Source organism: Gordonia sp. NPDC062954 (genome assembly GCF_044543825.1).
GTDB classification, from domain to species: Bacteria; Actinomycetota; Actinomycetes; order Mycobacteriales; family Mycobacteriaceae; genus Gordonia; species Gordonia tangerina.
Map to the genome: position 1 here is coordinate 1 of NZ_JBITWL010000017.1, position 57671 is coordinate 57671.

Below are 57671 nucleotides of genomic sequence, written 5' to 3' on the forward strand. Positions count from 1 at the left end.
GGAACGACCGCTGCCACCCATTCGTGTGGACCAAACCCGCCGAGGAAATACTCGCCGGCGCGAAACGTAAACCAACTTCAGACGCGCAACACTAGCGCCCCGGAAGTCCCGTACGAACTCTCGGAGGCTGCGGTCGCCGCGGGAATCCTTGCGCCAGCCGTAGAGCAGCATGCCCAACCCGATCATCTTGTCCACGTTGGGGTCCGGGGTGATGACGTCATCGTTCTCACCGAAGAAGGCCCGATCGACGCCGTCAGCCGGAGCGAACATCATGATCCCGCTGGTGGCCCGGGGATTGCATTCGATGCAGTACAGCCCGCGCCCGGGATGCTCGATGAAGTCGAAACCCACCTGCCCAGTGAAGTTCATGTCCCGCACGAACTCCGAGATCCAGTCGAAGATGCCGTCGTGGCGAACCGACCGGAAGTTGAGGCACGAACTTCCGCCGATCGCATAGTCGACCGGATAGGTCGCGTGAGCGTGGATGTGCCCCTCACGGACGATCGAATATGTGCAGTACTGCTTGCCCGAGACCCACTCCTGCGCCAACCACGGGTTGAGCGGATCGAACTCGAGCCAGTCCAGCGAATCCCCCGGCATCACCTTGTGCACCTGCTGTGATCCGCGCGAATAGCACTCCTTGAGTGCGAACGGCGCGTCAAAATCCAGTCCGGCCACATCCTGCGGTCCGCGCACCTGCGCGAACTTCATCGTCTGGAATTGTTTGTCGGCGAGCAGATGCTGGAATTCGAACTTGTTGTGCAGCCGATTCTCGGTATCGAAGTCGGACAGGAACAGTTCACACTCGGGTGGGAAGAGATCCACCATCATCGACAGGATGTCGGTTTCCTCATGAATCGGGATGACCATGTCGATGTGTTCATCGGTGACGATCTTCGCCAAGGCATGGCAATACGCCCGCGGTTCGAACTTCGGTGCCGGGACCCGATGAAACGACGTCGTGGCGTGGGAGAACCGGGTGACACCGATGGGAATGCTGTCCACGATGGTCACGCGATGACCGGCCGCCGACATCAGCCGGGCCAGTTCCAGGGTGAGAAATGATCGCCCGAATGTGATCAGGACGCGTTTGCTACCGGTAGTGCCCACCGTCGTGAGTGTAGGAGAGGCCCATTAGGCTCTCTCACCGGAGTCGGCCGACGCCGCGGAAAACAACGGCAGAAAAGGAATAGTCGGGCCGCCCAGAACGTTGCACAATCCTGATGTGACTCGGGAAACGGCTGTGACCAGGTGTGGGGAGGGTGTGGGATGTTCGTGATCGGCGTCATCGCCGCCTGTCTCGCTGCGATCGCCTACGGCATGTCCACGGTGCTGCGTGCACTGGGCGCGCGGCGAGTGGCGATGACTGCTCGTGCGGAAGGCACCGAGGCGTCGTACACCAACGCCGCCGGCGGTCCGTCGCTGCGGTCCACCACCTCCACGTTCCTCGATCCGGCCTTCATCCTCGGCACCATGATGGTCGTCGTCGGCTTCGCAGGTGGCGCACTCGCCGCACGCTTCCTGCCGCTCTTCCTGTCCCAGACCATTGTGTCGGCCAACCTCGTGGTGACTGCCCTGCTGGGCACGATCATGCTCAACATCGCACTGCACACCCGCGATTGGATCGCGATCTGGCTGGTCGTGCTGTCGCTGTGTCTACTCGGACTGTCGGCCGAACACCACACCGGTGGCGGCGAAAGCGCCGTCTTCCACTGGGAGTTGTTCGTCGCCACGCTCGGCCTGTGCGCCATCGCCCTGTTCGGCGTCTACCGGCTCGGCAGGCATGCGGCAATCGTCGGCGGCGCGACCGCCGGCCTGTTGTTCGGTGTCATCGCGATCGCCGTGCGTGTCCTCGACGGCGTGGACCCCTTCGACCCAATCGCGCTGATCACCGATCCGGCCGCCTGGACGATCGCGGTCGCGGGCGCGGTCGGATTCTTCGTGCAGACCGTCGCACTGCAGGTCGGTGCGGTCAACGGGGTCACCGCGGTACTGGTGGTCGGCGAGACGGCCGGCCCCAGCCTGGTCGGCGTGCTGTTCCTCAACGACAACGCCAAAGCCGGGCTCGGCTGGCTGGCGATCGTCGGCTTCGTCGGCGCCGTGGTGGGTGCGGTACTGGTCGCCTGGTACGGCTCGGGGGACCCCGACCACTTCGGCGAGGCCCCGCCGCAGAAGGGTGGCTGGCGACGCGGCCGTGAATCCGAACCCGAACCCATCGCGGAGCCGTACGACGACGATATCGACGCACCGCCGCCTGGCAGCACCTCGTGACCAGAAGTTCTGGCCGTGCCTGCCGGGTGTGGCCGCAGGTCCGGTCCCAAGCCGGAACCCGGAACTGCAGCCAGAGATATCAGTCCTTCTTGCGGGTGCCGGGCAGGACTCCGGCGTCGATGACCGCCTTCACATATGGGCGGGTGCGTTCGAGAAGATCGTCGACGCCGCTACCCGACCAGGCGGGTGCGGTAAGCGCGTCGGTCTCGGCCTCCATGGCCTGATAGAGCGAGACCCCGGCATCCGAGAGCTGATGGCCGTCGTCGGTGCGGGTCGCCAGACCGCGGGCGACGAGCCGGTCCACCGAACCCTCCCACGCCTCGTCGGACCATCCACGGGTCAGCTGCACCAGCTTGCGGCCCAGCACCCGCCGACGAATCGTGGGGTCGGGCAGTTGAGCCTCGTGGAAGACGACCGCGTCGAGCCCGCCGAACTGATGGTTGACCAGGACGGCGATGTGGTTGTCACCGCGCCACTCCCGGATGATCGCAATCGCCTGCCACAGCGCAACGTGCGGCACATCGGGCACTGGGGAGGCGTTCCAGCCGGCAGCCAGAGGCCGCCCGCCCATCGGCAGATCGGCCGCGATCTCCCGATAACGCTTCTCGAGATCGCGGATCTCCGGGTCCTCGACCAGGTCGCCGAGGACTGCACCCAATTGCTCGTCGAGCATCTGGTCACGGCGTGCGGCGACCCGATCGAGCCCCACGTCACGGGCCGCTTGCCAGGCCGGCGTGATGACATCGGCAGAGAAGTTGAAGAACGCGGCGGTCACCACCGCGGCATCGCAGTCACCCATCGGGGCACCGCGCGCGCCGACATAGAACCCGTGGCCGTCGAGACCGGTGTCCTGCTGGGCCTCGCGCAGGCCCCGATTGAAGTACGCGAGGACATGGAACGGCTCGATGGTCTCGTAGGCGCGTCGCGCCCGTTGCTGATCGGATTCACCGACGGATGAGGTCATGTCGTCCACATTCGCGTCGGCGCCGCGACCTGTCAACCACCGCACCCACCCGGCTGGGTACGTGCACCCAATCCCTTCCGCGGACCGGGTCGACCCGGTAGATGTTGAGTGCATGGATGATCTCGAGTCGATCAAACAGCTCAAGTACCGGTACTTGCGCGCCTTGGACACCAAGGACTGGGATGTGTTCGCCGAAACCCTCACCGACGACGTCACCGGTGAATACGGCTCGAGTCTGAACTTCGGCAACCGCGCCGAACTGGTCGACTACATGCGCACCTCGGTGGGGCCCGCGGTGATCACCGAACATCGCGTCGCCCATCCGGAGATCGACGTCGAGGGTGATTGCGCGACCGGCCGTTGGTATCTGCAGGATCGGGTCATCGTGCCCGACTTCCAGTTCATGCTGATCGGCGCAGCGTTCTACCGCGATCGCTATCGCCGGACCGATCAGGGATGGCGGATCTGCGCCACCGGCTACGACCGCACCTACGAGGCCAAGATGAGCTTGGCCGACCTGCCGAGTTTCGCCGTCGACATCGGCCCCGCGATCAAGGTGTGACGCGATGTGGCGCCGCAGTGAGGTCTTCGCTAACCGGACCGAGGCCGGCGCCTCGCTCGGCAGGATGTTGAGCGCCGATCCAGCGCTCATGGACGCGGCCGACCGCACCGTGGTTCTCGGGTTGGCGCGCGGTGGAGTGCCCGTCGCCCGGGAGGTGGCCTCGGCGCTCGGTGCCCGGCTCGATGTGCTGGTGGTACGCAAACTCGGCGCACCGGATCACCCCGAGTTCGCGATGGGCGCCATCGCTGCCGGCGAGATCGTCGTCAACGACGACGTGCCGCGCCGGTTGGGGGTGTCCGAGGAGCAGTTCCGGCAGATCGTCGACCGCGAGGACCGGATCCGGGTCGACCGGGAACGCCGCTACCGGCAGGGTCGCGAACCGCTATCTGTGCGTGGACGCACGGTGATCCTGGTGGATGACGGCCTGGCGACCGGGTCCACGATGGAGGTGGCGTTGCGGGCGGTACGTGCTGCAGGCGCCGACGCCGTGATCGTCGCCGTGCCGACCGGTCCGCGCGATGTGCTCGACCGGTTCGCCGCCGAGGACGAGGTCGACAAGGTGCTCTGCGTCAGCATCCCGGAGCCGTTCTACGCCGTCGGCGGCTCCTACGACGATTTCCGGCAGGTCGATGACGACGAGGTGCGTCGCAGCCTGCAGCAGCCGTGACCGATCAGATCACCCGCCGCATCGTCCCGGCGGCACGCGGGTCGTCACCGTCGGCGGCCAGGGCAAGGATCTCGTTGAAGCCGTCGACGAGACAGTCGGCGAAGAGCTCTGGTTCGGTGATGGACGCGGCATCGGAGTTCAGGCCCAGGCAGGCGACGCCGTTGTGGGTGATCATCGTGGCCATCACCGCACAGCCGGGCAGCGGCCCGAACGGGAACATCCGCTCCACCTTCGCACCGGCGACGTAGGTGTCCCAGGGGATTCCGGGCACGTTGCTGGCCTGCAGATCGTTCTGCGTTGTCGCACCGCTGAATTGGGCCAGTACCTGTCCCGGTAACCAGGCCAGCAGCGAGCCGAGGGTGTTGAAGATGTCGACGGCGGGTTCGGTGCGCGCGGCGCGCACCTGTTCACGAATGGTGAGTAGTCGCTCGAACGGATCCTCGATCCCCACCGGTCCGGCCATGCGGCCCACCGCGATCCGGTTGCCCCCGGCCGGGTCCTCGGGGCGACGCACCGAGATCGGGATGGCAACGGGGATCGCGTCGACGGGCCGCCCCATCTTCTCGTGATAGAGCCGGAATCCACCGATCAGCCCCGCCAGGTAGGCGTCGTTCACCGACGCCCGCGCCGCCTTACCGGCCGCTTTCAGGTCGTCGAACGGCACCTCGAACGCGCTGAACCGCCACGAGAGGCTGCGTTGCGCCAACAGCGGCGACCCTGGTGGGCTGACGAGCCCGGCCACCCGGGGTACCGATCGGCTGTACCGCAGCGCGGTGCTCAGCGCTCGCCGCGGATGGGCAAGAGCGCGCACACCTCGCCAGGTGGTGTCGACGCGATGCGGTAGCCGCTGCACCTCTTCGGCCAGTTGACGGCCGAGTACGTCGAGCGCCGAGACGGTGACCGGCTCCGGGCGCGGCGGTTGCGGCTTGCCCGGGATCGGCTCACGCGAGGTCGAATGGAGTTGTGCCAAACCGAGTATCGCGCCCATCCCGTCGGTCAGCGCGTGATGGGCCTTGAGGAAGTAGGCCGCCCTGCCGTCCGGGAGCCCCTCTATCAGCGTGCCCTCCCACGGCGGTCGGCCGGGGTCGAGTGCGGTCATCGCGAGTTGCTCACAGATGGCGAAGAGCTCGCGCATCGAACCGTCGCCGGACAACCGCATCCGACGCACGTGGTAATGCAGGTCGAAGTCGGGATCGACTGCCCAACTCGGGGTGCCGGTCCCGAACGGCGAATCGATCACCCGTTGCCGGAACCGAGGCGCCATGCGACTACCCCAGTCATGGGCTTCGATCAGCCGATCCCACTCGGGCGCACAGTCGTAGATCTCGATCATGCAGATGGTGCCACGCAGTCGACGGTCGGTGTCGCCACGCCACATCAGCGCATCGACCGCACTCATGTGCGGTTCGTTGGCCCAGTCCAGCGGCCGATCGGGTTCGCTCATCGGTTGTCCCCTGTCGATCGCGTCATACGGCCGTCCTCAAAGGATTCCACCGGCCAGTCGGCCAGCGTCGTGATGAACATCTGCCGCACCTCCTCCGCATGGTCGCCGACGGTCTCGGCCCGCCAGCGCGAGGTGTCGACGGGTGGCAGAACCTTCACCTCGACTGTCCCCGGTGCGATCAACTGCGCACCCCGCCACATCAATTCGCCGGTGTTGCGCAACACCACGGGCACCACCGGGACGCCGGCCTGCATCGCGATGTGGAACGGCCCCTTCTTGAACGGCCCGATCCGCGGTGTCGACGACCGGGTGCCCTCCGGGGCCACCACCAACGAGACCCCCTCGTCGCGAAGTTTTCCGATGGCGGGTCTGAGTTGCTCGATCGCACGACCTGGGTCGCCTCGGTCGATGAACACCAACCCGGCCGCGTCGAGTATCTGCCCCAGCACCGGAACCCGCTTGACCTCTTTCTTGGCCACCCCGGTCGCGTCGCGCCGAATGAGGTGGATCAGCACCGGCAGATCGAGTTTGGACTGGTGATTGAACACGAACACGCACGGCCGATTCGAGGTCAGGTACTGCGCGCCGTCGAGGACCGCCACGTCGATCCCGGCCAGCGCGAGCCCGACGTCGTTGCCGGTCGGGATGGCCGACTCCACCAGCACGCTCGGGTCGCGTCGCACCAACCCGCCGGCGGCACCGAGCACCGCTGCACCGATGAACGACCCGTAGAAGGCACCGGTCCGCACGGCCATCGCCATCCGGTTGTGACGGGGGTTGCGCAGGTCGATGATGGGCCACCCGCGCGCCTCCGCCTCGGCCCGCAGCCCATAGCGCGGTGACACCGCCGCCGGATGACCCACCGACTCCAGGTACGGGATGTCCTCGTTGCCGTCGCTGTAGGCAAACGAGGCGTCGAGATCGACCTCGTGCTCCTTGGCCAATGCGCGGACCGCAGCGGCCTTTCCCGGCCCCCACAGCGGGCGGCCGAGCACCCGGCCGGTCACGACGCCGTCGACCACCTCGACGTCGGTGGCCAGGGCATGGTCGGCGCCGATCTCGCGGGCGATCGGCTCGATCTGGAACCGGGTGGCCGAGGAGGCGATCACAATCCGGTGTCCGCGCTCGCGATGCGCTCGGATGATCTGCCACATCTGCGGCCGCAGAAAGGACGCGGTCTCATGGGTGAACAGGTCGTCTCCGAACGCGAGCAGTTCGGCATAGGTTTTGCCGGCGAATGCGGGTTTGGTGAGTTCGAGGACCTCGGCGTAGTCCTGTTCGGATGTCACCCCTCGCAACGCGATCAGAATCGCACCGGTCAGTTCGCCGAGTCCGAAATCCATGCTGCGTAACCGCGCCCGCGTGATGGCGCTCGCCGAGAACCCCTCGATCAAGGTGCCGTCGTAGTCGAAGAACGCGCCGACCTTCTTGCCGCTCGGTGCCGCCCGGATCTCCCGCAGCCGGTCGGCGAAGGTGCTCATCGTGCCACTCCGCGCAGGGCCTCCCCGAAATGCTCCGCCTCGATCGCGGCGATCCGCGTCAACCGGTCCCGCATCACGTTCACCTCGTCGAGCCACGCCTGGCGCCCGGCGGCCAGATCCTCGATTCCATCGCTGGTGATGAGGTGGCGGTTGTCGGCGAGCTGGTAGGCCGCGTCGTACAACTCTCTGGACACCGAGTCACGACTCTTGACCACGCTCTGCAATGCGAGTTGCATACCGAGGCCGAGACATTCGTCGAGCGTGGTGTCCTTGTCGATCGGGGTGTCGGTACCGGCCGCGACCAGGCTTTCGGCAACGACCAACTGCGCGTCGAAGAACGGCTGCAGGGTTCGTCGCGCGACCAGCGAACCACCGTGCTCACGCAGGATGCGATCGGTCCATGCCTGGTCGGGATTGACTGTCCGCCATTCCGGGGACATCAGGTCCAGTTCGGCGCCCAGCCGATGCAGGAACACCTCCTTGGCGGGAAAGAAGAACTCGAACTTCAACAGGTCACGAATACGCAGGGCCTCGTGCTGAGCAGACGGCAGCAGTTCACCGGAGCCGTCTTCGGCCAACGCACCACCCGCGGCGGCCAGCAGGCCGAGTTCGACGATGGCGCGGTCGACGAAATGGTGCAGCGCCCCGTTGCGGTAGTAGGCCGCCACCGCGTGGCTGTCGGGCGCGATCGACCACACGGTCTCGGGGCCCCCATCGAACCTGGTGAGCACACCGGCGTCGTGGAGCACCCCCAGGGTGCGGCGCAAGCCGATACCCCGACACAGATCGGGATCGGGCCCGGGCAGATCCCGGCGGTCGATGTAGTCGAGCAACGGTGCCAGGATCGTCTCGATCTCCGCCGCGGTGTAGGCGCGGTCGCGGGCGCCGAGCAGCGCGAAGCCGGCCAGCGAGGTCGCTGAGATCGGTGTGGCGGCATTGATCTCGTCCATCACCGCGAAAGCGACCTTATCGAGTTTCGCCGGACCCTCGCCCGCATCGGCGAGCGCTTGTCGTAGCGAAAACGGTTCGCCGAAACGGACTCTCGCCTCGCCGAGATACTGCCGTTGGGCTTTCGCGTATTTGAGCAGCCAGCCCACGCCCTCCGGCTTCTTGGTTCCGCCCGCGGATTCCTTCGCCATCGCGCCGATCTCGTGCAATTGGTCGTAGACGATGGAGGTGGGCACGATCATCACGTCGGCGTCGTCGAGCTGTTCCACCGCGTCGACGACGTAGGCGAGCAGACCCAGCATCGGCTTGCGCAGCTTGCCGGTCCGGCTGCGTCCGCCTTCGATGTACCACTCCAGATTGAAGCGCTTCTCCACGATGAACGACAGGTACGAGCGCATGGCGAACTTGTAGACGGGATCGGCCCCGAACTTGCGGCGGATGAAGATCATTCCTGCGCGGCGGGCAATGGGACCGACCGGCCAGAACGCCAGATTGTTTCCGCCGAGAACGAGATTGGGTGGAAAGTCGTGGCTGCGCAGGACCTCCGAGAGCACCAGCGGATCGACGTAGGAGCGGTGCGACGGCAAGAAGATCAGACCGGTGGACTTGTTGAGCTCACGGAGCCGGTTGAGGGTGCCGAGATCCACCGACACCGTCCAGGTGCGGTCATGCAGGTTGCTGAAGATCGACGAGAAGACGTCGTCCATCAGTCGGCTCTGGGTGGCGACGAAGGTCGACATCTTGTCGGTCGCCTCCTGCACCACGACTGCGGCAGGTCGACCGAGTTCGGCAGCGAGTTTTGCTGCACCCGCCTGGAACCGCGCCGATGTACCGATCTGCTCGGCGACCAGTCGGGGCACCTTGTAGCGGTCTCCGACGATCTGACGTTCGGCACGTTCGGCCGACAGCGCCGCCTGCACCGTCACGTAGGCGGAAAACGACTCGCCTTCGGCCAGATTCTGGGCATGACGTTGGCGGAGGTCTGCGATCGTGGCCGGTTCGCCCTGCACCACCCGCAGCCGATCGGGTCTGCGACGTTTGATGACCGGTTGGGTGAGCGCGACCGGGCGGCGCGGATTCGACAGCACGAGCACGTCGGCCATCGTGACCCGCCGCTCACCTTTGCGGACCGGAGGCAGCCAGGCCACCCTCGCCGGAATCAGCAGGGTGTCGTCGGCGAGTGAATCAAGGTCGGCCTCGCGCACCGACCGCACCGGCGCGCCCGGGTGCTGAACCTCCGCCCACTCGCTGACCGCCCGCAACTCGCACGCTGTCCGCACCTCGGCCAGCACCACCGATTCGCCCACGCCAACCGCCTCTCGCGTCCAGGCCCCGACGTCGCCGCGACTCGCACTTGCGAGCGCCACGGCATGGCCATTGTCGCGCGCAGACCGGGTCGGTCGGGCGCTTTCGGTGAGAGTCGACCTCAGTTGCTGCCGGAGCTCGCCTTGAGCAGCAGCGCGGCGATCTCGGACCGGTCGGCGACGTCGAGTTTGGTGCAGGCGCGGTAGATGTGGCCTTCCACGGTGCGTACCGACACCGTCAGGCGTTGCGCGATCTCCTTGTTGGACAGACCGGCCGCCACCAGGTTGGCGATCTCGCGTTCGCGGGTGGTCAGTGGCAACGGTTGTGCGGATTCCACCAGCGCGGGTGTCCGCAAACCGCCGCATTCGGCGGCCAACCGGTTGGCCACCGCCGCCGACGCCACCGTCGCGGCCCGGCTGCCCTCCGCCTCATGGAGCACACTGGCCTGCGCCGCCGCGTCGGCCGCCGACAACCGAAATCCCAAACGCTCGAATTCCGTTGCACACAAGTCGAGTTCGACGGCATCACGCGACTCCAGCGCGCTGGCGTGACGAGCGTAGAGTCCCGCGAGCGGTCCATCGATCATCCCGGCGAGTTCGCGGAGTCGCTGCGCGCCGGACGGATCACCGAACCGGGCCGCGGAGTGCAAGGCCTCGGCCTCGATAGCGAACTGCGCGGTTCGTCGGGCGTCGTCGGCGGCCTTGACCGCGGTCTCGACGGCCAGCGACACCGTACCGGCCGAGGCCTGCTGCCACGACTCCGCGACCGCCAACATCGGACCGAACACGGCGATGTGGCGGCCGTACTTGGTGTGCGCCCGACGCAGGGCACGCTCGGCGTCGTCGGTCCGCCCGCACGCGCTGAACGCCTGCACCACGTAGAACATTGCGGGATAGTTCCAGGATTCGGCCACCCCGTTGCCACTGTCCAGGGTGGCAAGCGTCTGTTCCATCCGGCGGCCGACCGATGCGCTGTCGCCGCGCGCCAGCTCGACGACCGATACCAGGATTCCAGCCAACGCCCAACCCACGTACTGGCCGATGTTGGAGAACCGTACGTACCGGTCGGCGCGGGTCGCCGCTTCATCCAGTTGACCGGTCAGGGTGAGTGCGAGGATCTCGCCGAGTCCGGCCGGAAACCGCAGCAGACCGTCGGTCTGGGTCTCGGCCACGCGCGCCCGCGCCGCCAGAGCAGCCACCTCGTCCCCGCGTCCGGCAACAGCTCGGGCCAGTCCACCGCCCAGCACGGCGAACTCCACCGCCCACGGGGACGGGTCCGCCGAGTCGAGCACCTCCTCCGACAGCGCGATCGCCTCGTCGATTCGGTTCTCGAAGGCGGCGCACGCGGACATGAAACCCCTGACCACCAGGGCCAAGTTCGGGTCGGTGACCTTGTCCTGCAGCATCTCGAGGACCTCGTCGGCGCGATCGGCATCGCCGATGGCCCAGAAGATGGTCGCGAACCGCAGCCCACCCCAGAAGATGAGTTCGATCTCGTTGAGGTCCTCGGGCCGAAACCTGTCGAGCACCGCGTCGGCCTCGGACGCATACCCCTGCCACATCAACGACCGTGCCAACGGCTCGGCGGCGCTGAAGCCGCTGCCCTCGGCGACGGCCGCGCGGGCGAAACGCTCACCCAGCGGGGCGTTGGCGAAGGCCAACGCATCGCGGGCGGCCGCACTCATGAGCCCGGAATCGACACCCACGTCGCTCTCCAGCGCGAGGTCGGCCAGCCGGATCCGCTCGGCGGCGGTGTCGGTTCCGCGGGTCTGCAACGCCTTGACCAGTTTGCCGCGCAACCGACGCGACGAGGCCAGGCCCAGTCGGTGCCGGATGACCTCACCGAACAACGGATGGTTGTATTGCACGTTGAGTCGGCGGCCGTCACGCAGGATCCGCACCAGTCCGGCGATCTCGGCTTCCTCGACCGCCTCGTCGCCGGCGAGGTCACCGAGGATGTCGATGTCGAGAGGCTCGCACAGGGCAAGGTACTTGAGGACCGTGAGCACCGAGTCGTCGAGCTGCTCGATCCGGCTTTCCAACAACGACGCCAGCTCGGAGGTGATCGCGGCGCGTCCACGTAGTTGCCAGATCCCATTCACCTGACGGAGCGTCTCGGCTTGGCGCGCCCCTTCCACGAGGTGGCGCAGGAACAGCGCGTTACCGCCGGAGGCCTCCCACATCAGATCCGCCGACAGACCTTCGAGCTGACCACCCAGCACCGATTCGATCAGTTCGACGCTCTGCTGTTTGCTGAACGGTGACAGCGTGATTCGGGTGAGGTGATTGTCCTTCCACAGCGAGGTGACGGCGTCGGGCACGCTCTCCCCGGACCGCACCGTGGCGACGATGTGCACGGCACGATCGATGGCGAGCTGATGCAACAGGGTCGCCGACAGTTCGTCGAGCAGGTGCGCGTCGTCGACACCGATCACGACGTTGCCGTCGGACAGCAACGATTCGCGGGCGGCGGCCAGGTAGGTCACCGGGTCGCTCGACGTCGCCGGGCCGACGAGATGGGCGAACACGCCGAGCGGGATACTGCGGGCGGATTCGGTACCGGCGACCCACCGCACGCCACCGTCGAGGGCGGCGGTGACGTGGCGGGCCAGCGTGGTCTTACCGACACCCGAATCGCCGGTCAGCACAACACCACACGCATTCGTCTCGCCGCGCAGTGCGGCTTCGATGATGCGGAACTCTTTCTCGCGCTCGACCAGAGGCCAATCGGAGGACATGGGGAGAGTTTAGTCTCACGGCCTCGGTCGGGACACAGGTCAGGGTGGGTGACGGTACGCGTACATACCGATGTACGACACAGTTCAGGCGTCGCGGCGGTCGGTGACGACGATGCCGAGCGCGAAGATCACTGCCGCGAACACCGCGAAGTAGATCAGGGACCCGTAGACGTTCCAGTGGTAGTCGGTGCCGGCGAGGTCGCCGTTGAGGAACCGGCTGCCGTTGGCGAACGGCAGGAAGGGGGCGATGTGGTCGCCGATCTTGGGCAGAATGGTCAGGATAGATTCCAACGCCAGGTTCCAGATGAGGACGATGACGATCGCGCCCGCAGTATGACGGACGATCGCGCCGACACCGAGGCCGATGACCACGTAGAGCGCCGCGAGCACGGCGGTACCCCAGATCTGCCGGATCACCACACTGTCGCCGAACTCGATGCCGACCGTCGTGCCACCGACGACACGCGCCAACGCGACACCCACGATGGCCAGCAGCACGCTGACGAGTAACGCCAGCAGACCGAAAACCGCGGCCTTGGCGATGAGCACGACCGGCCGACGCGGCACGGCCTGGAATGTGGTCCGAATGGTGCCAAACCGGTACTCGCTGGTCACAGCCAGCACCGCCATGATCATCAACACCAACACACCGAACGAGTTGAGGCCGATGAGGGCCGTCCACGCCGCCTCACCAGGTGTCGACGCGAGCGGACCGCTGGTGGTGGCCCCGGTCACCAAAGCCAATCCGATGGTCAGCACCGCGACGATCGCCACACACCAGTAGGGCGAGCGCGTGGAGGTGAGTTTGATGCGCTCGGCATCCATCGCCGTGATCATCGCGGTCCTCCCTGCGCGGCGGTGCCGGCCGGCCCGCCACCCTGATATTGGACCGCACCGGCGGTCATCGTCATGAACACCTCTTCGAGTGACGCGGTGGCTCCGGTGAGTTCGTGCAGCACGATTCCGGCATGCGCGGCGATGTCGCCGACCTGATCGGTGACCACGTCGGCGATGTCGAGCACCGGACGGCCATCGGAAGCCACGGCGGGGGTGACCCGCAATCCGGCCTCGGCCAACACCCGGTGCAGGGCGTCGAGCTGTGGGCTGCGCACCCGCACACTGCTCGATGCCCGGCTGGTGAACTCGGCGACCGAACAGTCCGCGATCAATTTGCCCTGTCCGATCACCACAAGGTGGTCGGCGGTCAGGGACATCTCGGTGAGTAGGTGGCTCGACACCAGCACGGTGCGACCCTGTGCGGCCAGATTGCGCATGAACCCGCGGATCCAGACGATGCCCTCGGGATCGAGACCGTTGACCGGTTCGTCGAACAGCAGGGTGTGCGGGTCGCCGAGCATCGCTCCCGCCAGGCCGAGGCGTTGCTTCATACCCAGCGAGAACCCACCGGCGCGTTTGCCGGCCACCGACGCGAGGCCCACCATGTCGAGGACCTCGTCCACCCGCCGCCGCGGGATGCCGTTGGACGCGGCCATCCAGCGCAGATGCGAACGCGCGCTGCGGTTGGGATGAATCCAGCTCGCGTCGAGCAGTGCGCCGACCTGGCGCAGCGGGGCGTCGAGCTCCCGATAGGGCCGGCCGTCTACGGTCGCGGTTCCGGCGGTGGGGCGGTCGAGACCGAGCATCATCCGCATCGTCGTGGATTTGCCTGCCCCGTTGGGTCCCAGGAAACCGGTCACCAGGCCGGGGCGAACCTCGAAGGTGAGGTCGTCGACGGCACGCACCGGCCCGAAGACCTTCGTCAAGTTCTCGACTGTGAGCACGCTCTCGACCTTAGACATCTGGTGGCGTTTGCGGGCGTAGCGTGATGGCGTGCCGGTCACGTTGGTCGTCCTGCTGTGGTCCGTCGATGGCTGCGACGACGCGCTCCACGCCTATGAGGACGACGTGCTGCGGCTGGTGTCTGCGCACGGCGGTCGTGTGCTGGTGCGGGCCCGCCGCACCGACGACGATCCGTCACATCCGTTGGAGACCCAGGTCATCGAGTTCGACGACCGGGCCGGGTCCGACGCATACCTGGCCGATCCGCGTCGGATGTCGATGGCCGATCGCCGCGCGGCATGTGTGGCGCGGACACAGATGTGGCCGGTCACCGTGTGACTGGTCGGGGCGGCGCGTCCGGCGGCAGCACCGCGGCGAGCAACATCCGGGCCGCGGTGGCGACCAACTCGTCGCGGTCGGCCCCGTCGGGCCGCAACAGCGCGATGCGCAGACACAGATTGGCGGTTGCGCCCATGGTGAGGAACACCAGATCGTCGAGTTCATGCGGCTCGAGGTCCGGTCGCAGTCGGGCGGGGAGGATGCGGGCCAGCGGGACCAGAGGTTCTTCGACCTCTGCCCATGCGTCGCCGAACTCCGCCTCGGTGGTCGAGTACGACACGCGCAGGACCGGGTCGTGCTTCTCGAACGCGGCGGTCAACGTCTCGACGATGGTCACCATCGCGGTCATGGGTTCCGCGTCCATCGCGCGGCCAACGCCGGTGGCCAACGACGTGGTGATGTCGTGGATCGCGGCCGCACGCAACTCCTCGATGAGTGCATCGATGTCGGCGAAGTAGCGGTAGACCGTGCCGATACTGACGTGAGCATGGTCGGCGAGTTGCTGCGTGGTGGGACGGATGCCCGGCCGCCTGACCAAAAGCTCCACCGCGCCAGAGAGAAGTCGTCTGCGCATCTCAACGCTGCGATTCTGCTGCGGACGGGCACGTCGGGATCTCGGTGGAGAGCGTCGCGCGGCACCGGCCATGAAAGTGAATAGTAAGTGAGGATTCCTCGTGTTTCACTGAAGCCGTGGAACTGCACCCGCCCGGAGAACTGGTGAACGCCGACCTCGCCGTCGCACGCTACGGCGCGGCGGGCGAACGGTGGGTGTCGGCGATGTGGCAAGGCGATGCACTCGCGGACGCCGTGGCGAACGACAACTTCGCCGGATCGTCGACGACCGACGCGGTGCGCACTGCGCTCGAGCACGGGATCGACGCCCTCGACGATGCCCCCGATTCGCTGCGGAACCTCTTCGAATTCCTGGACGACGAGCCCGATTGGGTCGATCACACCCGGCTCGACCGCGCTGCCGACGCACTGATCCGGCACACCGCGGCGCTGGGGGTGGTACTGGCCGCAGCGTCGTTGCTGCGCGGAGCCGGCAACAGCATCGCAGGCAAGCCGTTGGTGCAGACCGGCCGGTACGCGTCGATGCCCGCCGTCCGGTCGGTCGAGGTCGGCGAGTGGATGCGTCAGATCCTGACGCCGGGCGGGATGCGTCGTGAAGGCGGCGGTTTCGCCTACACCGTCCGGGTTCGGATGATCCATGCGCACGTGCGTCGCGGCCTGTACCGGTCCGGGAAATGGGACGAGCCGGCGTGGGGTGTGCCGATCCCGCAGCCGTACATGGCGTTCACGATGGCCGAGTTCGGCCACATCGCGCTTGAGGCCATGCACAGCCTCGGGGTTCGGCTCAGCGACGACGACCTCGATGCCGTCTATCACCTATGGCGCTACGTCGGACACGTGATCGGCATGGAGCCAGAGCTGAATCCGGCCGACGAGTCCGATCACATCCGGATCGAGGAACTCTACCGACTCACCTCGCCCGGACCTGACGACCACGACCGCGAGTTCGTGGTCGCACTCACCGACGATTACCTGATCCCAGAGATCGCCAATACGCTGCCGGGCCCCACCACCGCCCGACGCGCGGCGGCCACCCGATTGGTCCATGCGCTCCAGCGGGTGTTCCTGGGGGATTCCGACGCCGATGCGTTACAGATCCCCGACACTCGACTCAAGCACGTCATCCGCGCGGGCGCGCCCGTGATGGCAGGATTCGGTCACATCCGAATGCGCATCGGCGGTGGTCCACAACGCATCTCGCAACGGGGCTACCGCGTCCGAGACGCCGAGATGACTCGCATGCGCGCCGCCTACGGCGTCACCCACGAACTGGTGGACAACGCACCCCAGCCCGTTGGTTGATCAGCGGCGTGCCGACCCATGCACCGCCGCCCCCGCCACTGGTTGAGTAGCGGCGTGCTGCCCATGCACCGCCGCCCCCCGTCGTTTGTTGAGTAGCGGCGAGCGAGCCTGCCGCGTATCGAAACCCCCGCCCCGCAGCAACACTCCCTGTCGCATGTCGAGTAGCGACGAGCGAGCCCATGCCGCTGGTTGAGTAGCGGCGTGCGAGCCTGCGAGCCCGCCGCGTATCGAAACCACCCCACCCGCTCAAAAATCTTCTGCACTATCTTTAAGAAACTCCTTGACGTCGAACTGGTGTTCGACCATAGTGGAGTCATGGGAGCTTCGGGGGATCTCACCACCATCACTGATTCTGTTCGTGACCTGCACTTGGGCGACGATATGTCGGGGCGTGCCGCGTTCGATGCGATGACCGCTCTGGTCGTGCTGCGTAATCTGATCGACCATCACGCTGCGACGGTGGTCGGCCATCTGGATCGACTGGGTGTGGCCCGCGATCACGGCCGCAAACTCAGTGAGTTGTTGATCGTGATGGGGCTCGCGCCGGCGGTGGCGACCCGTCTGATCCGGATCGCCGCCGCACGCGAGAAACTGCCGACCCTGGCCGCGCATGCCGCTGATGGGGCGATCTCCGCCGAGCATGTCGACGCGGTGGGTAAAGGGGTCGATCATGTCGGGAAAAGATCGGCGGAACCGCTCGACGATGTGGCGCGTCTAAACATCGTGGCCGAACTTCTCGCCCGATTCTTTTCCGGCGCCACCCCCGCCGACATCGGCAAACGTTCCCGTCGTCTGGGTAACCAGGCCGCTGAGGACACCGGTGGGCTACCCGCCTCCGAAGACCGTAACCTCAATGCGCTCACCCACGATGTCGATGGTGACGGACGGCTGCAGGTGCGCGCCGACCTCAACACCGAGGTCGGCGAAAAATTCTCGGCTGCGATGGAAGAGTTGGCGGCACCGCGTCCCGAACCCGACGGGTCGCCTGATGCCCGCGGCCCGGAGCGCCGCCACGCCGACGCGTTGGAGGCATTACTCGATATCGCTGCCCGTAGTGGTGATGTGGCGTCCGCGCCGCGTCACCGACTGCTGGTGTCGGTGCCCGCTGATACTCCTGATTTGGCCGAGTTGCCGTTCCTGGGGTCGATCACTGAAGCCATGCTGCGCACGTTGACGTGCGACACCACCGCGACGGTCGCGATCGTCGACGGTGAGGCGGTGCCGATGGAGATGAGTAAAGACAAACGCCTGTTCCCAGCCCATCTCCGTAAGGCGTTGCACAAACGCGACGAGTGTTGCATCAAATGCGGTGTGGCGGCCTCCCGCTGCCAAGGCCATCACCTCGTGCATTGGGCTGATGGTGGAATCACGGTGTTGGACAACGGATGTTTGCTGTGCCCGTCGTGTCATGCCGACATCCACCACAACGGGTGGGAGGTGATCATGGGTCACGACCGACATCCCTGGCTCATCCCACCCGCCGCTGTTGACCCGACACGTCGGCCGATACCGGCCTACAACCGACGCACGATGAACCTCGACAACCTACCCGCCGCCGCCTGAGCCACGCTGACCGGCGAGTAGGTCACGCAGCCAAGTCTTCCCACGCACCCGACCCCGGTCGGGACCGCAACCGTCCCTTGAGAACTCCATAGCGTGAACCAACGGCGCCGCAACGGTGTCGCGTACCCGACGGCCACATCGGTTGCACAACAACCCTTGTGGTGCGCGATACGCGACACCGTACGCCGGGCGACCGCCTACTCGCTCGGCACCTGTCCGCGAGCATGCGGGCCCACCGCCCAACCGCAGCTTGCCCAACCCGCTGATTGAGTAGCGGCGAGCGAGCCTGCGAGCCCGCCGCTTATCTAAAGCGGCTCCACGCCAACGTATTTCGCCATGATCGTCACATCGCGACGTATTTTTCAGGCGCGTTGCGGCGAGGACGCCCGAGCCCAGAAGCGCTTCGGGATACGGCCGGCGCCGGCGGCATGACGCCCGGCGATCACCGCGTGCCTCATCGCCGTGGCCATTCGCTCCGGGTCATCGGCGCGCGTGACCGCGGAGGCGAGCAGGACTGCATCGCAACCGATTTCCATGGCGAGAGCGGCGTCGCTCGCAGTGCCGATACCCGCGTCGAGGACCACCGGCACCTGTGCATCGGCGACGATCATCTCGATGTTGTGCGGATTCGCGATACCCAATCCGGTACCGATCGGTGACCCGAGTGGCATCACGGCTGCGACACCGAGATCCTGCAGCCGCCCGGCAAGAACCGGATCGTCGTTGGTGTAGGCCAACACGGCGAAGCCATCGTCGACCAAGGCCCGCGCCGCGTCGACCAGTTCGATCGGGTCGGGTAGCAGGGTACGTTCATCGGACACCACTTCGAGTTTCACCCAATGGGTCTCGACGGCCTCACGGGCGAGCTGTGCGGTCAACACTGCTTCGGCCGTCGTATGGCAGCCAGCGGTGTTGGGCAGGATCGCGATGTCGAGGCGACGCAGCAACTCGATCATCCCGGTACGCGAGTCCGGACTCACACGCCGCAAGGCCACGGTGGTCAACTCGGTGCCCGACGCCACCAGGGCCCGCTCGAGAACGGCCAGGTTGGAGATCCCACCGGTGCCCATGATGAGCCGAGAAGCGAACTCGCGGTCCGCGATCCGCAGACAGTCAGCGGCCTTCGCGTTCCCGTATAGCGCGGATTCGGCGTTCGTATCCGTGGTCGGATCATTCCGCATCGCGCTACCCACCCTGCACCGCGGTGACGATTTCGATACCGGCACCCGCATGCAGGGCCGTGCTCCAGCTCCCCCGGGGAACAACCACGCCGTCGACTGCGACGGCGATACCTCGGTCCGGCAGACCCATACTCCTCAGCAGTTCCGCCACCGAGGCATCGGGCCGCAGGGTCATGTCCTCTCCGTTGACGGTGACCGTCATCATCTGTTCACTCCTTGGTTGATGGCGTCGCTCGCGTTCGTGGCCCCGACAGTGCGCCGGCCTGCAGCGCCGCGGAGTACGTCGAGGACCACATGAGCCGTATAGGGCGCCAACAGGATTCCGTTGCGGCCGTGGCCGGTGGCAACCAGCACCCGCTCATCGATGCGACGGATGATGGGGAGCCCGTCGACCGAACACGGACGCATGCCGGCACCGGCCTCGGCCAGCTCGTAGGTACGCAGACCGGGCATGAGGTCGACGGCGTCGGACAGCAGGTCCGTCACGCCGCCGACATCGGGGGCAAAGGCCGTCTCGTCGAACGGTTCGTACTGAGTGGCGCCGACAACGACGCCGTCCTGCCGCGGGACCAGATACACCGCCCGACCGTGCATCCGCGCTCGCACCACGTGCGTTGGCGGTGGCACCGACCACGTGGTCCGACGGAGCCGGAGGATCTCTCCCTTGGCCGCATGCAACGACACCTCCGGCACCAACGCGGACGTTCCCAATCCCGCGGCGACGAGGATGTCATCGGCGTCGGCCAGCTCGGCGAGATCACTGATCCGCCGCTCGACCACCTCACCACCGGCCGCCAGAAGCGCCTCCCGCAACGCGGCGAGCAATCGACGGTTGTCCACCGCGCCCTCACCGATGGCCAGATAGCCGCTGTGCAGCCGGGAGCTCACGGCCGATTCGAGTCGCCGTATCTCAGTCGGGCCCACCCGGCGCAGGTCGTCCTGGGCGCGCGGTCGGCGGGCCCAGACGAAGTCGGCGAGAGTATCGAGATGTTCGGCGTCGGCGGAGGACGCTGCGACGAACAGCGAGTCGGCGGCTGCCAGAACGCTGTGGCCGCCCAGACGGGACAGCAACTGCGGCCAGCGGCGCACCGACTCGGTGGACAATGCCAGCAGCTCGTCCTCCCCGGGATGCCCTTCACCCAGGGACCCGAGCATGCCCGCCGCCACCCATGCCGCCCGATGCTCGGCGCCGGCGTCAAACACCCGAACCCGCCAACCGGCGTCGGCAGCGGCCAACGCACAGGTCAAGCCGATGACACCGCCACCGATCACCGCCAGCAGGCCGGTGGCGGAGCCGGAATTGTCAGCAATCACGTCAGATCATCCTTCCTTCGCCGGCATTACCCGGATCAGGTCAAACGGTCAGCGGAGGATCGATCCGCACTCTCAGCCCGGCGCACCCCAGGCTCCCGTGTCGTTCCACCCCAGGCTACCGCCGTCGTTCTGGGCGTTGGCACGGCGGTGGCGACCCGGGGCCGCAGTCGTCTCGACTCCCACGGCTAGCGTGGCCACCGTGACCGACACCCGAAGCGCGCGGACCGCGCGGCTCGCCGACGCCCGCCTCTACCTGTGCACCGACGCCCGCCGGGAACGCGGAGACCTCGTCGACTTCGTGTCCGCTGCAGTCGCCGGCGGTGTCGACATCGTCCAGTTACGGGACAAGGGTTCGCCCGGCGAAGCGCAGTTCGGCACCCTCGAGGCCCGAGAGGAACTCGAGATCCTGGCACGTATGCGCGCCATCGCCCACCAGCACGGCGCGATGCTCGCGGTCAACGACCGCGCCGACATCGCCGCACTGTCACGCGCCGATGTCCTGCACGTCGGACAGGGCGACCTGCCCGCCAAGCTGGCCCGCCACATTGCCGGCGCCGACATCGCGATCGGCATCTCCACCCACGACGCAGCACAGTTACGCGACGCGGTCGACGATGACGACGTCGACTACTTCTGCGTCGGACCGTGCTGGCCCACGCCGACCAAACCCGGCCGGTCCGCCCCCGGCCTCGACCTCGTCCGTCAGGCAGCGGCGGTCGCGGCCGAGAAGCCGTGGTTCGCCATCGGCGGTATCGACGCCGACCGGCTCACTGCGGTGACCGATGCCGGAGCACGCCGGGCGGTGGTGGTCCGCGCGATCACCGCCGCCGACGAGCCACGCACGGCCGCCACGCAGTTGCGCGCTGCGCTGTAGGCCGTTGCGTCGACAACTCGGTTGCCGCGTTGCAGTGGTGCGGTCTATCGTGGTCGCCATCATGTTGTGCATGCAGAACGCGCTCGTAACCCGCCGCAGCGGGGTCTGAATCTGACCGACCCCCCGCTGCGGGGTCGTTGCGCATCTGCCCGTCGGTCTCTCCTCGACCGAACAGGCGAATTCCATGCACACCATCCAACGCACAACACATTCACGCACCGACCCGTTCGCGGCTCGGTTCGGTCAGTCGCTGCCACGCGGTATGCGCGAAGAGGCGACCGGCCTGAGCTGGGAAGGCTTCCTCGCCGAGTTCGCCCCGACCGGGGCAATCCGGCTGGGCACCTGGTCGACCCGACGGGACCGAGAAGACCTGGTCACCTGCCAGGCCACCATCGCCCACGCCGACGACATCATGTCGTTGCAGGCGACCGCGGCCGGCCCGATCGGGGCGATGACGTCGATGTTGCACGACATCGGGGCGCCGGTCCAGATCGTCGGACTCCATCAGCGTGAGTGCGCCGGGACCGTGACCACATTCCTGCTGTGCGAACACGACGACCGCCGATGCTGGGCGTACGGCACCGGACAGACCGCCGACGAGGCCAACGTCCGCGCACTCATCGCCGGGGCCAACCGGCTACGGCCGACGCGGTGACCGGCCCTGGTCCGATCCCACAACTGGGCCCGATTCCAGAGCTGGGCGGCGATTCCAGAGCTGGGCGGCGATTCCAGAGCTGGGCGGCGATTCTCAGCTCCGCGGATCGAGAGCGTTGATGCGTTCCTGCAGCATCGGCCAAGCATTCTCGAAACCCGGATGCAACGGCAGCTCGGAGATGTCGTCTTCCCGCACCCAGCGCAGCTCCGCGGACTCGAAGTTCGCCACAGTGTCCACCGGCTGATCAACCTCTGCGATCACCGTGGTGTACGTCCACCCGCTGGGCGCCTGGTGGGTGACGATCGCGGCAACCACCCGCAGCGCGCTGTCCCCGATACCGGCTTCCTCGTCGGCCTCTCGGATCGCCGTGTCAATCGCACTCTCATGAGAGTCGCGGGCACCGCCGGGCAAACCCCAGGTACCTCCCTGATGCGACCACACCGCCCGGTGCTGAAGCAGGATCCCGGTAGACCCGTCGGGCAGCGGCGCACGCAGCAACAGTCCCGCCGCACCATTGCGGCCCCAGTAGCGCGAACCGTCCGGATCGACCACCCAACCGTCGCCGTCTCCGCGCACTCTGCCTCCTGCTGCTCGTCGTCGCCCCAACACTCCAACCATGCGGCCCGGACGTCGTCCACCGTATGTGAGGCGGCCGGTACTGGCCAGAGTGCGAACGTGGAATTCACTCCGCCGACCCGATCCGCCGCTGGTCGACTCCCCTGACGATCCGAGCCGCACGCAATCCGAGAAGTGCGGGGACACGGCACCGCACGACGAGCCGGGCCCGCACCCGAGGACTAGGGTTGAGGCAGATGCCCGAACCGTGTCCCCGAGCTTTCGACGCAACGCCGGACATCGCGTTTCGCCTCTTGCCGAGAGACGAAACATATGGACCACACGCGGCGACAGACAAGGTGGAGACCGTGAACCCGACGCCGGCACGACCGGCACGATCGGAAAGTGACGCCGGAAAAATGGAGAGTTCGGAAGGAACCTGACGTGACCGGCGACGTCTCGCCCATGAGGACCGCGCTCACGCGTGCGGGCCGGACCATCCGGCCCAGTCCCACGGCGCCTCCGATCCGACAGGTGCTCTCCGACCGCCGCAACCTCGTCACCTCGACGCGTCAGCGGGCACAGTCCCCTCTGACGACGCTGCGCCACTACTCGGTCACCAGTCCGGGAAAGCTCATCCTGATCCTTGTGGTGCTCGCGATCTCGTGTGTGGCCACCGGTCTGTACGCCTCCACGACGCTGGAAGACCGCACCCAGACACTCCGGCTGATGATCGATCGCACCGAGCCGCTCGCCGAGGCCTCCCAGGTGCTCTACAGTTCACTGTCGATCGCCGACGCCTCGGCCAACTCGGCGTTCATCTCCGGCGGACTGGAATCGCCGGAATTGCGGACGCGATACGCCGACGCGCTCGCCACCGCGTCGTCGTCGCTGATCATCGCGGCCGGGTCGTCCGAAGAGGTCGAGCGAGCCACCAGCGCGGCCGCCTCCCGTGAGATCGACTCGGACCTCAACACCCTGGCCATCAGCATCCCGGTCTACAGCGGCCTGGTGGAGGTCGCCCGGACCAACAACCGTCTCGGCAATCCGGTCGGCTCGGCGTACCTCGGCGAGGCGTCGACCATGATGCAGGAGAAGATCCTGCCCGCCGCCCAGCGCCTCTACCAGCGTCGGTCGATGGCAATCGCCGATCCGCAGAGCGCGCTGACGAAACCCCCGTGGGGCGTGTACATCGCGCTGGTCGCCTTGATCGTCGGGCTCGTGGCCACCAGCCGCTATCTGGTCAGGCGCACTCGACGGCGATTCAACATCGGTGTGTTGTCGGCGTTGATCGCAGTCGTCGTGGGCACGGTGTGGCTACTGACCTCCGGGTTGATGTCGGTGGCCGCCACCAACAACGCGCGCGTGGACGGGGCGGCCCCATTGCGCGAGCTCACCTCGGCACGCATCCTCACCCAGCAGGCCAGGTCGGCGGAGACGCTGTCACTGGTGCGCCGCGGCGACCAGGAAGATCAGGACCGCACATTCACCGACACCACCGCCGCCATCGAGCGGCTCATCGACCGAGTGGAGCGCGAACGCGGTGATTCCAGCGTCGTCTCCGACGCGCAGATCTACAACGCCAACTATGTGCTCGACCGCTGGCGTGAACTCGATGCGCAGGTCCGCGCCCAGATGTCGGCAGGTGACTTCGCGCAGGCACGCACGATGACGATGGGCGACGGACGCAACACCACCGCACAGGCCTACCGCGACCTCGACCGCGCGCTCGTCGACAGCATCACCACCACCCGCCTGGCGTTCCGCGACGACATCAACACCGCGCAGCGCGTCCTCGGCTTCACCGGCTCCGGCATCCTCGGACTGACCCTGTTCGCCGGCGCCGCGGTGGGGATCGGACTGATCCCGCGAATCCGGGAGTACCGATGATCGACCGGTTCGAGGCTCGGGTGCGCATCAAGAAGCTGACGACGTCAGCGGTACTGGTCCTGGTGGTGGGTGCGGCCGCCACCGGCTGCGCCCGGTTCCCCGCACCGGAATCGCCGCCACCGGTCGCGTTCGGGACACGTCCGCTACCACCCGGTGCGCAGACCGATGTGCCGCGCGAGCCGGTGCCGAACTCGCAGAACTGCGACGCGACGGTGAGCCTGCGCCCCGGTGCGATACCACCGCCTGCCCGGATGCCGCGGGGCAGCACGATGGCGGAGATCCTGGACAGCGGACGGCTCATCGTCGGACTCGACATCGGCAGCAATCTGTTCAGTTTTCGCGACCCGATCAGCGGCGACATCCAGGGATTCGACGTCGACATCGCGCGCGCGATCTCGCGGGCCATCTTCGGCGACGAAGCCACCATCGAGTTCCGGGTCCTCAGTTCCGCCGACCGCACCCAAGCACTCGCCGACCACTCCGTCGACGTGGTGGTGAAGACGATGAGCATCACGTGTGACCGGCTACAGGATGTGTCGTTCTCAACCCCTTACTACGTTGCCTACCAACGCATTCTGTCGACCCGCAACTCCGGTGTCACCGAACCTCGGCAACTCGTCGGCAAACGCGTGTGCGCCGCCCGGGGCGCCACCTCCATCGGCCGAATACAGGCCATCGTGCCGCGCGTCAGAATGGTCACCACCACCACGTGGGCCGATTGCCTGGTGATGATGCAACAGGGTCAGGCCGACGCGGTCAGCACCGACGACGCCATCCTCGCCGGCCTCGCCGAACAGGACCCGTGGGTGCAACTCGTGGGGCCTAGTCTCGGCGTGGAGTACTACGGTGTCGGAATCCCGAAGGGCCAAGACGACATGGTGCGTTTCGTGAACGGAGTCCTCGAACAGCTCCGCAGCTCAGGACAGTGGCAAGAGATGTACGACCGCTGGTTGTCGATCCTGGGGCCGAGTAACGGACCGCCACAACCGGTGTACAGAGACTGACGGCATGACCGATGAGGAGACGACGGAGAGCATCCGACCGAGCGGCACTGGCCGATCGAGGTGACGTGCTGAGATGACAGGCTGAGATGACAGACGAGGAGTATCGCCCGCAGGCGCCGGCGTCCACAGCGGACGCGGGCGGGGCCGAGGTGGGCACGCAGGCGGTGAGCCGCGATGAGCTCTGCGACGACGAGCCCGCCGACGTGGGTACCCAGGCGGCGTCGGCAGCCGATCTCGACGTCGGCACCCAGCAGGCGTCGGTTGACGATCTCGATGTCGGCACCCAGCAGGCCGCCCTCGGCGATCTCGACGTCGGAACCCAGTACGCCGACGTTGGGAACGCAGATGACCAGGAAGACGGACCCACCGACCGGGTGTCGGGACGGTCCGGACCGACGATCCCGACCGACGTTATCTCCGCCCTCGGCTCAGGTCGGCGACTGGTGCCGCGCAACCGATCGATGGTGCACGATCGTCGTCTGGGCAGTGGACTCGTCGAGTTGCCCAAGATCACCGACATCGAGCCCGCAGATGCGGTGCTGACCCACCCGGTCATCGCGGAGAGCAAACGCACGTGCTGGCGATGTGGAAAACCGGTCGGACGCACCTCCGGTCCCGGTCAGGGCGATCTCACCGGCCAGTGTCCGCACTGCGGGGTGCGGTATTCGTTCGTGCCCGGCCTCGAACAGGGCACACTGGTTGCCGACCAGTACGAGATCGCCGGTGCCATCGCACATGGCGGCCTCGGCTGGATCTATCTGGCCATCGACCGCAACGTCTCCGACCGCCCCGTCGTGCTCAAGGGTCTGCTCAATTCGTCGGACTCCGAGGCGCAGGCGGTGGCTGTCGCCGAACGACAGTTCCTCGCGTCGGTGAACCACCCCGGCATCGTCAAGATCTACAACTTCGTGGAGCACGTCAACGAATTCGGTGACCGTTTCGGCTACATCGTGATGGAGTACATCGGCGGGCAGACCCTCAAACAGATCACTGCCGAGGACGAAGGCGGCACCGGGTTGCTGCCCGTCGAGCACGCGATGGCCTACATGCTGGAGGTACTGCCCGCCGTCGGTTACCTGCACTCCGTCGGCCTGGTCTACAACGACGTCAAACCCGAGAACATCATGGTCGGCAGCGACGAGGTGAAGCTGATCGACCTCGGTGCGGTGTCGGCGATCAACGGGTACGGACACCTGTACGGCACACCGGGTTTCCAGGCCCCCGAGATCGTCCGGACCGGCCCGCAGGTGGCCTCCGACATCTACAGCATCGGTCGCACCCTCGCGGCGCTCACCGTGGACATGCCCAAACGCAACGGCCGCTACCTCGACGGCCTGCCCTCCCCCGAAGACACCCCGGTGTTCCGAGATAATCCGTCGTATTACCTTCTGCTGCAACGAGCTACGGCCGAAGACCCTGCCGACCGGTTCGCCTCCACCGACGAGATGACGACCCAGGTCCTCAATGTGCTGCGCGAGATCGTCGCCGTGCACACGGGCGTGCCGCGCCCATCGTTGTCCACGGTGTTCACCCCGCAACGCTCGACGTTCGGTACCGATCTGATGTTGGCGCCGGTCGACGGTTTCTTCGATCCCGAACAGGCCGCGTTCTACGATCCTGTCGACATCGCCCGGGCGTTGCCGCTGCCGCTGGTCAATCCGGCCGATCCCGCGTCGAGCATGCTCACCTCGGCCGCGTTCTCCGATCCGCGCCAGACCCTGGACTCCATCCATGCGGCCCGCGCCGACGGCTTCTCGTCACTGCTCGGCCGCACCGACAAGCGCAAACACCCGTCCCTGGAGATCGATCTCGCCGAGGTGCGCGCGCATCTGGAACTCGACGACGTCGACACCGCCCTCGCTCTGTTGCGGGATGTCTCGGTGCACCACGGTGATTCGTGGCGCGTGCAATGGTATCTGGCCATCTGCGCGCTGATGAACGACGAGCCAGAGCTGGCCTATGAGCGGTTCAGCGATGTGCTGCAGGCGATGCCCGGCGAGGTGGCACCGAAGTTGGCGGTGGCCGGTACGGCCGAACTCATCGGCCGGTGGCTGTCGGATGAGGGTTTGCCGTCGGAGAGTCACGACGCACGCATAGCCGAACTGTTCGATGTCGCCGCACACCACTATCACGATCTGTGGCTCACCGACCACGGGATCGTGACCGCGGCCTTCGGGCTGGCACGGCTGGCGGTGGCCACCGGTGACGTCGCGTCGGCCATCGCACCGCTGGACGAAGTGCCGCCCACCAGCAGACATTTCAACACCGCACGCGCGACGGCGGTGATCGCACTGGTGCACGGCAGACCCACCGGCGAGATCACCCGCCAGCAGGTCGTCGAAGCCGCGCGACGAGTGGGCGTGATGCCCGAGGGCGAACCCCGCAAGCAGCGTCTGCTGCTCATCGTGCTCGGCACCGCCCTGGGCTGGGTGCACGAGAACCCCGACACCGATCCCACCCTTCAACCGACCACGCTGCTGGGATATCCGTTCACCGAGCAGGGCCTGCGGGCCGGCACCGAACGCAGTCTGCGAGCACTGGCCCGACAGACCCGGTCCAACCGAGATCACCGGTTCATGCTTGTCGACCTCGCGAACTACGTGCGGCCGGACACGCTCTTCTGAACACGCCACCCCTCGCTGATCCAGCAGCCCGAAGCCTGCCCCGCCGATCCAGAAGCCCAGAGCCCCCGCCCCGCTCATCGAGTAGCCCAAAGCCCCCGCCCCGCTCATCGAGTAGCCCAAAGCCCCCGCCCCGCTGATCCAGTAGCCCAAAGCCCCCGCCCCGCTGATCCAGTAGCCCAAAGCCCCCGCCCCGCTCATCGAGTAGCCCGAAGCCCCCGCCTCGCTGATCGAGACATCCCTGAAGGTTTGATGTCAAGCCGCGGCGGGGGTTTGGTCCTTCCATGCGGTGGCGGGGTCGTAGGGGATGCCGCGGGCCAGGCATCCGTGGAGTATGCCGACGAGGCGGTTGGCCAGTTGGCGTAGCGCGGCGTTGTGGTCGACGTCTCGTGCTCTCTGTTTGCGGTAGTAGGTGCGGGCGCCGTCGTCGTGCATGAAGGCTCCGTGGGCTTGGGCCATCAGCGCGTCGACGAGTCGGTCGTTGTGGATGTAACGCGCGGAGACGATCCGCGATTTACCCGACTGTCTCGTGATGGGGCTGGTGCCCGCCGCGTTGCGGCGGGCTTTGCTGTTGGCGAAACGTAGCGGGTCGTCCCCGAACTCGGCGAGCACCCGGGGTCCCACGGTCGGCCCCATGCCGGGCTGGCTGAGGTAGATCTCATGGTGCGGGTGCTGGGAAAAATGGGCATCGACCTCGCCGGCGAGCTCGTCGATCTGCTCGATCACCACACCGAGTACCGCCACCGAGGCACGTACCGAGGCCGCGTAGGCGTCGGTGACCCGATCAGGCTGGCCGAGGTGCTGTCCGCGTAGAATCTGTTGTATCGCAACAGCTTTGGCATCTTTGTTGCGGCGCCCCTTGAGGAGGGGCAGGATCTGGCTTTTGGTCAGCTTCGCTGCCCGCGCCGGGGTCGGAGCCTTGGCCAACAAGCCCAGGATCGGCCGGCTCGTCAATTCCAGATCCACCTCCGAGCACACCAGCAGGATCGCCGGGAAGTACTCGCGCAGCGCCGCACGCAACCGCAGCATGTGGCGTGTACGTTCCCAGATCATCGTCTGATGCGCGCGGGACACCACCTTGACCGCGTCCGCGATCTCGGAGTCTCCACCACTTTCGCGCAACTGGTGGCGACGACTGCGTAGCATCTCGGCCAGCGCATGAGCATCACCCTTATCGCTCTTGGCGCCCGAACTGACCACGATCTCGCGGTAACGGTGGGCCTGTTTGGGATCGACTCCGAACACCCGATACCCCGCAGCTATCAACGCGTTGACCCACGGACCGCGATCGACCTCGATACACACCAGCACCTGGTCAGACTGATCGTCCTCGTCCAAGAAGGTCGCCGCGATCTCACCGAACTTCGCGATCCCGGCGATCCCCTCAGGCAACCGCGCCCGCCGCAACACCTTCCCACCCTCGTCTTGGAACTCGACATCATGGTGGTCTTCGGCCCAATCATCCCCGACGAACAACACTGCCACTGACGGTGCCTCCTCACAGCTACCAAGCCTTCGACTGTTCAACACGGCAGCTAGCCGGAGGACCCTCGCGAACTAATGGCTCAGTGCTCACACCCCGAAACCGCATCGGAGCCGGCACGACATCCCAGCAGCAATCACACCCTCTCGGCCGACCACCAGGGGCACGGTCTCGATCCAGAACTCGCCATCAACGGTTCCGTAGCCACGAGTGCTCACCCAGCAGCAGCCACCAACACCAAGTCTGACCCAAAACTCACGACCAGACCCAGTAGCTCCCATTAGTAGCCCGAGGCGCTAGCCGAGGGCGTATCGAGATCAGACAACGCACCCGCTCGACCCAAAACAACGCCCAGTCAACGACATACGGCGCCCAACAAACGAGATACCGCGCCCACTCGACGGGAAAGGACGCCCACTCAACGCGGGGTGCTGACGACTTCGGCGGACTGTCGGGCGATGGCCAGTTCCTCGTTGGTGGGGACCACGAGCACCGACACGTCGGCATCGTCCGGCGAAATTCGCCGGGCATCTTTGCTGCGCAGGGCATTACGCTCGCGGTCGACGACGATCCCGTAGTTCTCCAGGCCCGCAAGCGCATCGGCGCGCACACTCGCCGCGTTCTCACCGACACCGGCGGTGAACGTGATTGCGTCCACCTTCCCCAACTCGATCATGTACGCGCCGATGTAGCGGCGCAGGCGATGGATGTAGACGTCGTAGGCGCGTCGTGCCGCCTCGTCGCCCTGCGCCATCTTCTCGGTGATGGTCCGGAAGTCGTTTTCGCCGCACAAACCCTTCAGCCCGGACTGCTTGTTGAGCAGCGTGTCGATCTGATCGACCCGGAGCTTCGCGACACGGTGCAGGTGCAGCACGATGCCCGGATCGACGTCACCGCTGCGGGTGCCCATCACCAATCCCTCGAGCGGGGTCATCCCCATCGATGTGTCCATCGGCCGACCACCGGCGATCGCCGACGCCGACGCCCCGTTGCCCAGATGCAGGACGATCTGATTGATCGACTCGAGTGGGCGTTCGAGGAACCCGGCCACCTGCTCCGAGACGTACTCGTGGCTGGTGCCGTGAAATCCGTAACGACGAATGGCGTGCATGCTCGCGACGCCGCGGTCGATGGCGTAGGTCGCGGCAGCGTCGGGCATGTCGTGGAAGAAAGCGGTGTCGAAAACCGCCACCGACGGCACCTCCGGCAACAAAGTCCGAGCTGCCTCGATGCCGATCAGGTTGGCTGGATTGTGCAGCGGCGCAAGGCTGGAGATTCGCGATATCTCCCCGATCACCTCGTTGTCGATCAGGGTCGGGCGGAAGAAGGTGCGTCCCCCGTGCACCACTCGATGGCCCACCGCCTGCAACCCGGCGCTGCGTAGATCCGTACCGTGATCGGTGAAGAACCGCATCGCCCGCTCGATGGCCGCATGGTGGTCGGGCAGCTCCGCCGACACGGTCTCGACGTCGCCGTCTTGTTCATGGGTGATCGAAGACCCGCTATCACCGATCCGTTCGGCGATGCCGTCAGCCACCACCTGCTGGCTATCGGGATGCACCAGTTGGTATTTCAGCGACGACGAACCGGCGTTGAGAACCAGCACCGCACCGGCGGCCACCGCGTTCATGCCGGCCCCTCCGCCACGGTCCCGGGTTCACCCTGGGCCTGGATGGCGGTGATCGCCACCGTGTTCACGATGTCGGAGACGAGCGCACCGCGGGACAGATCGTTGATCGGTTTGTTGAGGCCCTGGAGCACCGGGCCGATGGCGACCGCACCCGCACTGCGTTGTACCGCCTTGTAGGTGTTGTTGCCGGTGTTGAGATCCGGGAAGACGAGGACCGTGGCCTGCCCGGCCACCGGCGACTGCGGCATCTTGGTCGCCGCCACGCTCGGTTCCACCGCGGCGTCGTACTGGATGGGACCTTCCACCAGGACCTCCGGCGCTCGTTCTCGTACGAGATCGGTCGCTACCCGTACCTTGTCGACGTCGGCGCCGGAGCCGGACTCACCGGTGGAATACGAGAGCATCGCGACCTTGGGTTCGATCCCGAACTGCGCGGCCGTCTGCGCCGACGAGATGGCGATGTCGGCGAGTTGTTGATCCGTCGGGTCGGGCACCACCGCGCAGTCGCCGTAGGCGAGCACCTTGTCGGCCAGACACATGAAGAACACGCTGGAGACCGTGTTGACGCCGGGCTTGGTCTTGATGATCTCAAAGGCCGGCCGGATCGTGTGTGCGGTGGTGTGCACCGCCCCGGACACCATACCGTCGGCGATTCCGGTGTGTACCATCATCGTGCCGAAATACGAGACGTCGTGCATCATCTCGGCTGCTCGCTCCACGTCCATCCCGCGGTGCTTGCGAATCTCGGTGTACTGGGCGGCGAAATCATCCAGCAGGTCCGACGATGCGGGATCGATCACGTCCACACCGTCGAGGTCGACACCGAGTTCCTGTGCGCGCGTCTGTATCCGGTCCGGTGGGCCGAGCAGGGTGAGGCGGGCGACGCTACGTCGCACCAGGTGTCCGGCTGCGCGCAGAATCCGGTCCTCCTCACCTTCGGGCAACACGATGTGCTTGGGGTTCGCCCGCGCGCGGGCGATGAGGCCGTACTCGAACATCTGTGGGGTGACCACCGATGGCGCCCGCACGTCGAGCACCTTCAGCAACGCCTCCGGGTCGATGTTGCGTTCCATCAACCCCAGGGCCGCATCTATCTTGCGCACCGAATCTCGACCGAGCCGCCCCCGGGTGTGCGCGGCGGTGCGCGCCGTCTCGTAGGTGCCATGTCCGCACGCGATGATCGGCAGTGTCGGTTTGAGGCCTTTCACGAGCGCCTCGATCATCGGATGCGGCCGCAGACCGCCGTTGAGGATGATTCCCGACAGTCTCGGGAAGCTTTGCGCGGTATTGGCGTTGACGAGCGCCAGCAGGACGTCGGAACGGTCGGCGGGCGTGATCACCACCATCCCGTCGGTCAGCCGCTCCAGGATGTGCTCGACGGTCATGCCACCGGCCATCACGTTGAGGGCCTCCCGGTCGAGCAGGGCCTCGTCGCCGCTGTACATGTGCGCACCGAGCGCGGTTTTGAGTTCACCGATCGTGGGGGCGAACAACACCGGGTTCTCCGGCAGACACCAGGTCGGCACCCCGGTCTTGGCGACCTCACGATTGGTGACGTCGAGCAGCTCCGGTTCGCAACGGTTCACCACGATGGCCGCCGTGGTCGCATGCGCGGCGGAGATCTCGGTGAGCAGCAGCTCGGCCAGACCGTGCATCTCCACGGCGCTGCGCCCAGACGCCTTGACCGCCAAGATGATCGGCGCTGAGAGGTTGGCCGCGATCCGCGCGTTGTAGCTCAGCTCCGACGGGTTTCCGACGTCGGTGTAGTCGGACCCGACGATCAGGACGGTGTCGCAGGACGCTTCGACGGCGTGGAAGCGGGCCACGATCTCCCCGATCGCCGCTTCCGGGTCGTCGTGCACCTGCTCGTAGGTGACGCCGATGCGGTCTTCGTAGGGCAGATCCACCGAGTCCCGATCCATCAGCAGATCGAGGATGTAGTCTCGTTCGCCGCCGCTGGCCCGGGAGATGGGACGGAACACACCGACCCGCCCGCCACGCGCCGACAACAGCGCCAGCAACCCGAGCGCGATGGTCGACTTGCCGGTGTCCCCTTCGGCCGAGGCGAGGTAGATGCTGCGCGACTCGACGGTGTCTGCACCCATGGACTCAGCCTATCGACGATCCGGCGACCACAGGGAGTGCTCGCTGGTGAATTCCAGTTGGATCGATCACGCACGAGGTCGGCATTCGCAGGTCAGAGCAGGATGCCGGGGTTGCAGACGCCGTCGGGGTCCAAAGTGCGTTTGACCGCGCGCAGCGCCTCGACCGCGAGTGTGCCGATCTCGTCGTGATAGGTGTCGCGGTGGTCGCGGCCGACACCGTGATGATGGGTGATGCTGGCGCCGGATGCGCGGATCGCGGTGTTGGCAGCCGCTTTCGCCGCCGCCCATTGCTCGATCGGGTTCGCCGTCTGCGGGCAGACGACGGTGAAGTAGAGCGAGGCGCCGGCCGCATACACATGGCTGATGTGACACATCACCAGCGGCTCGGTTCCCAGGTCGGCGAGGGTGGTGGTCACCGCATCGGTGACCGCGGCTTTGACCTCCGCCAACCGGGACCAGTAGGTGACGGTCTCCAGGGTCTCCACCAGCACGCCGGCGTCGAGCAGCGGGTCACGCAGATACGGTGCGCGGAACCGACCGGCCCGCCACGCCTGCCCCGGCTCTGTTCCGGCGTAGGTGCCACCGGCCTGACCCAACACCTCGGCGGTCGCGTCACGGCGGCCGTCCACCTCCGCCACCGCTCCCTCATAGCCGACGACCGCCAGACATCCGCCGGTGGCGCCGCCGAGGTCGTCGGGGTCGGCGAGGTTGATGGCGGTCTCCACCTCGTCGGACAGCCGCAGCACGGTGGGCATCGGCCCGTCCTGGGCGAGTGCCCGCAGAGCGGCTGCGCCGGCGTCGAAGTCGGCGAAGCGCCAGCCCTCGAAAACCCGACGGGTGGGTGTCGGGTGGATGCGGACGGTGACCTCGGTGATGATCCCGAACGCCCCTTCCGATCCGAGGACGAGGTGGCGCAGGTCCGGGCCGGCCGCCGACCGGGGTGCCGTGCCGAACTCGACGGTGCCACGCGGGGTGGCGAGCACCAGATGCTCCACCATCTCGTCGAAGCGACCGTAGCCGGCCGACGACTGACCGGCCGATCGGGTGGCCGCGTACCCGCCGATGCCGGCGCCCGCGTAGGACTGCGGGAAATGCCCGAGGGTGAACCCGTTGGCGCGCAGCAATTCTTCGGCGCGCACGCCACGCAGGCCGGCCTGCAGTGTCGCGGTGCGGGAGATCTCGTCGACCTCCACGAGCTGGTCGAGCCGGTGCAGGTCCACCGACACGACCCCGGCGAACCCGGCACGCTGCGGCGTGAGACCGCCCACCACCGAGGTGCCCCCGGTGAACGGCACCACCGCGACCCGGTGGTGGGCGCACAACTCGAGCAGCCGCACCACGTCGTCGTGGTTTGCGGGTGCGACGACCAGATCGGGGGCGTCGCTGCCGTCACCGCCGCGCAGCGTGAGCAGATCGGTTGTCGAGTATCCACGGGTGTGATCGATGCGATCACGGTGGTCTGCGCTGACATTCGACGCTCCGAGCAGTTTCACCAGCGCGGTGCGGACCGCCTCGGGCACCACGGGTTCGGCGAGCACGACCGCGTCGGGGTCGACACCGGTATCGGCGACCGCATCGGCACCGGCGAGCGCGGCGGCCGCGGCCGGAAGGTCGGCCGGGGTCGTCGGATCACCCCACCGGGGGCGGTGCATCGTCACGGCCCGCAGCGCGGTCTCGTCGTCGGATGTGTTCGACAAGCTCGGTTCGTCGGACATCGGCCCACCTCCTCGTGCGTTACACATTCAGCGTAACTGTCACTCAGGTGGCGGCGTCGGTCACCTCACGATGGCGCGCACCACCAGGTCGGCGACGTCATCGTCGGAGAGCGCACTGTCCGGGATGAGCATCAACGAGTAGATCGTGCGGACCAGGAACTCGGCGGCCCCGCGCGGGTCGGGCCGGAGTTGCGCGGCGATCTCGGGCTGCAGATCGGGCAGGGTCTGCTCCACGATCTGGTGGATCAGTGTCGGGCCCGCCGCAGCTTCGGTGGCCACGAGCGCCCGCACCACCTCTTCGGGTTCGTTGCGCAGCACGTACTGCAGGGCCTCGTGTTCACGGATGTAGGGCAGCACGTTGCGCACCTGCGCACGCACCTTGCCGGCCGCGTCGGGCTCGGCGTCGGCCCACTCGCGCAGTTTGACCCGCAAGGTCACGACCTCACGCTCGACGATCGCGGCGATCAGCGCATCCTTGCCACCGAACATCCGGTACGCCGTCGCCCGCGCGACCCCGGCCTGCCGCGCGACCGAGGTCAGGCTCAGCGCCTTCGCCCCGAACCGCGACACCAGCGCCACGCCGACGTCCACCATGCGGTCCCGTTCCATGGGCAATCACGGTATCGGACGAATCGCGCGATCCGCGGCCACCGCGACCGGTACCGTCAAGCGCCCCCCGAGGCCGGTTACGCTCGAGCGCCCGTCACACCGAGAGCTTGCGCAGCCGGGGTGCCAGGTCCTTTTCGAAGTTCTCCAGGAAACGACGCTGGTCGTGCCCGGGCGCGTGGAACACGAGGTGATTGAGCCCCGAGTCGGTGTAGAACTTGACCTTTTCCACCGCCTCGTCCGGGTCGGACGCCACGATCCACCGCTTGGCGACCTGCTCGATGGGCAACTCGTCGGCCAACCGCTCCATCTCCGTCGAGCTGTTCACGCTGTGCTTCTGCTCGGCGGTCAACGACAGTGGCGCCCAGAACCGGGTGTTCTCCAGCGCCAATTCCGGGTCCGGATCGTAGGAGATCTTGATCTCGATCATCCGGTCGATCTGCTCGAAATCGCGTGCGGCCTTCTCCGCGCCTTCCTTGACCGCCGGGATCAGCTTCTCCTGATACAGCTCGGCACCCTTGCCCGACGTGCAGATGAACCCGTCACCTGCCCGACCGGCATAGCGGGCGACCACCGGGCCACCGGCGGCCACGTACACCGGGATCGGCTGCTCGGGCACGTCGTACATGTAGGCGCCCTGCGTCTTGTAGTACTCACCGTCGAAGTTCACCTCCTCGCCAGTCCACAACTCACGCATCAGCCTGATCGACTCACGCAGCCGGGCGAAACGCTCCTTGAACTCCGGCCACTCACCCTGAAATCCGGTCGCGTACTCGTTGAGCGCTTCACCGGTACCCACACCGAGCATGATCCGACCCGGATACATGCAGCCCATCGACGCGAACGCCTGCGCGATCACCGCCGGGTTGTAGCGGAACGTCGGCGTCATCACCGACGTCCCGATCTGCACCCGCTTGGTGCGCTCGCCGACCGCGGCCATCCACGCCAACGAGAACGGGGCATGACCACCGTTGTGCCGCCACGGCTGAAAGTGATCGCTTACCGTCACCGAATCGAGCCCGTGCTCCTCGGCCAACACGGCGATCTCCACGAGTTCCCGCGGATCGAACTGCTCCGCCGACGCCTTGAGACCGAGTTTGAGTTCTGCTGCCACGCTGTTACCTCGTTTTCGTCCATCACGTATTCGTTCGTCCCCGATCGATCACTCCGTATCCAACCTACTCAGGCTCAGCGCACGCGGTTCGTCCCCCGGGTACCGCTTCCTCCGGCGGTGGCAGAAGGACAACGAACAGGTGTCGGCGGACGCACCGTTTGCGCCGGTGGACCTCAAGTTGACTTGAGGTTCTACCGTGGTGGCATGAGCATGCAGTCGGTCGCATGGGACACCATGTACAAGACGATGAACGCGCCGCAGGGCCGCACGCTGCGCGGTGAACGGCGAGCCACGATGCGTCGGATCGGCGGCTTCGCGAAACCACATCGTCGGCGCATCGTGCTGTTCCTCGGGTTGTCGGTGTTCACCGCCTTGCTGACGGTGGCGACGCCGCTATTGGCCGGGCGAGTGGTCAATATGATCACCGGTGGTGGCAGCGGCAGTGCCATCGCCGGACTGGCGCTGCTGATCGCGGGTATCGCGCTCGTCGAGGCCGGCGCGGGGATCGCGCTGCGGTGGTTGTCGGCCAACATCGGTGAGGGACTCATCCTGGACCTGCGCCGTGCGGTGTTCGACCACGTGCAGAAGATGCCGGTCGCCTTCTTCACCCGCACGCGGACCGGCGCCCTGGTCAGCCGACTCAACAACGACGTCATCGGCGCACAGCGCGCATTCAGCGACACGCTGTCGGGGGTGGTGTCGAACGCGGTGACGCTGGTGCTCACGCTGGGCGTGATGATCGCGATCAGCTGGCAGATCACTCTGCTCGCGCTGGTCCTGTTGCCCATCTTCGTGGTGCCGGCGCGGCGCATGGGCAAACGGATGGCGGCACTGTCGCGCGAGGCTGCCGAGCACAACGCGCGCATGTCGACGCAGATGACCGAGCGGTTCTCGGCTCCGGGTGCGACGTTGGTCAAGTTGTTCGGGCGCCCGGAGGTGGAGTCGGCGGAGTTCGCCGATCGCGCCGACCGGGTGCGCGACATCGGCGTGCGGCGCGCGATGCTGCAGAACTATTTCATGACGGCGCTGACGTTGGTGTCCGCGCTCGCCCTCGCTCTGGTCTACGGGCTGGGCGGTTGGCTGGCGGTCGGCGGACACCTGTCGGCGGGCGCCGTGGTGTCGCTGGCGCTGCTGCTGACCCGGATGTATGCACCGCTCACCGCGCTGGCGAACGCGCGAGTGGAAATCATGAGCGCGTTGGTCAGTTTCGAGCGTGTCTTCGAGGTGCTGGACCTGACGCCGCTGATCGCCGACGCACCCGATGCGCGTGCGGTGCCGGCGGGCCCGGTGTCGGTGCGCTTCGACGACGTGTCCTTCGCCTACCCGTCGGCCGACAAGGTGTCGCTGGCGTCGCTGGAAGAGGTTGCGCAACTGGACAACCGCGGCGGATCGACGGTGCTGCACAACATCGACCTCGAGGTGCCGGAGGGCACCATGACCGCGCTGGTGGGCAGTTCGGGCGCCGGCAAGTCGACCATCGCCAATCTCGCGACCCGGCTCTACGACGTCGATTCCGGCTCGATCACTCTCAACGGGGTCGATCTGCGCGATCTGCGCAGCGCCTCGGTACACCGCACCGTCGGATTGGTGACGCAGGACGGTCACCTGTTCCACGACACGGTTCGAGCCAACCTGGCCTTGGCGAATCCGGCCGTGTCCGAATCGCAGATCTGGGACGCATTGCGTCGCGCGCGACTCGACGAACTCGTGTCGGCACTGCCCGACGGCCTCGACACCGTCGTCGGCGAGCGGGGTTACCGACTGTCTGGCGGCGAACGGCAGCGGCTGACCATCGCGCGGCTGCTGTTGGCCCAACCGTCGCTGGTGATCCTCGATGAGGCCACCGCGCATCTGGACTCGACGTCGGAGGCGGCGGTGCAGGAGGCGCTGGCCGAAGCCCTGGTCGGTCGGACATCGATCGTGATCGCCCACCGACTCTCGACGATCCGGGCCGCCGACGAGATCGCGGTCCTCGAGGGCGGACACATCATCGAACGTGGCGATCACGCGTCCCTGCTGGCCCGCAACGGCCGTTACGCCGAGCTGTACCGCACCCAGTTCGCCGACGACACCGGCGGCGATGAGCACGAACTGACCGCCTGAGCCTGCCGAGAGAACCCCACATCTCGCCGAGAGCATCCGGCCGGACGCACGCCGGTCACTGCTCCGGAGTCGCCGCCCAACTGTGAAAAGCAAGGTCGCGCACCACGATCACCGGACCGTCGGGCCGGTCGGCGCGGTAGTGGGAGTACTTCGCGGCGAGGCGGTCGATCGCACGTGTGCCGAGTTCACTTTCGGCGTCGACCACCTCCGCGCGGCCGTCGACGCGAACCCACCAGAGCGCGGACCACTCCTCGGTGTAGTGGTCGGCGAGCAGCGACACGGCCGGGTTCGCCACGATATTGGCAAGTCGACGTAGCCGCTGGGTCCGTTTGGGCTTGTGATCGACGCACGACACCACGATGTCGTCGAACAGCGCGAAGACCACCGGAACGAGGTGTGGCCGGACGTCGGCGCCCACTGTGGCCAGGCGCGCCACTCGAGCCGATGCGAACCGGTCTCGCGCGGACATCACCGGGAGTTGCCCGCCGACGACGCTCGCGGCACGAGCGCGGGTTCTGTCGGTGACATTTCGGGTTCTGTCGGCGACGCAAGGGTCATTCGGTCGGGGTGTCGCCGGGGCGGGTGTCGTCGGTGCGCGGCTGCCGGCTCGGCGGGCGCGGCCGCCGGAACTGCAACACGATCAGTCCGATGTTGACCACCACGATGGCGATTCCCAGACCCACCCAGACCCATCGCCCTTCCTGCCACCAATTGACCGTCAACAAGGCCACGCAGACCAGCAAGATCGCCGACCCGACGATGGTCATCCCGCGGGAAAAGGTCTGCGCTCCGCGTGCGAAGTCGTTGTTGATCATCGAAAAATGCTCATCTCAGGTGTTGACTACGATCACCACCGCGATCGCGACGGCCACCACCACTATCCCAACGATCAGGAACGTGACATGCGAGGGGCCGGGCATCTCGCCACCGTCACGCAGGGCGTTCATCGTGCGTCGCCACCGCCACGCACCGAGCAGGGCGATGGCACAACCCAATCCAACCATCACCAGCCCCAGCGCAGTCTCCAGCACGGGATGTTCGATGTCGGCGGCGACATAGACCACGGCAACCCCTGCCGCCATGAACCCCAACGCGGTGCGCACCCAGGCGAGCACCGTGCGTTCGGCGGCCAGCGTGAAACGCGCATCGATGGCGCCGGGCACCGTCGGGGCGCTCGCGCCGGTGGTCTTCGGGGCGGTCTGAGACTCAGCCGGCCCGTTGGCCCTCTCGGTGCTCAGTGTCCTTGGCCTTTCGGATGGCGTCGGCGGCAAACGCCGCGATCACGTCGATGGCGTGCATGCTCTCCGGGTGCCGGGTGGAAAGCACCGGGAACGCGTGCACCTGCCAAGCGTAGCTGTGGGCCACGGTGTCGACACCCGCATCATCGAGCGTCTCGACGAGCTCGATGACGTCGGCTTCGAGCATCTCCCCCTCGGCGGTGACCATCACCGTCGGCGGGAACGCCGCATCGGCGAGGTCGGTGATGCGGCGCACCCCGTTGAAGACCACCGGACCACGCGCGAACAGCGGTGCGAGCTCGGCCATCTTGCTGCGCGGGATGTAGGCGTCGGAGCGGCTGGACCGATCCGGGTGGGTGCCGACGTCGAGGTCGAGCAACGGCGAAATCCCCACGAAGGCGGTGGGCATCGGCAGTCCCTCGTCGATGGCGGCCTCGATCACCTTGCCGGCCAGGAAGCCGCCCGCGGAGTCACCCGCGACGATGACGCGCCGGTAGCCCCGTTCCGACACCAGTTCTCGGTAGGCGCCGACGGCGTCGGCCACCGAGGTACCGACCCCGGCCGCGGGCAGCTGGCGATACTCCACCGAGAACACCGGCAGCTCGCAGGATCGCGACAGCCGACTCGCGATCGAGCGGTGCGAGCCCAGTCCGCAGACCACGAACGCGCCGCCGTGCAGATAGAGGATGGCTGTCTCCGCATCGCGCCGCGATGGTCCCGCGGGCAGGATGAGTTCGACCGGACGACCCGCCAGCGTCATCCGCTCACGCACCACGCCGGCCGGGCGCGGCCCGACCGCGAGCGCCCGGTCTATCAGGAACAGACCCGCCATCCCCGGCCTGTTCAGCGGCCACAGCGAGAGTGTGGGGCGCAGCAGACCGCGGCTGCCGACCCACATGGCATAGGACAGCAGACTCGGGGCGCGGTGATGCACGATCGGCATGGCTCACATCCTCGTCGTCTGGCGATCGGCGGTACGCATTGCCGACGCAGCACGTCCGTTGCTCACATGCTGAGATGGCGTCAGTGCGAAAACTACACGGATCGGGCGTTCCGATCTCGGTTTCGTAGACCGTTTACCACACCATCGATGGGCGCAAACGTCGCGGTGCGTGCGCCACGCCCCGTTCACCTGCGTCACAGACACTGCTGGGAGCTCTCGGTTATATTCTCCGTTCCATGCCGAATCGATGGTGGTGATACGTGGTCATTCCGGCCCAGTTCCTGTTGTCGTCGCAGGCCAGCGCACCGCGAACCCTGTGCGACGTCCTCGATGACACCGCTCGGTCGTACCCGGATTCACCGGCCATCGACGATGGTGACCTGACTCTCACCTACTCCGAGTTGCTCGCTTTGGTACGCCGCGGCGCCGAGAACCTCGGTGACGCGGGAGTCGGCCGCGGCGGGCGTGTCGGCATCCGGATGCCCTCGGGCAGCCGCGATCTGTACGTGGCGATCTTGTCCACGCTCTACGCCGGGGCCGCCTACGTTCCGGTCGACGCCGACGACCCCGCCGAACGTGCGGAGCTCGTCTTCGGTGAGGCGGGCGTGGACGCCATCATCGACGCCGAGGGTGTGCACCCGACCGAAGGACGCACGCCGGTCCCGGCGCAGCGCCCGACGGTCGATGACGACGCGTGGATCATCTTCACCTCGGGTTCCACCGGTACCCCGAAGGGTGTGGCCGTCACCCACCGCAATGCGGCCGCGTTCGTCGACGCCGAGGCCCGCATGTTCCTCGTCGACGACCCGCTGGGGCCCGAGGACCGGGTACTGGCTGGACTGTCGGTGGCCTTCGACGCCTCCTGCGAGGAGATGTGGCTGGCCTGGCGTTACGGGGCCTGTCTGGTGCCTGCACCCCGATCGCTGGTGCGCAGCGGCATGGATCTCGGACCATGGTTGGTGCAGCGCGACGTCACGGTGGTGTCGACGGTGCCCACACTGGCATCGCTGTGGCCGCCGGAAGCGCTCGAGGCCGTGCGGCTGCTGATCTTCGGCGGCGAGGCCTGCCCGCCGGAACTGGCCGAGCGGCTGGCCGTCGAGGGCCGCGAGGTGTGGAACACCTACGGTCCCACCGAGGCCACCGTGGTGGCGTGCGCGGCACCGCTCGATGGCCGCGGCCCGGTGCGTATCGGATTGCCACTGCCGGGTTGGGATCTGGCCGTGGTGGGAGCCGATGGCCAGCCGGTGGGCGAGGGCGAGGTCGGTGAACTCGTCATCGGTGGCGTCGGCCTGGCACGTTATCTGGACCCGGCCAAGGACGCCGCGAAGTACGCACCGATGCCGACCCTGGGTTGGGAACGGGCCTATCGCAGCGGCGACCTCGTGCGGCTCGATCCGGCCGGTCTGCTGTTCCAGGGTCGCGCCGACGACCAGGTGAAGGTCGGTGGGCGGCGCATCGAGCTCGGCGAGATCGACAATGCGCTCCAACAGCTTCCGGGCGTCAGTGGCGCGGCCGCGGCGGTCCGCAAGTCGGCCGCCGGCAACAGTCTGTTGGTGGGCTATCTGGTGTCGCCGCACCCCGACTTCGACGTCGCCGCCGCACATCGACTGCTCACCGAACAGCTGCCGGCGCCCATGGTTCCTCGGCTGGCGCTGGTGGATGAACTCCCGACACGAACGTCGGGCAAGGTGGACCGCAATGCGCTGCCCTGGCCGCTCCCGGGGAGCTCTGGTGCGACAAAAAAAGACGATGACGGTGACGATCTCACCGACACCGAGGCCTGGATGGCCCAACGATGGACCGACGTCCTCGGCGTCACCGTCGACGACGCGAAGGCCGACTTCTTCGCCGAAGGTGGCGGCTCCCTGGCCGCCGCGCAGCTGGTAACCGCACTGCGGGAACGCTATCCCGATATCACCGTCGCCGACCTCTACGACCATCCTCGTCTGGGTTCGCTGGCCGAACTGCTCGACGGTCGCACCCCGGTGACGGTCGTGCAGGAACGTGACATCACGCCGACCCCGCGCAGCACCGGCTGGGCACAGATCCTGCTGTCGGTGCCGCTCACCACCCTCACCGGTCTGCAGTGGGCGACCTGGCTGGGCGTGGTCAACAACATCGCGGTGGAGGTGGTGGCGCGCGCCGACCGGGATGTGCCGTGGCTGGTTCCGGTGAACTGGTGGGTACTGCTCGTGGCGTTCCTGCTGTTCATCACCCCACCCGGCCGGATGGTGATCGCCGCGGCCGGCGCGCGTCTGCTCCTGGCCGGGGTGACTCCCGGCAGCTACCCGCGCGGCGGAAGCACCCATCTGCGGTTGTGGGTGGCCGAACGCCTGCTCGACGCAAGCGGTGCGGCCAACCTGTCCGGTGCACCGTGGATGATCTATCTGGCCCGCGCCCTCGGCGCCACCGTCGGCCGGGGCGTCGACCTGCACACCATTCCGCCGGTGACCGGCTTCCTCACCATCGGCGAGGGTGCGTCGGTGGAACCCGAGGTGGACATCGCCGGATGGTGGATCGACGGCGACACCGTCCACATCGGTGAGATCGTCATCAAACGCGGCGCCTCCATCGGGGCACGATCGACGTTGCTTCCGGGCGCAGTGATCGGACGCGACGCCGAGGTTGCTGCCGGGTCGGCAGTTCGTGGTCGGGTCAAGGCACGCCAGCACTGGGCGGGCTCACCGGCGGTGAAGGTCGGCAAGGCCGATCACCCGTGGCCCGAACACCGACCACCGCGCGGTTCGATGTGGGTGCCGATCTTCGGACTGTCGTCGATGGTGCTGGCCGCGATCCCGCTGATCGCGCTGGCCGCCGGACTCGCGGTGATGGGCTCGTGGGCCATCCATGCCGATCGGCTACGCAGCGTCGCCCTGCGCTGCCTGGCCCTGCTGCCGGCCGCCACCGTGACCAGCCTGCTCGTGTTCGCGTTGATCACCGCGATCTTGGTGCGGCTGCTGTCGATTGGGCTCACCAAGGGCTATCACCCGGTGCGATCACGCGTCGGCTGGCAGGTGTGGATGACCGAACGCTTGATGGACGCGTCTCGCACCTACCTGTTCCCGCTGTACGCGAGCCTGTTGACGCCGTGGTGGTTCCGGTTACTCGGGGTCAAGGTGGGTGCGGGCACCGAGATCTCCACCGCGCTGGTGTTGCCGAAGTTCACCACGGTCGGCGACGGAGCGTTTCTCGCCGACGACACGATGGTGGCGTCCTACGAACTCGGCGGCGGATGGCTGCACATCGACGAGGCCAAGATCGGCAAGCGGTCGTTCCTGGGCAACTCCGGGATGACCGGACCGGGACGTAAGGTGCCGAAGAACGGCTTGGTCGCGGTGTTGTCGGCGACGCCGGATCGCGCCAAGTCGGGGTCGAGCTGGCTGGGCAGTCCCCCCGTCCGATTGCGGCGCACCACCGCCGAGACCGACACGTCACGCACGTTCGATCCCCCGGTGCGTTTGAAGGTGGCCCGCGCCGTGGTGGAGACCCTGCGCATCATCCCGGTGATGGTGTCGTTCGGACTCGGCCTGTTCATGCTGTTGGGGCTGCAGTACATCGGTCAGCATGTGTCCTGGTGGGCGGCGGACCTGCTCAGCGGTGTGCTCCTGTTGGTGGCCGGCGCGGCCGCATGCTGCATCGCGGCGGCGGCGAAATGGTTGGTGGTGGGTCGGATCCGGGTGTCGGAGCATCCGCTGTGGAGTTCGTTCGTGTGGCGCAACGAGTTGTCTGACGCGTTCGTGGAGACCGTCGCCGCCCCGTGGTTCGCCAATGCGGCCACCGGCACACCGATCCTGAACCTCTGGCTACGCATGCTGGGTGCCCGGATCGGCCGCGGTGTGTGGTGCGAGACCTATTGGCTGCCGGAGGCCGATCTGGTGACCCTCGGCGACGGCGCCACGGTCCAGCGCGGGTGTGTGGTGCAGACGCATCTGTTCCACGACCGGGTGATGGCAATCGATCGGGTCACCCTGGAGGCCGGTTCCACGCTGGGTCCGCACTGTGTGGCGCTGCCCGCGTCAGGCCTGGGCGAGAGCGCGACCGTCGGGCCCGCGTCGTTGGTGATGCGCGGCGACGTCGTCCCCGCTCACACCCGCTGGCAGGGCAACCCCATCGCCCCGTGGCGGAAGTGACCGCGCCCCACCGATGATCGAGTAGCCCGCGAGCCGCCAGGCGAGCGAGCGTATCGAGATCCTCGGATCGAGTAGCCCGCGAGCCGCCAGGCGAGCGAGCGTATCGAGATCGTCGTCACCGGATCTCGATACGCCTCGCCTAGCGGCTCGGCTACTCGATCGGCGGATAAAGCCGCGCGCGGAACCGCCTACGGATGACACCGCGTACGGAACCGCCGACCGCTGGACCGGTGTGTCGACCCCGCCGACGGATGAAGCCGCGTGCCGACCCGCCGACGGATGACACCGCGTGCGGAACCGCCGACGGATGACACCGCGCGCCGACCCGCCGACGGCTGGTGCGTCAGTCGACGACTGCGCCGCGACGCCGGCGGCGGAAGACGTAGTGGTCGGCGGCGGCGGAGCCGGCCTGGGCGAAGCCGACCGCGAGCAGACCACCGATCAGCGCCAGCGGGAGCTCGTAGCCGCCGTCGGCGGCCCAGAAGCCCGCGTCCCAATGGGCGTAGGCGATGGCGCCGATCATGTCGGCGATCAGCAGGATCGCGACGATGGGCAGGAACAGGCCGAGAATCAGCAGGATGCCGCCGACGAACTCCACCCACGTGGCGTACTGCGCCGCGAGATTCGGCGCGGGTATCCCCATCGAATCGAAAGCGCGCTTGGTGGCGTCGATTCCGTTGGTGTGCAGCTTCTGCCAGCCGTGCATGATGAAGATGTAGCCAAGAATCAGTCGTGCCAAGAAAAACGTCACACTGCGAATGCCGAACATTGCTCTCCCTTGTCGTCCCGACCATCACAACCGGACTACGGTCCGCTTGATCTACACTTTCTCACGCCATCGCCGTCGCATGCACACGGCACCCGACAGGTAACCTGAGTCTCCGCAACACCACGCGACATCAAGGCGAATACCCCGTTCGCGTGCCGTGACACATTGCGCCGCGTTCGAACACAGATCGGAGAGTCAGTGCCGGGAAAGTCGGCGAAGGGTCCACGAGAACCGCTGCTGGGCGCCCCGCTGGATGCACTCGACCCATACCTGCCCGACAACGGCAACCTCGGCTACCGCATCTCGCGCTACGACCTCGACCTCGAGTACAAGGTGTCACCCAACCGACTATCCGGGGTGGCGACGCTGACTGCAACGTCCTTTGTCGCGCTGCGGAAGTTCACACTCGATCTCGCCTCGTCGCTGTCGGTGTCGCGCGTGACGGTCAACGACAAGCGGGCCCGTTACAGTCACCGCAGCCGCAAGCTGTCGATCACCCCGGATGCCCCGGTACCGCCGGGCGGGGCGATGACCATAGTCATCCGCTACGCCGGCACCCCCCGCCCTATCCGCGGTGCGTGGGGTGAGGTCGGTTGGGAGGAGCTCTCCGAGGGCGCTCTGTGCGCCAACCAGCCCAACGGCGCGGCATCGTGGTTCCCCTGCGACGACCACCCGAGCGCCAAGGCGCCCTACCGGATATCCATCACCACCGACAGCCCCTACTACGCGCTCGCCAACGGGGTGCTGGAATCCAAACGGTCCCGGGCCGCACAGACCACTTGGGTGTACCAGCAGGTCGAGCCGATGCCCACCTACCTCGCGTCGATCCAGATCGGTCCGTACGTCAAGAAGACGTTGGCCAGCAAGCCGATCCCCGTCGACGCCGTGCTGCCGGGACGGCTGGTGTCCAACCTCGACGTCGATTTCGGGCGCCAGGTCGAGATGATCGACACCTTCGTCGAGATGTTCGGGCCCTACCCTTTCCCCCGCTACACCGTGGTGATCACCGACGACGACCTCGACATCCCGATCGAGGCGCAGAGCTTCTCCACCTTCGGCGCCAATCACTGCGACGGCTCCCAACGCGCCGAACGGCTCGTCGCCCATGAGCTGGCCCACCAGTGGTTCGGCAACTCCGTCACACTGTCACGCTGGCGCGACATCTGGCTGCACGAGGGATTCGCCTGCTACGCGGAGTGGCTGTGGAGTCAGCGTTCAGGCGGCAAGAGCGCCACCGAATGGGCACACCACTACTACGACAAACTCGCAGCGAACCCCGTGCGCGCCACCCTCGCCGATCCCGGACCGCGCCGGATGTTCGACGACTGGGTCTACAAACGTGGTGCACTCACCTTGCACGCCCTGCGTCTGACCATCGGCGACGGCAACTTCTTCGCCCTGCTCAAACGGTGGACGGACAAATATCGGTACGGTTCGGCGACCACCGAGGACTTCATCGCGCTGGCCGCCAACTACTCGACCATGTCGCTGACCCACCTGTGGGACGAGTGGCTCTTCACCGCGGCGTTGCCGGACTTCCCCGGTCCGTCCTGAGCATGATCGACGAGCTCGGCCGATGACCGGCGAGACGGCCGCGACGCGGCGCACCTCCGGCGCCATCGGCCGGGTCACCGTGGCCACGCTGATCGCGGCCGCGTCCGGTTACGTGGTGCTGCTGTTGGCGGCCCGTCAGCTCGGCGCAGCGGGCTACGGCGTGTTCGCGGTGTTCTGGGCCGCCTACGGGATGGTCACCGGCGCCCAGAACGGGCAGTTGCAGGAGACCACCCGCGCCATCCGGGCCGGTATCGACGGCGCCACCGCACCGGGTCGTCGGCCGTGGCTGATCAACGGCGCCATCGGAGTGACGATCGGCCTGCTGGTCGCAGTGACGTCTCCGCTGTGGAGTGGGCTGGTCTTCGGCGAACAGCGCGGGCTGTCGGTGCTGCTGCTGGCCATCGGCGTCGCATCGTTCGGGGTGTACGCCCACCTCGCGGGCGCATTGTCGGGGGCGGTGTCCTGGGGTGCGTTCGCGATGCTGCTGTCGGTGGACGCGGTGATCCGTCTTGTCGGCGCCGTGCTCACGGTGGTGTTCGATGGCGACGTGACCGCGTTTCTGGTGATCACGGTGATCGGCTCGGTGGCCTGGATGGTGCTGTTGGCGACGTCGCCGGCCGCCCGCGCGGCAGTCGGTCTGCCCGCCGACGTCACCGCGCGCCGATTCACCGGCAACACGCTGACCGCGATGGCGGCCGCCGCGGCCAGCGCGGTGCTGGTGATGGGTTTCCCGGTGCTCATCACCGCGACCGGCGCCGACGCCGACCCCGCTGCGGTGGGCGCGGTAGTGCTCGCCGTGACGCTGACCCGTGCGCCGCTGTTGGTGCCGCTGAACAGCTTTCAAGGGGTGTTGATCACGCGTTTCGTCGACGCCGGTCGACGGTTGGGGGCGGCGTTGCGAGCCCCGTTCGTCGCCGTCGCCGCGATCGGCGTGGTGGGGTCGGGGGCCGCGTGGCTGATCGGACCCTGGCTGCTCACGGCGGTATTCGGCGCGGATTTTCGGCTCAGCGGCGCCGCGCTGGCCGCGTTCACCCTGGGTGCGACGACACTGGCGTTGCTGACCGTGACGGGGGCGGCCACGATCGCCGTCGGCGCACACCGCTGGTATGCGGCCGGCTGGTGGGTGGCGACGCTCGCCTCGATCGGGTTGTTGCTGCTACCGACCGACGTGACGGTCCGCGTGGCGATCGCGTTGCTCGGCGGCCCGGTGGTGGGGATGGCGGTTCACGGTGTGGTGTTGGCCGGGCGCAGTCGGCCCGCGGTGGCCAGCACACGCGATTGAGCGTGGTTGAGCCGCGACGTCGCGTGCAGGCGGGCGGCACGCGCGGCACGCGGCCAGCCTCGCTGCGCGCACCGGCGGGCTTCCTCGGCGAAGAAGGCGTTCTCCTCGGCGAACCGTCGTCCGTCGACGGCCTGCACCGAACTCACCGACGCCTCATGCCGGCGATATCGGAACGCCACGCGCGCATCGTGCACGAGCGAGCCGCCGCCGGCCGCCAGGTCGACGAGCAGGGCAAGGTCGAGCACGATGTCCAGCCCCGGCCGAAACCCGACCTCGCGGACCGGATCGGTACGCCACAGCAGCGACGGAAAATAGGTCCAGTTGCCGTGGTAGAGGCTGGTTGCCATGGCTTCCCCGCGCAGCACGGCCGGCCGCCCGGGCTGCGCGCGCGGCGTCAACAGGGTCTTGATCCGGTCTCCGAGTGGGCGCACCACACGACCGTCGTCGTCGATGACCTCCACCCCCGGGGCGATGACCGTCGCCTGCGGATGGTCGCGGGCCAACGAGCGCACGCCCGCCACGTAGTCGGGCAGCATCACGTCGTCGCAGCCCATCACCACGAAGTACTCGGCCTCCACCAGTTCCACGCATCGCCGGAAGTTTCCGTTGACACCCAGATTGGTCTCGTTGCGCAGGTAGTGGATGCGCGGATCGGCCACAGACGCCAGCCACGCGGCGGGCTCCGGGTCGGGATAGCAGTCGTCGATGACGACGAGCCGCAGGTCTCCGTCACTCTGGTCGAGCACGCTGGTGACCGCCTGCCGGAACTGGGCGACGTCGCCGTAGAACGGCATCATCACGTCGATCGGCACCCGACCAGGGTAGGTCATGGCGACAGTCCGCTCGGCTAGGGTTACCCGCATGACCTCCGGCGCCACCAGCAACGATGACGTGTGGCTGGTGATACCCGTTTTCAACGAGGCGCAGGTGATCCGGGATGTCGCGGCGAATGCAGCGAAGACCTTTCCCAACATCGTCTGCGTCGACGACGGCAGCCGCGACGATTCCGCCGCGCAGATCCGAGCGGCGGGAGTACGACTGGTACAGCATCCGGTCAATCTCGGTCAGGGTGCGGCCATCCAGACCGGCGTCGAGTATGCGCGCGCACAACCGGGAGCTCGGTATTTCGTCACCTTCGACGCCGACGGACAACATCGGGTCGACGACGTCGTCGCGATGATCGAGCGGCTGCGCACCGAGCCCGTCGACATCATCGTCGGCACCCGCTTCGCCGAGGGTCGCAGCGAGTCGGTGCCGCTGCTGCGACGAATGGCGTTGCGCACCATCGTCTTTCTCAGCCCACGAACACGACGCCTCGGACTGACCGACGCCCACAACGGATTACGCGCCTTCAACAAGACCGTGGCCGACGACCTCGACCTGGTGATGGCCGGGATGAGTCATGCCTCGGAGTTCGTGGCCCTCATCGACCATCACGGCTGGCGGGTGGCCGAGCAGCCCGTCACCATCTTGTACACCGACTACTCCCGGGCGAAGGGACAGTCCCTGATCAATGGCGTCAACATCGTCGCCGACGGACTGCTGCACCCGCGAATGAGGAAGTGAGCACCACATGATCTGGCTGCAGATCCTCGCCATCGTCGGGCTGGTGGTACTGGTGGCGTTCTTCGTAGTCAACCGCGGCACCGCTCGCGCCTCGGCGGGCGTGAAGATCCTGTTCGTGGCATTTGTGGCATTCGGCCTATACGCAATGCTTCGCCAGGACGACATCACCTGGCTCGCCAACAAGATCGGCATCCAACGTGGCCTCGACCTCGTGTTGTTCCTGTTGGTGATCGCCTTCGCGTTCACCACCGTGTCGACATACCTACGATTCCGCGAGCTCGAGATCAAGTACGCGAGATTGGCGAGGGCGGTTGCCCTGCGCGACGCGGAAAATCAGCAGAAACCTTAGGCCGCCAAGTCTTGACACGGTAGTCGACCCCTTCGCGTCGAGAGAACCCCAAAAATCGCCGAGAGAACCCAGCTTCTCGCCGACGGCATCCGATTGTGGTGGGGCTGGGTTCTCTCGGCGATTTTTGGGGTTCTCTCGACTACCGTGTCAAGACTTGGGGAGGTTAGGTCGCGAGGGTGCGCAGGTAGGTGGTGACGTCATCGTGGTTGGGCAGCAGGCCGGAGTCCCGAGCCTCCGACAAGCCCGGCGCGGCAGTGTCTTTCGCCGACAGCTCGTAGCTCAACGGGCTACCGTCACGAGCGGTGTTCGGCCACTCGATGCCCAGTTCCGCGTCGAGGGGGTTGATGCCGTGTTCGGCGCCCGGGTTGTAGCCGGTCGAACAGAGGTAGGTGACCGTCGAGCCGTCGGCGAGCGAGCAGAAGGCGTGACCGAGCCCTTCGGAAAGATACACCGCACGGCGGTCGACGTCGTCGAGCAGGACCGTGTCGTAGGTGCCGAAGGTCGGCGACCCGACCCGGATGTCGACGATGACGTCGAGAATCGCGCCCGACGGACAGGTCACGTACTTGGCCTGCCCGGGCGGGACGTCGGCGAAGTGCACACCACGCAGTACGCCCGCCGCCGACACCGAGAGGTTCACCTGGGCGAGGTCGAGCCGATGGCCGATCGCCTCGGCGAGCAGATCTGCCTTGAACACCTCCGCGAACAGACCGCGATCGTCGCCGTGCTGCACCGGGGTCAGTTCCCACGCCCCGTCTATCGCCAGTGGTCGCAACTTCATGTCAGAAGCCCTTTCCGCGGTCGAGTAGCTCCAGCAGGTAACCGCCGTAGCCGGATTTGCGGAGTTTCTCGGCGCGTATCCGCAATTCGCCATCGTCGATGAAACCGCGTCGCCAGGCGATCTCTTCGGGCACCGCGATCTTGAGCCCCTGCCGCTGCTCGACGGTTCGGACGAAATTGCCGGCGTCGAGTAACGAGTCGAAGGTGCCGGTGTCGAGCCACGCGGTGCCGCGCGGCAACACCTGCACCGCCAGCCGCCCCTGCTCGAGGTAGTGCGCGTTGATGTCGGTGATCTCGTATTCACCGCGGGCGCTCGGGGCGAGGTTGCGCGCGATCTCGACCACGTCGTTGTCGTAGAAGTACAAGCCCGGCACCGCATAGTTGGAACGCGGGTGCTGCGGCTTCTCCTGTAACGCCACCGCACGACCGCTTTCGTCGAAGTCCACCACCCCGTACGCCGAAGGGTCGGCCACCCAGTAGGCGAGAATGGCGCCGCCGTCTACGTTTTCGAATCCCTGTAGCTGACTGCCCAATCCGGGGCCGTAGAAGATGTTGTCTCCCAAGACCAGCGCCACCGACTCATCACCGATGTGGTCGGCACCGAGCACGAATGCCTGTGCGAGTCCGTCGGGCGACGGTTGCGTCACGTACGTCAGGTTGATGCCGAATTGCTCACCGGTGCCCAGCAGCCCGCGGAATGCGGCGCTGTCGTGCGGCGTGGTGATGATCATGATGTCGCGGATGCCGGCGAGCATCAGCGTCGACAGCGGATAGTAGATCATCGGCTTGTCATAGACCGGCACCAACTGCTTGCTGACGCCCTGGGTGATGGGGTGCAGGCGGGTGCCCGTGCCTCCGGCGAGGATGATGCCGCGCATAGCGCCCAGCCTAGGGCATAGCGCACACGTCCCACCCGGTCACCGCACCCGACGGTACAGTGACGGTCGTCCAACGGAAGGGTCGAGTCATGCGGGTTCTGGTCACCGGGGGTGCCGGTTTCATCGGCGCCAATTTCGTGTTGCGCACGCTCGCGCAACGCCCCGACGTCGAGATCACCGTGCTCGACAACCTCACCTATGCCGCCAACCCGGCCACCCTGGAGTCGGTCGCCGACCGCATCGATCTGGTCGTCGGCGATGTCGCCGACGCCGCGCTGGTCGATCGGCTGGTCGCGGCCGCCGACGTGGTGGTGCATTTCGCCGCCGAATCCCACAACGACAACTCGCTGGCCGATCCGTCGTCGTTCGTGCAGACCAACCTCGTGGGCACGTTCGCCCTGTTGGAGGCCGTCCGCCGCCACGACGTGCGGTATCACCACATCAGCACCGACGAGGTCTACGGTGACCTCGATCTCGACGACCCGACCCGGTTCACCGAGGCGACCGCCTACAACCCATCGAGCCCGTATTCCTCCACCAAGGCCGGCTCGGATCTGCTGGTGCGGGCATGGGTGCGGTCATTCGGTCTGCGGGCGACGATCTCCAACTGCTCTAACAACTACGGGCCCTATCAGCACATCGAGAAGTTCATCCCGCGCCAGATCACCAACGTGCTCGCCGGAGTGCGGCCCAAACTGTATGGCGACGGCCTCAACGTGCGCGACTGGATTCACGTCGACGACCACAACGACGCGGTGTGGACCATCATCGAACGCGGTGAGATCGGCGAGACGTATCTGATCGGCGCCGATGGCGAGGTGAACAACCGCACCGTCGTCGAGACCATCCTGGAGTTGCTGGGACAGTCCGCAGACGCCTTCGACTTCGTCACCGACCGGCCCGGCCACGACCGCCGTTACGCCATCGACTCCACCCGGCTGCGCACCGAATTGGGTTGGCAGCCGCAATATCTGGACTTCCGATCCGGTTTGTCGGCGACCATCGACTGGTACCGCGCCAACCCTGACTGGTGGCAACCGCACAAGCAGGCCGTCGAGGCGAACTACGCGGGCACCGAGCGGGTCATCGGCTGAGGGTGGGCAGGGCTCACCCCAGCGGCACCACCCGGTCGAGGAAGTCCACCTGGTCGGCGACGACCTCCTCGAAGGCGTCGCCGACGTAGATGTCGAAGTGTCCCTCGGGATAGCGGATCAACTGCGTCGTCGGGCCCCGGTGGGCGTACCGCACCGTCTGCCGTGGTGGCGCGACACTGTCCTTGTCACAGACGCAGACCAACACCGGGCAGGTGAGCTCGGCGAGTGCGCGTCCTGGATGATGCAGCGCGATCTCCGGCACCACCCGCGCCGCGACCTCGTTGGTGAACGCCTGACCATCGGGTACCAGCGGGAGATACCCCGCGACCACATCGGGCGCCGTCATCAGCGCCGTATCGTGGGGCTCGCCTGCCAACCCCACCATCACCGGATCACGCCGCAGAAGCTTCGCCGCGAGGTCGGCGATGGCCCGCCCGGTCACCCGGACCGCCGTGGCCGGCTCCATCGCGAGCACCGACGCGGTGCCGCTGGTGAACGGGCATTGCGCGATCACCGCGGCGACGTCGCCGTCGCGCGCGGCCGCCACCATCACGTGGCCACCACCGAATGAGGTGCCCCACAAGATCACTCGCCGGTTGTCCACCTCGGTGAGGCTGCGCGCGAACGCGATCGCCGCCGCCCAGTCCTGCAGCTGCCGGCGCACCGACAGCAGTTGCCGCGGCTGACCATCGCTGGCCCCGAAGTGTCGGTAGTCGAAGACCAGACAGGCATACCCGGCGTCGCAGAATCGCTCGGCGAAGGCATCGAGCCGCATCTCTTTGATGGCGCCGAGCCCGTGCGCCATCACGATGATCGGCGCGGGCCGGTCGGACTCCGGGAGGTACAGCCACGCCCGACACGTCACACCTCTGGAACCGAACTCCACGTCTGCGCGCGCCATGCGCCGACGGTATCCGTTGGGCATGAGGCGGACAACACACAGACTCCCCCACGCTGCCTGCCAGCTGCGACGCATACGGTGGAGCCATGCGCGTACTCGTCAGCGGCGGCGCCGGCTACATCGGCTCGCACACCGTCATCCGTCTCGTCGAGGCCGGCCACGATGTGGTGGTGGTCGACGACTTCAGCAACGCCAAGCCGACCGTCGTGGGCCGGCTGGAGGCGTTGACCGGGCGCCCCATACCCGTGCATGCCATCGACCTGACGGACACCGACAAGACCGAGCACCTGTTCGCGCACGAGCAGATCGACGCGGTCATCCACTTCGCCGGCTTCAAGGCGGTCGGCGAGTCGGTGGCCAAGCCGCTGGCCTACTACCAGAACAATCTCGACAGCACCTTCTCTCTGCTACGCGCGATGGACCGCCACGATGTGCGGACGCTGGTGTTCTCGTCGTCGGCGACGGTGTACGGCGCCGAACCCGAACTCCCGATGACCGAGGATCTGCCGACCTCGGCCACCAATCCGTACGGCTGGACCAAGGTGATGATCGAGCAGATCCTGTCCGACGTCGCGGCCAGCGACGACCGGTGGCGGATCGCCGCGTTGCGCTACTTCAACCCGGTGGGCGCCCATGCCAGCGGCGACATCGGCGAGGACCCCAGCGGTATCCCCAACAACCTGATGCCGTTCGTCGCGCAGGTGGCGGTGGGGCGACGCGAGCAGCTGTCGGTATTCGGAGACGATTACGACACCGTCGACGGCACCGGTGTGCGCGACTACATCCACGTCGACGATCTCGCCGCGGGGCACGTGGCCGCCCTCGACACCGTGGGCAGCCGCGCCGAACCGATGTCGGTGTGGAACCTGGGCACCGGACAGGGTGTGTCAGTGCTGCAGGTGATCAAGGCGTTCGAACGGGCCAGTGGCCGCCCGATCCCGTATGAGATCGCGCCGCGACGGGCCGGCGACATCGCCGCCTCATACGCCGATCCGGCCCGCGCCAACGCGGACTTGGGGTGGCGGGCCACCAAGACCATCGACGACATGTGCGCCGACACCTGGCGGTGGCAGTCGAAGAACCCGAACGGGTATCCCGACGCCTGAGTGCGTACTCAGCCGGCCGGCCGGTAGACCTGTTCGTTGACGCGATAGACGCTCACGTTGCCCTGCCGGAACACCTCGGTCAGTCCGGGTGCACCGGAGTTGCGCAGCGCCAGGAACGGGTCGCCCTGCACCCCGTTCTCCGGGTCGGGCACCCCGTTCTGGAACTCCCAATAGCTGGGCGGGCTGTCGATGACGTAGTGCACGTTCATGTCGCGCACGATGCCGTCGATGTAGGGGTCGGCGCCGATCTGGGAGACACCCCAGAACAGGTCGCGCTGCCGTTGGGAGAAGTCGTTGGCCCGGTAGAACGGGAACATCGGGGTGACCCCGGTGACCGGATACAGCCAACCGGTGCCCTGATCGAGATTGTTGAGCACCAGCACGTCGTGGGCGTCGGGTTGCTCGGCCAACCAGTGATAGGCGTCCAGATCGTCGGGCCCGATGTACTTACCGCCACGTTCCTTCGACGCTATCTGCGCGTCGGCCGGGTAGCGCACCACCCCGGCGCCGGCGATCAATGCGATGAGCACGACCGCTACGGCGGGCAGCGCCCAACGAGCCGATCGCGGCGACGTCCGGTCACGTCCGGCCACCCAGCCGGCGACCGCCACCGCCGCAGCGCCCAGTGCGCACCCCGCGGCAGCCGCGGAAAACATCGCCACCACAAAGGTCAGTCGATGGGGTGAGTTGTAGAAATAGCCACCGATGGCGCCCAGCGGATAGGACAGCACACCCAGCGAGACGACCGAGTTGGCGGTGACGAGCACGAACACCAGCCAGCCGGCCAGCCCCGCCCAGCACCGCATCCAGGCCAGGACCGCCAGACCGAGCACCGTGAGGACGATGAGCGCCCAGATCGGATAGTGCTTCTCCAGTGGAATGGTGCCGTTGAACGCGGCCTGCGCCAGACCGGACAACACCCCGACCCCTTCTTCGCGGAAGTCGAAGAAGGGTAGTTCGTTGGTGTCGGCGACCTTGATGGTGCCGTAGACGACCGGCGCGATCCCCACCACGGTGAGCAGCCCGGCGACGGCCAGCGTCGCCAGATCACGCAGCCGCCCGTATGCCGGGTGCCACAAACCCTCGAGCAGCAGCCACAGCACCACGATCACGCCGGCCAGGATCAGACCGGACGGATGGGTCGCGGTGACCCCGGCCATCGCCGCGGCGGCCGCCAATACTCGGCGCCGGTCGCGGACGGCACTGATCACCAGAATCGCGGCGATAGGCGCCATCGACACCCCCACCGCGTTGGGCACCGACGTAAGCTGCACCTCCACATAGGGCAGTGACGGGAACAACGCCGACGCCGCAGCCGCAGCCCCGGCCAGCACCGCCGAGCGCGACGGGTCGAAGCGATGGCGGGCGAACCAGTAGGCCAGCGCGGCGACCCCGAACGGAACGGTGATCGCCAACACCGCGGGCGAGTAGGTGTTGTAGAGCTCTACCGGATCGGCGCCGGTGAGGGGGAAGAGGATGGCGCCCAGTGCATGCCAGGTGTTCGGGTAGTAGTTGAAGCCGTGGGTGTCATAGTTCATCAGTTCGCCCATGCGTAGCGCCGAACCGACCCCGGTCTCGTCGATCCAGCGCAGCGAACTGGCATGCCACAGGGAGTCCCACACCTGCGAGATGTTGCCCAGACCGGCAAACGCGGTCGTGACGAGCGGCCGGATGCAGGTGATCGCGATGATGATCGCGCCGACACCGGCACCGGCGGCCAACGGCACTGCCGCACGCCATCCGAGCGGCGGGTCGTCGTCTGCGCGGTTCGGGGCCAACGTCGCGAAGCGGCGGGTGGCGAGCAGCGCCGCATACACCCATGCGAACAGCAGTGTGATCACCAGCGCGAGGAGCGCGGTGACGATGTTCCACTCGAACCCGATCGCCGAGTACAACACGGTGAACACGCTGACGACGGCGAAGGTGATCGGCGGGCCGGCGGCGATCGCCACCGGCCAGGGCAGCAACATGCGGCGTCCGACGAGGGCGCCGGGAACCACCAGCATCAGGGCCGTCACCACTGTGACCCATGCCCCCAGCATCATCGCCCGATTCCTCCCGTCGCCTGCGAACCGGAGATGAGGTTACCGGTCGGTCGTCCGGGGGATCTCGCACGCCGCGGCGCCGGGACGCTGCTGGAAGATCCGGCGGTCCGCCCGATGCCCGGCGACGACGATCGCCAGGCACACCAGCGCCGCGATGACCCCGAGCCCGAACATCGCGGTGTAGGTGATCGCCGGGCGGTTCTCCGAGATCCAGGCGAGGATCACCGGCACGGCGAACCCGAGGTAAGTGA

General features: G+C 67.0%; 49 protein-coding genes and 1 riboswitch (1 of these 50 running past the window's edge). Of the genes, 19 read left to right on the plus strand and 30 right to left on the minus strand.

Annotated elements, in window-relative coordinates; all coding sequences use genetic code 11:
• Window positions 1–1035 (minus strand): ATP-grasp domain-containing protein (locus ACIGKQ_RS16125; RefSeq protein WP_396574496.1); only part of this gene is annotated, 1035 nt, incomplete at its 3' end.
• Between the two features lie 234 nt (window positions 1036–1269).
• Between ACIGKQ_RS16125 and ACIGKQ_RS16130 the strand changes: the two genes are divergently transcribed.
• On the plus strand, window positions 1270–2271 hold the full coding sequence (locus ACIGKQ_RS16130; protein WP_235721857.1) for an EamA/RhaT family transporter: 1002 nt from the start codon (window positions 1270–1272) through the stop codon (window positions 2269–2271).
• 79 nt (window positions 2272–2350) lie between these two features.
• On the opposite strand, the gene ACIGKQ_RS16135 is transcribed toward ACIGKQ_RS16130, so the two are convergent.
• Window positions 2351–3235, minus strand: coding sequence for a hypothetical protein (locus ACIGKQ_RS16135; protein WP_235721856.1), 885 nt, complete (start codon window positions 3233–3235; stop codon window positions 2351–2353).
• A gap of 112 nt (window positions 3236–3347) precedes the next feature.
• On the opposite strand from ACIGKQ_RS16135, the gene ACIGKQ_RS16140 reads away from it, so the two are divergent.
• Together ACIGKQ_RS16140 and ACIGKQ_RS16145 are read left to right on the plus strand one after the other, a co-directional pair.
• Window positions 3348–3797: a nuclear transport factor 2 family protein gene (locus tag ACIGKQ_RS16140; protein ID WP_235721855.1), complete on the plus strand. Its 450-nt coding sequence runs from the start codon at window positions 3348–3350 to the stop codon at window positions 3795–3797.
• A gap of 4 nt (window positions 3798–3801) precedes the next feature.
• Window positions 3802–4464: a phosphoribosyltransferase gene (locus tag ACIGKQ_RS16145; protein WP_235721854.1), complete on the plus strand. Its 663-nt coding sequence runs from the start codon at window positions 3802–3804 to the stop codon at window positions 4462–4464.
• A 4-nt stretch (window positions 4465–4468) separates the two neighbouring features.
• On the opposite strand, the gene ACIGKQ_RS16150 is transcribed toward ACIGKQ_RS16145, so the two are convergent.
• From ACIGKQ_RS16150 to ACIGKQ_RS16175, 6 genes are all read right to left on the minus strand, one after another.
• A complete protein-coding gene (locus ACIGKQ_RS16150; RefSeq protein WP_235721853.1) occupies window positions 4469–5908 on the minus strand; it encodes a wax ester/triacylglycerol synthase domain-containing protein in 1440 nt (479 codons plus the stop codon).
• Window positions 5905–7389 carry an HAD-IB family hydrolase gene (locus ACIGKQ_RS16155; protein WP_235721852.1) on the minus strand — a complete coding sequence of 495 codons (1485 nt, stop codon included), beginning with the start codon at window positions 7387–7389 and terminating at the stop codon, window positions 5905–5907. The genes ACIGKQ_RS16150 and ACIGKQ_RS16155 overlap by 4 nt, the downstream gene beginning before the upstream one ends.
• Window positions 7386–9644: a glycerol-3-phosphate 1-O-acyltransferase gene (locus ACIGKQ_RS16160; protein ID WP_235721851.1), complete on the minus strand. Its 2259-nt coding sequence runs from the start codon at window positions 9642–9644 to the stop codon at window positions 7386–7388. The genes ACIGKQ_RS16155 and ACIGKQ_RS16160 overlap by 4 nt, the downstream gene beginning before the upstream one ends.
• A gap of 119 nt (window positions 9645–9763) precedes the next feature.
• Window positions 9764–12379, minus strand: coding sequence for a LuxR family transcriptional regulator (locus ACIGKQ_RS16165; RefSeq protein ID WP_235721850.1), 2616 nt, complete (start codon window positions 12377–12379; stop codon window positions 9764–9766).
• Window positions 12380–12463: 84 nt separating this feature from the next.
• A complete protein-coding gene (locus ACIGKQ_RS16170) occupies window positions 12464–13216 on the minus strand; it encodes an ABC transporter permease (protein WP_235721849.1) in 753 nt (250 codons plus the stop codon).
• The gene (locus ACIGKQ_RS16175; RefSeq protein ID WP_235721848.1) at window positions 13213–14160 is read right to left on the minus strand and encodes an ABC transporter ATP-binding protein; all 948 of its coding nucleotides are present in this window, start codon (window positions 14158–14160) and stop codon (window positions 13213–13215) included. Before ACIGKQ_RS16175 ends, ACIGKQ_RS16170 begins: the two co-directional genes overlap by 4 nt.
• A gap of 49 nt (window positions 14161–14209) precedes the next feature.
• Between ACIGKQ_RS16175 and ACIGKQ_RS16180 the strand changes: the two genes are divergently transcribed.
• Window positions 14210–14497, plus strand: coding sequence for a DUF1330 domain-containing protein (locus ACIGKQ_RS16180; protein ID WP_235721847.1), 288 nt, complete (start codon window positions 14210–14212; stop codon window positions 14495–14497).
• On the opposite strand, the gene ACIGKQ_RS16185 is transcribed toward ACIGKQ_RS16180, so the two are convergent.
• Entirely contained in the window at window positions 14487–15071 is a 585-nt protein-coding gene (locus ACIGKQ_RS16185) for a TetR/AcrR family transcriptional regulator (protein WP_235721846.1), read from the minus strand. The genes ACIGKQ_RS16180 and ACIGKQ_RS16185 overlap by 11 nt on opposite strands.
• 116 nt (window positions 15072–15187) lie before the next feature.
• Between ACIGKQ_RS16185 and ACIGKQ_RS16190 the strand changes: the two genes are divergently transcribed.
• Both ACIGKQ_RS16190 and ACIGKQ_RS16195 read left to right on the plus strand, forming a co-directional pair.
• Window positions 15188–16372 carry an oxygenase MpaB family protein gene (locus ACIGKQ_RS16190; protein WP_235721845.1) on the plus strand — a complete coding sequence of 395 codons (1185 nt, stop codon included), beginning with the start codon at window positions 15188–15190 and terminating at the stop codon, window positions 16370–16372.
• A gap of 315 nt (window positions 16373–16687) precedes the next feature.
• The gene (locus tag ACIGKQ_RS16195) at window positions 16688–17935 is read left to right on the plus strand and encodes a DUF222 domain-containing protein (RefSeq protein ID WP_396574446.1); all 1248 of its coding nucleotides are present in this window, start codon (window positions 16688–16690) and stop codon (window positions 17933–17935) included.
• A gap of 362 nt (window positions 17936–18297) precedes the next feature.
• Here the strand turns inward: ACIGKQ_RS16195 and ACIGKQ_RS16200 are convergent, their stop codons facing one another.
• The 3 genes from ACIGKQ_RS16200 to thiO form a co-directional block, all read right to left on the minus strand.
• The gene (locus ACIGKQ_RS16200) at window positions 18298–19116 is read right to left on the minus strand and encodes a thiazole synthase (RefSeq protein WP_396574447.1); all 819 of its coding nucleotides are present in this window, start codon (window positions 19114–19116) and stop codon (window positions 18298–18300) included.
• A 4-nt stretch (window positions 19117–19120) separates the two neighbouring features.
• Window positions 19121–19318: a sulfur carrier protein ThiS gene (thiS, locus tag ACIGKQ_RS16205; RefSeq protein WP_287016344.1), complete on the minus strand. Its 198-nt coding sequence runs from the start codon at window positions 19316–19318 to the stop codon at window positions 19121–19123.
• The gene (thiO, locus tag ACIGKQ_RS16210) at window positions 19318–20427 is read right to left on the minus strand and encodes a glycine oxidase ThiO (protein ID WP_396574497.1); all 1110 of its coding nucleotides are present in this window, start codon (window positions 20425–20427) and stop codon (window positions 19318–19320) included. The genes thiS and thiO overlap by 1 nt, the downstream gene beginning before the upstream one ends.
• Window positions 20426–20538: riboswitch (TPP riboswitch) on the minus strand. Its footprint overlaps the gene before it by 2 nt.
• A gap of 82 nt (window positions 20539–20620) precedes the next feature.
• Between thiO and thiE the strand changes: the two genes are divergently transcribed.
• Both thiE and ACIGKQ_RS16220 read left to right on the plus strand, forming a co-directional pair.
• A complete protein-coding gene (gene thiE / locus ACIGKQ_RS16215; RefSeq protein ID WP_396574448.1) occupies window positions 20621–21304 on the plus strand; it encodes a thiamine phosphate synthase in 684 nt (227 codons plus the stop codon).
• A 184-nt stretch (window positions 21305–21488) separates the two neighbouring features.
• Window positions 21489–21959: a hypothetical protein gene (locus tag ACIGKQ_RS16220; RefSeq protein ID WP_396574449.1), complete on the plus strand. Its 471-nt coding sequence runs from the start codon at window positions 21489–21491 to the stop codon at window positions 21957–21959.
• 93 nt (window positions 21960–22052) lie between these two features.
• Here the strand turns inward: ACIGKQ_RS16220 and ACIGKQ_RS16225 are convergent, their stop codons facing one another.
• Window positions 22053–22535 (minus strand): NUDIX hydrolase, encoded by a 483-nt coding sequence (locus ACIGKQ_RS16225; RefSeq protein ID WP_266062730.1) that lies wholly within the window; start codon window positions 22533–22535, stop codon window positions 22053–22055.
• A gap of 423 nt (window positions 22536–22958) precedes the next feature.
• On the opposite strand from ACIGKQ_RS16225, the gene ACIGKQ_RS16230 reads away from it, so the two are divergent.
• The 3 genes from ACIGKQ_RS16230 (at window position 22959) to ACIGKQ_RS16240 (ending at window position 28032) form a co-directional block, all read left to right on the plus strand.
• Window positions 22959–24404, plus strand: coding sequence for a hypothetical protein (locus tag ACIGKQ_RS16230; protein WP_396574450.1), 1446 nt, complete (start codon window positions 22959–22961; stop codon window positions 24402–24404).
• Window positions 24401–25408 carry a glutamate ABC transporter substrate-binding protein gene (locus tag ACIGKQ_RS16235; protein ID WP_396574451.1) on the plus strand — a complete coding sequence of 336 codons (1008 nt, stop codon included), beginning with the start codon at window positions 24401–24403 and terminating at the stop codon, window positions 25406–25408. Before ACIGKQ_RS16230 ends, ACIGKQ_RS16235 begins: the two co-directional genes overlap by 4 nt.
• A gap of 86 nt (window positions 25409–25494) precedes the next feature.
• Window positions 25495–28032, plus strand: a complete 2538-nt coding sequence (locus ACIGKQ_RS16240; protein ID WP_396574452.1) for a tetratricopeptide repeat protein — start codon at window positions 25495–25497, stop codon at window positions 28030–28032.
• 252 nt (window positions 28033–28284) lie between these two features.
• On the opposite strand, the gene ACIGKQ_RS16245 is transcribed toward ACIGKQ_RS16240, so the two are convergent.
• The 6 genes from ACIGKQ_RS16245 to fgd form a co-directional block, all read right to left on the minus strand.
• A complete protein-coding gene (locus ACIGKQ_RS16245; protein ID WP_396574498.1) occupies window positions 28285–29508 on the minus strand; it encodes an IS110 family transposase in 1224 nt (407 codons plus the stop codon).
• Window positions 29509–29930: 422 nt separating this feature from the next.
• A complete protein-coding gene (locus tag ACIGKQ_RS16250) occupies window positions 29931–31142 on the minus strand; it encodes an acetate kinase (protein ID WP_396574453.1) in 1212 nt (403 codons plus the stop codon).
• Complete coding sequence (gene pta, locus ACIGKQ_RS16255) at window positions 31139–33247, minus strand: phosphate acetyltransferase (RefSeq protein WP_396574454.1); 2109 nt, start codon at window positions 33245–33247, stop codon at window positions 31139–31141. The genes ACIGKQ_RS16250 and pta overlap by 4 nt, the downstream gene beginning before the upstream one ends.
• A gap of 92 nt (window positions 33248–33339) precedes the next feature.
• The gene (locus tag ACIGKQ_RS16260) at window positions 33340–34962 is read right to left on the minus strand and encodes an FAD-binding oxidoreductase (protein ID WP_396574455.1); all 1623 of its coding nucleotides are present in this window, start codon (window positions 34960–34962) and stop codon (window positions 33340–33342) included.
• 60 nt (window positions 34963–35022) lie between these two features.
• Window positions 35023–35571 carry a TetR/AcrR family transcriptional regulator gene (locus ACIGKQ_RS16265; RefSeq protein ID WP_235721835.1) on the minus strand — a complete coding sequence of 183 codons (549 nt, stop codon included), beginning with the start codon at window positions 35569–35571 and terminating at the stop codon, window positions 35023–35025.
• A 94-nt stretch (window positions 35572–35665) separates the two neighbouring features.
• Window positions 35666–36682, minus strand: coding sequence for a glucose-6-phosphate dehydrogenase (coenzyme-F420) (gene fgd, locus ACIGKQ_RS16270; RefSeq protein WP_396574456.1), 1017 nt, complete (start codon window positions 36680–36682; stop codon window positions 35666–35668).
• A gap of 204 nt (window positions 36683–36886) precedes the next feature.
• Between fgd and ACIGKQ_RS16275 the strand changes: the two genes are divergently transcribed.
• Window positions 36887–38785 carry an ABC transporter ATP-binding protein gene (locus tag ACIGKQ_RS16275; RefSeq protein WP_396574457.1) on the plus strand — a complete coding sequence of 633 codons (1899 nt, stop codon included), beginning with the start codon at window positions 36887–36889 and terminating at the stop codon, window positions 38783–38785.
• Window positions 38786–38840: 55 nt separating this feature from the next.
• Here the strand turns inward: ACIGKQ_RS16275 and ACIGKQ_RS16280 are convergent, their stop codons facing one another.
• From ACIGKQ_RS16280 to ACIGKQ_RS16295, 4 genes are all read right to left on the minus strand, one after another.
• Window positions 38841–39254 (minus strand): TIGR03668 family PPOX class F420-dependent oxidoreductase, encoded by a 414-nt coding sequence (locus ACIGKQ_RS16280; protein ID WP_396574458.1) that lies wholly within the window; start codon window positions 39252–39254, stop codon window positions 38841–38843.
• A gap of 85 nt (window positions 39255–39339) precedes the next feature.
• The gene (locus ACIGKQ_RS16285) at window positions 39340–39600 is read right to left on the minus strand and encodes a hypothetical protein (protein WP_266062739.1); all 261 of its coding nucleotides are present in this window, start codon (window positions 39598–39600) and stop codon (window positions 39340–39342) included.
• Between the two features lie 15 nt (window positions 39601–39615).
• Window positions 39616–39948 carry a YidH family protein gene (locus ACIGKQ_RS16290; protein WP_235721830.1) on the minus strand — a complete coding sequence of 111 codons (333 nt, stop codon included), beginning with the start codon at window positions 39946–39948 and terminating at the stop codon, window positions 39616–39618.
• A 43-nt stretch (window positions 39949–39991) separates the two neighbouring features.
• Window positions 39992–40966 carry an alpha/beta hydrolase gene (locus ACIGKQ_RS16295; RefSeq protein WP_266062740.1) on the minus strand — a complete coding sequence of 325 codons (975 nt, stop codon included), beginning with the start codon at window positions 40964–40966 and terminating at the stop codon, window positions 39992–39994.
• Between the two features lie 260 nt (window positions 40967–41226).
• Here ACIGKQ_RS16295 and ACIGKQ_RS16300 point away from each other — a divergent pair, with 260 nt between their 5' ends.
• Window positions 41227–45096 carry a Pls/PosA family non-ribosomal peptide synthetase gene (locus ACIGKQ_RS16300; protein ID WP_396574459.1) on the plus strand — a complete coding sequence of 1290 codons (3870 nt, stop codon included), beginning with the start codon at window positions 41227–41229 and terminating at the stop codon, window positions 45094–45096.
• A 343-nt stretch (window positions 45097–45439) separates the two neighbouring features.
• Here the strand turns inward: ACIGKQ_RS16300 and ACIGKQ_RS16305 are convergent, their stop codons facing one another.
• Window positions 45440–45865 carry a DoxX family protein gene (locus ACIGKQ_RS16305; protein ID WP_396574460.1) on the minus strand — a complete coding sequence of 142 codons (426 nt, stop codon included), beginning with the start codon at window positions 45863–45865 and terminating at the stop codon, window positions 45440–45442.
• Window positions 45866–46063: 198 nt separating this feature from the next.
• On the opposite strand from ACIGKQ_RS16305, the gene ACIGKQ_RS16310 reads away from it, so the two are divergent.
• Together ACIGKQ_RS16310 and ACIGKQ_RS16315 are read left to right on the plus strand one after the other, a co-directional pair.
• The gene (locus tag ACIGKQ_RS16310) at window positions 46064–47419 is read left to right on the plus strand and encodes a M1 family metallopeptidase (protein ID WP_235721826.1); all 1356 of its coding nucleotides are present in this window, start codon (window positions 46064–46066) and stop codon (window positions 47417–47419) included.
• 22 nt (window positions 47420–47441) lie between these two features.
• A complete protein-coding gene (locus ACIGKQ_RS16315; RefSeq protein WP_396574461.1) occupies window positions 47442–48701 on the plus strand; it encodes a polysaccharide biosynthesis protein in 1260 nt (419 codons plus the stop codon).
• On the opposite strand, the gene ACIGKQ_RS16320 is transcribed toward ACIGKQ_RS16315, so the two are convergent.
• The gene (locus tag ACIGKQ_RS16320; protein ID WP_266062791.1) at window positions 48644–49513 is read right to left on the minus strand and encodes a glycosyltransferase family 2 protein; all 870 of its coding nucleotides are present in this window, start codon (window positions 49511–49513) and stop codon (window positions 48644–48646) included. The genes ACIGKQ_RS16315 and ACIGKQ_RS16320 overlap by 58 nt on opposite strands.
• 49 nt (window positions 49514–49562) lie before the next feature.
• On the opposite strand from ACIGKQ_RS16320, the gene ACIGKQ_RS16325 reads away from it, so the two are divergent.
• Both ACIGKQ_RS16325 and ACIGKQ_RS16330 read left to right on the plus strand, forming a co-directional pair.
• Window positions 49563–50267: a glycosyltransferase family 2 protein gene (locus ACIGKQ_RS16325; RefSeq protein WP_396574462.1), complete on the plus strand. Its 705-nt coding sequence runs from the start codon at window positions 49563–49565 to the stop codon at window positions 50265–50267.
• Between the two features lie 7 nt (window positions 50268–50274).
• The gene (locus ACIGKQ_RS16330) at window positions 50275–50616 is read left to right on the plus strand and encodes a DUF2304 domain-containing protein (RefSeq protein ID WP_396574463.1); all 342 of its coding nucleotides are present in this window, start codon (window positions 50275–50277) and stop codon (window positions 50614–50616) included.
• 163 nt (window positions 50617–50779) lie between these two features.
• On the opposite strand, the gene ACIGKQ_RS16335 is transcribed toward ACIGKQ_RS16330, so the two are convergent.
• Both ACIGKQ_RS16335 and rfbA read right to left on the minus strand, forming a co-directional pair.
• Window positions 50780–51397, minus strand: a complete 618-nt coding sequence (locus ACIGKQ_RS16335) for a dTDP-4-dehydrorhamnose 3,5-epimerase family protein (protein ID WP_235721822.1) — start codon at window positions 51395–51397, stop codon at window positions 50780–50782.
• Between the two features lies 1 nt (window position 51398).
• Window positions 51399–52274, minus strand: a complete 876-nt coding sequence (gene rfbA / locus ACIGKQ_RS16340; protein ID WP_396574464.1) for a glucose-1-phosphate thymidylyltransferase RfbA — start codon at window positions 52272–52274, stop codon at window positions 51399–51401.
• An 89-nt stretch (window positions 52275–52363) separates the two neighbouring features.
• On the opposite strand from rfbA, the gene rfbB reads away from it, so the two are divergent.
• Window positions 52364–53368, plus strand: coding sequence for a dTDP-glucose 4,6-dehydratase (gene rfbB, locus ACIGKQ_RS16345; protein WP_396574465.1), 1005 nt, complete (start codon window positions 52364–52366; stop codon window positions 53366–53368).
• A gap of 13 nt (window positions 53369–53381) precedes the next feature.
• On the opposite strand, the gene ACIGKQ_RS16350 is transcribed toward rfbB, so the two are convergent.
• Window positions 53382–54269, minus strand: a complete 888-nt coding sequence (locus ACIGKQ_RS16350; RefSeq protein ID WP_396574466.1) for an alpha/beta hydrolase — start codon at window positions 54267–54269, stop codon at window positions 53382–53384.
• 86 nt (window positions 54270–54355) lie between these two features.
• Here ACIGKQ_RS16350 and galE point away from each other — a divergent pair, with 86 nt between their 5' ends.
• On the plus strand, window positions 54356–55375 hold the full coding sequence (gene galE, locus ACIGKQ_RS16355; protein WP_235721818.1) for a UDP-glucose 4-epimerase GalE: 1020 nt from the start codon (window positions 54356–54358) through the stop codon (window positions 55373–55375).
• 8 nt (window positions 55376–55383) lie between these two features.
• Here the strand turns inward: galE and ACIGKQ_RS16360 are convergent, their stop codons facing one another.
• On the minus strand, window positions 55384–57420 hold the full coding sequence (locus ACIGKQ_RS16360) for a DUF6541 family protein (protein ID WP_396574467.1): 2037 nt from the start codon (window positions 57418–57420) through the stop codon (window positions 55384–55386).
• Between the two features lie 39 nt (window positions 57421–57459).
• On the minus strand, window positions 57460–57671 hold the end of the coding sequence (locus tag ACIGKQ_RS16365) for an MFS transporter (RefSeq protein WP_396574468.1). The gene runs 1075 nt beyond the window's last position; the window shows 212 of its 1287 coding nt (coding positions 1076–1287); the start codon falls outside the window, past its right edge; the stop codon is at window positions 57460–57462.

Excerpts from the sequence above, each read along its gene's own strand:
- ACIGKQ_RS16130 (WP_235721857.1), top strand. The coding sequence starts at position 1,270 with ATGTTCGTGATCGGCGTCATCGCCGCCTGTCTCGCTGCGATCGCCTAC.
- ACIGKQ_RS16135 (WP_235721856.1), bottom strand. The coding sequence starts at position 3,235 with ATGACCTCATCCGTCGGTGAATCCGATCAGCAACGGGCGCGACGCGCC.
- ACIGKQ_RS16140 (WP_235721855.1), top strand. The coding sequence starts at position 3,348 with ATGGATGATCTCGAGTCGATCAAACAGCTCAAGTACCGGTACTTGCGC.
- ACIGKQ_RS16145 (WP_235721854.1), top strand. The coding sequence starts at position 3,802 with ATGTGGCGCCGCAGTGAGGTCTTCGCTAACCGGACCGAGGCCGGCGCC.
- ACIGKQ_RS16150 (WP_235721853.1), bottom strand. The coding sequence starts at position 5,908 with ATGAGCGAACCCGATCGGCCGCTGGACTGGGCCAACGAACCGCACATG.
- ACIGKQ_RS16155 (WP_235721852.1), bottom strand. The coding sequence starts at position 7,389 with ATGAGCACCTTCGCCGACCGGCTGCGGGAGATCCGGGCGGCACCGAGC.
- ACIGKQ_RS16165 (WP_235721850.1), bottom strand. The coding sequence starts at position 12,379 with ATGTCCTCCGATTGGCCTCTGGTCGAGCGCGAGAAAGAGTTCCGCATC.
- ACIGKQ_RS16170 (WP_235721849.1), bottom strand. The coding sequence starts at position 13,216 with ATGATCACGGCGATGGATGCCGAGCGCATCAAACTCACCTCCACGCGC.
- ACIGKQ_RS16185 (WP_235721846.1), bottom strand. The coding sequence starts at position 15,071 with ATGCGCAGACGACTTCTCTCTGGCGCGGTGGAGCTTTTGGTCAGGCGG.
- ACIGKQ_RS16195 (WP_396574446.1), top strand. The coding sequence starts at position 16,688 with ATGGGAGCTTCGGGGGATCTCACCACCATCACTGATTCTGTTCGTGAC.
- ACIGKQ_RS16200 (WP_396574447.1), bottom strand. The coding sequence starts at position 19,116 with ATGCGGAATGATCCGACCACGGATACGAACGCCGAATCCGCGCTATAC.
- thiS (WP_287016344.1), bottom strand. The coding sequence starts at position 19,318 with ATGACGGTCACCGTCAACGGAGAGGACATGACCCTGCGGCCCGATGCC.
- ACIGKQ_RS16220 (WP_396574449.1), top strand. The coding sequence starts at position 21,489 with ATGCACACCATCCAACGCACAACACATTCACGCACCGACCCGTTCGCG.
- ACIGKQ_RS16235 (WP_396574451.1), top strand. The coding sequence starts at position 24,401 with ATGATCGACCGGTTCGAGGCTCGGGTGCGCATCAAGAAGCTGACGACG.
- ACIGKQ_RS16240 (WP_396574452.1), top strand. The coding sequence starts at position 25,495 with ATGACAGACGAGGAGTATCGCCCGCAGGCGCCGGCGTCCACAGCGGAC.
- ACIGKQ_RS16250 (WP_396574453.1), bottom strand. The coding sequence starts at position 31,142 with ATGAACGCGGTGGCCGCCGGTGCGGTGCTGGTTCTCAACGCCGGTTCG.
- pta (WP_396574454.1), bottom strand. The coding sequence starts at position 33,247 with ATGGGTGCAGACACCGTCGAGTCGCGCAGCATCTACCTCGCCTCGGCC.
- ACIGKQ_RS16260 (WP_396574455.1), bottom strand. The coding sequence starts at position 34,962 with ATGTCCGACGAACCGAGCTTGTCGAACACATCCGACGACGAGACCGCG.
- ACIGKQ_RS16265 (WP_235721835.1), bottom strand. The coding sequence starts at position 35,571 with ATGGAACGGGACCGCATGGTGGACGTCGGCGTGGCGCTGGTGTCGCGG.
- ACIGKQ_RS16275 (WP_396574457.1), top strand. The coding sequence starts at position 36,887 with ATGAGCATGCAGTCGGTCGCATGGGACACCATGTACAAGACGATGAAC.
- ACIGKQ_RS16280 (WP_396574458.1), bottom strand. The coding sequence starts at position 39,254 with ATGTCCGCGCGAGACCGGTTCGCATCGGCTCGAGTGGCGCGCCTGGCC.
- ACIGKQ_RS16285 (WP_266062739.1), bottom strand. The coding sequence starts at position 39,600 with ATGATCAACAACGACTTCGCACGCGGAGCGCAGACCTTTTCCCGCGGG.
- ACIGKQ_RS16295 (WP_266062740.1), bottom strand. The coding sequence starts at position 40,966 with ATGCCGATCGTGCATCACCGCGCCCCGAGTCTGCTGTCCTATGCCATG.
- ACIGKQ_RS16305 (WP_396574460.1), bottom strand. The coding sequence starts at position 45,865 with ATGTTCGGCATTCGCAGTGTGACGTTTTTCTTGGCACGACTGATTCTT.
- ACIGKQ_RS16315 (WP_396574461.1), top strand. The coding sequence starts at position 47,442 with ATGACCGGCGAGACGGCCGCGACGCGGCGCACCTCCGGCGCCATCGGC.
- ACIGKQ_RS16325 (WP_396574462.1), top strand. The coding sequence starts at position 49,563 with ATGACCTCCGGCGCCACCAGCAACGATGACGTGTGGCTGGTGATACCC.
- ACIGKQ_RS16330 (WP_396574463.1), top strand. The coding sequence starts at position 50,275 with ATGATCTGGCTGCAGATCCTCGCCATCGTCGGGCTGGTGGTACTGGTG.
- ACIGKQ_RS16335 (WP_235721822.1), bottom strand. The coding sequence starts at position 51,397 with ATGAAGTTGCGACCACTGGCGATAGACGGGGCGTGGGAACTGACCCCG.
- rfbA (WP_396574464.1), bottom strand. The coding sequence starts at position 52,274 with ATGCGCGGCATCATCCTCGCCGGAGGCACGGGCACCCGCCTGCACCCC.
- rfbB (WP_396574465.1), top strand. The coding sequence starts at position 52,364 with ATGCGGGTTCTGGTCACCGGGGGTGCCGGTTTCATCGGCGCCAATTTC.
- ACIGKQ_RS16350 (WP_396574466.1), bottom strand. The coding sequence starts at position 54,269 with ATGGCGCGCGCAGACGTGGAGTTCGGTTCCAGAGGTGTGACGTGTCGG.
- galE (WP_235721818.1), top strand. The coding sequence starts at position 54,356 with ATGCGCGTACTCGTCAGCGGCGGCGCCGGCTACATCGGCTCGCACACC.
- ACIGKQ_RS16360 (WP_396574467.1), bottom strand. The coding sequence starts at position 57,420 with ATGATGCTGGGGGCATGGGTCACAGTGGTGACGGCCCTGATGCTGGTG.